The organism is Chryseobacterium sp. BGARF1 (assembly GCF_001677955.1).
Lineage (GTDB): Bacteria > Bacteroidota > Bacteroidia > Flavobacteriales > Weeksellaceae > Chryseobacterium.
In genome coordinates this window covers 1-57,671 of record NZ_LELA01000090.1, presented here as the reverse complement: position 1 = coordinate 57,671, position 57,671 = coordinate 1, and the positions used below count along the sequence as shown (strand labels likewise).

Sequence of the window (57,671 nt, the reverse complement as noted above, 5' to 3'; positions counted from 1 at the left end):
ACAATAGTTCCGTCAAAATCAACAGCAATTTTTTTATTATTTAACATTTTCTGCGTTTTTAGCTGGGCAAAGATACTAAATAAATAAAAAGTGCCGAAAAACTCCGGCACTTCAATTTATAATTTATTGTTAAAATCTTATTATTTTTTAACCCAGTTGAATTCAAACTGTAAATCAGGAGTAGAAATTCTGTCTGTAATTTTTTGTAATCTTGAAGGAAGCTTTATTAGATATTCCTGAGCTTTCTCTGCTTTTTCAGTAAGACCTGTAACGTGCTCAATCTTCCACTCATCAAGAAGGTCTTTCATGATATTGATGTAATCCTGACCTGTATAAACCATACATCTTTGTGCAGCATCAGAAAAATGCCCCCAAAGCTCCCCTGCTTTTTGACCAGACTGTCTCATCATGTGAGCTGGCATTACGATTTTTTTACGCATCATATCTTCAAATGCTAAAATCATTTCAGAAGGATCTAATTCTAAAATTTTAGCTACGAAATGTTTGTATGCTTTAGCATGTCTTGCTTCATCTGCAGCAATTACACCACACATTTTTGCCAGTTTACCGTTCCCTGTTTGCTTTGCCAAAGTACCTACTCTTCTATGTGAAACGTTGGTTGCTGTTTCTTGGAAGCTTGTATAAATAAAGTTTCTATAAGGATCCATGCTGGTTCCGATATCAAAACCATCACTAATCAGATATTGGGTAGTAATTTCCATCTGTCTCATGTTAACTCTACCACACAAATACAAATATTTTCCAAGTAAATCACCGTGTCTGTTTTCTTCGGCAGTCCAAGATCTGATCCAGCTTGCCCAGGTCGGCCCGCTTTTTTCCTGATCAATTCCCTCAACACTCATTAGCCAAGATTCGTAAGAAGGTAAAGCTTCTTCAGTAATACAATCCCCAATCAATGTTACAAAAAGATCATAAGGCATTTCTTGAGCGAAAGTTTGAATTTCTTCTAAGTCATGTTTAAAATCTGAGCTAGAAGGATCTGGTAAATAATCTGAAGGTTGCCAGATTTTCTCAATTGGAGTCAAAAACTTATCGAGAAAAGAACCGACTTCCTTTTCCAAAATACCCATTACTTCTTTTCTTACGAGAGCATTATACATCAAATAATATATTTATAATTTACAAAGATAAGATTTATTTGTTATTTGTGACATAATATAATATGTAAGTCATACTATTTCTGACATAAATCATAAAAAATACCGCTATCACAATGATAACGGTATTTTTTTGATAATATTATTCACTTTTAGCTTACTAAAATATCACCTATCATAATTGCAGGAATTTCTACACCCATTACTGATAAAATCGTTGGTGCCATATCTCCTAACTTCCCTGGTTTTAAATCCCAATTTTTATCTTTATCCATAACAATTAATGGAACCAAATTAGTTGAATGCTGTGTGTTTGGAGAACCATCTGCATTCATCATTACATCAGAATTACCGTGGTCTGCCAAAATGAAAACGGCATAACCATGTTCGTAAGCCATTGTTGCTACTTTTTCGATGCATTGATCTACCGTTTCGGCAGCTTTTACGGCAGCTTCAAAAACTCCGGTGTGACCTACCATATCAGTATTTGCGAAATTTAAACAGATAAAATCTGCTGTTTCGTTTTCCAGCTCAGGTAAAATAGAATTTGTAATTTCATAAGCAGACATTTCAGGTTTCAAATCGTAAGTCGGTACATCTTTCGGGCTCGGACAAAGCAATCTCTTTTCGCCATGAAATACTTCTTCACGACCTCCTGAAAAGAAAAACGTAACGTGAGGATATTTTTCAGTTTCAGCAATTCTGATCTGGGTTTTTCCGTTTCTTTCTAAAACTTCACCCATTGTGTCTTTTAAAACTTCTTCGTCAAAAACAACATGCACATTTTGGTAGGTCTTATCGTAATTGGTCAATGTAACGTAATGAAGATCCAGCTTTCGCATGAAATAATCAGGCATATCGTGTTGGCACAAAACTTCTGTAATCTCTCTACCTCTGTCTGTACGGAAGTTAAAGCAAATCACAACATCATTATCAACGATTTTTCCTACAGGAACAACGTTTCCAATCTGAGTTTCTTTCACTAAAATAATTGGCTTGATAAACTCATCGGTAATATTTTCGTCATAAGAAGCCTTTATAGCAGCCAATGCGTTTGTAGTCTGTAAACCAACTCCTTCAACCATGGCGTCGTAAGCTAATTTTACACGCTCCCATCTTCTGTCACGATCCATCGCATAATATCTTCCTGTAACAGACGCAAGATTTCCTGTAGTCTGTGCCATGTGATATTGAAGCTCTTCAATAAAGCCCAATCCTGAATGCGGATCGCAATCTCTACCATCAGTAAATGCGTGAACGTAAACGTTTTCATTTAAACCAAATTCTTTTGCTGCAGACAAAAGTCCTTTTAAATGATTGATATGTGAATGTACTCCACCGTTGGAAACCAATCCTATGAAGTGTACATTTTTATTTTCTCTTTTAGCATAAGCAAAAGCCTCCTGAATTACTTTTTCCTGTCCTAAAGTTCCGTTTTCGACAGCCATATTTAGTTTTACCAAATTCTGGTATACTACTCTACCTGCTCCCAAATTCATGTGTCCTACTTCAGAATTTCCCATTTGTCCAGCCGGAAGACCAACTGCCAAACCGCTCGCTTCTAAAGTTGTATGTGGAAATCTATGATAACAACTATCTATGAATGGTGTATTTGCTTGAGCTAATGCAGAAACTTCAGGATTTGTTCCCAAACCCCATCCGTCAAGTATTGCCAATATTGCTTTTTTAGACATTTTAATTTGATTTTTAAACAAACAAATTTATTGATTTTAAAGTGAATTGAAGAATTTTCAAGGTTTAAATTTTGCTTAAAAGTTTAAAGAAAACTATTCCAAATAGTCAATCTAACTTAGAATTCTTATTGATTATTCGTTATTGATTATAATACTTAATTTTAACGCAAAGGTCGCTAAGATTTTTTTTTAACAACTACCTGTTTTTAAGTTCGCAAAGGCGTTCTACTTATCGAAGAATACTAAGAATTTTCAGTTATAGTAGATTAGAGAAAATCAGATTTTTTTAAAATGATATTTACGATTAAAATTAAATTATCCCGAATTATAAATATTATTTTTAATTTTGTTTTATGGATTTAAGAGACCAACTAAAAAACCTTTTTCCTGAGCATGAAGAACAGGATTTTCAAATGCCCGAAGAAGAATTTAAGCAGAAAGAACCTCTGGTTTGTAAATTTGAAAAGAAAGGCAGAAACGGAAAGCCTGTAACGATTGTAGAAGGTTGGGAAGGCAGTGAAGATGATTTGAAAAAGATTTCAAAAAAAATAAAAACCACTTTAGGAATCGGTGGTTCTGAAAAAGACGGAACAATTATTATTCAGGGAGATAACCGTGATAAGATTATGGCTATTCTAAAAGATATGGGTTACAAAACGAAAAGAGTCGGCGGATAAGCTGTATTTCAACTTATTTTGAGGATTAAAAAAACTTAAAATGCTTTTTAATAACAAAAGAATCAAAAGAAATGATTGAAAAAGAGAAATTCAAAAGTTCCCAAAATGTAAATTTTCATCTAATAGTTTGTTTTACTAGCTTTTGAATAGCCTATTTCATCATAAAATCTTTTGCCGCTTTTGTGGTTTAATAAAAAATTGCCATCGACAAAGAACATGACGACAGCAAAAGAGAAAGTGTAATTATTAAAACGCAAATCTAAGATTTCAATATTACCGGAACTTTAATCTTAAATTAAATAAAGATTATCTTTTAAGTGATTCGCTTTTTATAAAACAAAATCCTTATCTTCACCTCCCTTTTTTAATAAAATAATTATGCTAAATAAACTTGCAGCTTCAGAATTGGTTCTGAACGAAGACGGAAGTGTGTATCACCTTAACCTGTTACCAGAAGATATTGCCAACAAAATAATCTTGGTAGGTGACCCGGACAGAGTTCCAAAGGTTTCTAAGTACTTTGACAAAGTTGAAGTAAAAAAAAATAAAAGAGAATTTTACACTCACACAGGAACTTTGCGTGGTGAGAGAATCTCTGTAATGTCAACCGGAATCGGTACCGAAAACATTGATATTGTAATGAACGAGCTTGATGCTTTGGTCAATATTGATCTAAAAGAAAAAGAATTTAAATCTGAGCATCAGTCATTAGAATTATTCAGAATGGGAACTTGCGGAAGTGTAAATCCTGATGTGCAGGTTGACAATATGTTGGTTACTCAAAATGTGGTTGGGCTTGACGGTTTGATGCATTTTTATCAGGATTATCAGTTTGAAAATGAATTTTCTAAAAATTTCTTTGAAAAATTTCCGTACGAAAAAATTAAGCCCATGCTTTATTTCTCTGAATGGTCTGAAGAATTGGGCGAATTGTATAAAGATGCCAAATACCACGGAAATACAGCTACTTTCCCTGGATTTTACGCTCCACAAGGAAGACAGCTTCGTTTAAAAGCTTTGGATGATAAATTTCTTGAGACTTTGAATGATCTAGGAATTACCAATTTTGAAATGGAAACATCTGCAATTTATGCTTTCTCAAAATTGCTAGGCCACAAAGCAATTACCGTAAATAACGTGATTGCCAACAGAAGACGTGGTGAGTTTTCATCAGACCATCATGCTTCTGAAAAGAATTTGATTGAGTGGGTTCTCGACAGAATCATAAAATAATATTTAAAGGATTTCATTATTTGAAATCCTTTTTTATTTGTTGTAGTTAATCTCATGTTCGTGCTTATAAAAAACGAATATTAAACATTATGAAAATTTTAACAGCATCATTTGTTTTTAGGAATAGTTCTTGTTTAATCTTATAGTATAACACTTAAATATTAACATAATGGAAAATCAGGATTACAACAAAGCAGAAAAAGCGGTAGATAACACAGAAAATTCTCTAAAAAATGCAGCAACAGAAGCTAAGTGGAAAATTAGTGACTTAGCAGACAAAGCCAGAGACTATATCAATGAGAAAAGGAATAATGATGAAGAAGCAAAACATGAAGATTGGCTAGACAGGGTAAAAGCTAATGCTGCAGATACATGGGAAGATATCAAAGATGGAGCGAATGAAGCTTGGGAAAAAACCAAAGATGCTGCAGAAGATGTAAAAGCAGAATGGAACAAAAAAACTAACTAAGTTTATTAGTCTTTTATATATTATCAAAGAAAAACGGGGTCTTTTTAGGAAGGCTTCGTTTTTTATTATGTTGTAAACACAAATTATCATTACATTTGTGGATCAATAAACATTAAAAAATTATGTCATACGGTTTACTTAAAGGCAAGAAGGGAATTATTTTTGGAGCCCTTAATGAACAATCTATCGCATGGAAAGTTGCTGAAAGATGCCACGAAGAAGGCGCAGAATTTATCCTGTCAAACGCTCCAATCGCTCTTAGAATGGGAGAATTGAACGGTTTAGCAGAAAAAACAGGTTCTGAGGTGATCGGTGCAGATGCAACTTCTATCGAAGATCTTGAAAAACTTTTTGATGCTGCTGTTGCGAAATTCGGTAAAATCGACTTCATCCTTCACTCTATCGGTATGTCTATCAACGTGAGAAAAGGAAAGCATTATACCGAAATGAATTACGACTGGTTGGAAAAAGGTTGGGATATTTCAGCAGTTTCTTTCCATAAAGTAATGAGAGTAGCTTACGAAAAAGACTGTATGAACGAATGGGGAAGTATTTTGGCATTAACTTATATTGCTGCTCAAAGAACATTCCCAGATTATAACGATATGTCTGATAACAAAGCATATTTGGAAAGTATCGCAAGAACTTTCGGAAACTATTGGGGTGAAAGAAAAGTGCGTGTAAATACAGTTTCTCAGTCTCCTACTCCAACTACTGCTGGTAGCGGCGTAAAAGGTTTCGGAGGTTTCTTAGGATATGCTGAAGATATGTCTCCACTTGGAAATGCTACAGCTCTAGAATGTGCAGACTACTGCGTAACTCTTTTCTCGGATTTAACGAAGAAAGTAACCATGCAGAATCTTTTCCACGATGGAGGATTCAGCAGCTCTGGAGTTACTCAGAAAGTGATCAGCAAATATGATGTTGAATAAGTGAAATTTTCACTCTAAATAATTAAATCCGAAGCATTTTTGTTTCGGTTTTTTTTGTGAATTTTTTACTAAAAATAAATTCAGCGAAACCCAAGGTATTAGTACACTTGAAATCTAATGAAAACCCGGCGAAGGCGTAACGCCTATTTATGTAAGAGTAACAAACGGGAGTGGATGTTTGTTATAATATTTACTTTCAGGAAAAATTGAATGTCTTTTATGAGCGATTCGGGGAGAGGTTTTAAACCTGATTATTTTTTCTTCCATTCTATTTAAATTATCAGCAAATTTAATGTTTAGAAATTGTTTTAATATGCGAAACCTTAATCTAAAAATTATTGAATCTCATGTTTTTCACCATGTCCTTTGTCTGCTACTTCAATTTTACCGCCAGTGCTACACATACAAAAAGAATCCTCAGTAAGAATTTTGTAATTGTTGATAGTATCTTTCTCTGTTGTTTTTTGCCATATTTTCGGTGCAGGAATACAAGGTAAATACCCGCCTGTTGTTGGCTTTAGCTTGCATTGCCCGAAAGGTTTTATATTAACCATAGCCTGTTTATCCTGTTCTGTAGCAATCATTTTTCCGTCCGCCGTAGAAAAATTCTGACTGGTAACCGTAAGATTACTGGGCATAATTCCTTGATTGCATGATAGTTGGGCGGTATCTGTGATTTTTTGTGGCATTATTTACTTTCTTTTTTATATAAAGTCTCAACAGTAGTTCCTTCGCCTCCTTTACCAAGTTGTATTTCAACAAGTAATACTTCTCCATTAATACCATTAAGCATTATTCTTATAATACCACCTCTCGGATTATCCTTATACTTTCCAATATAACTAATATTCCAAGTTGGAAAATTGTAATCAGGATATTCCAAATCGTTGCCAATACCAACTTTATCTTTCAAAATATCTAATTTTAAATCCTGTTCAATATACTTCTTTACCTGTTCCCAAGTAAACTTGAAAGGCTTATCATAATCTTCTGCTTTGGTTAGTTTGCCACTTTCATCATATTTATAAAAAACACCTTTTATAAAACCTCCATTAACGAAACGATTGTATTTCATCCATAAACGTCTATTAGGATGATATTCTTTACTTAAAGTAAAAAGAGAATTTTTAGGGGTGATATCTCTGGTAAATAATATTAATTCATCATCAGTTTCAAGTACTTTTGCACCGTCCGCTCTAATATATTCATATCCGCCATCAATTTTATTTTTTTTATATTTTTGAATATCCTGTTCTGTAAATTCTTCTGTTGTATATGTTTGCATGGTTTTAGGATTTATTGGGATTTCTATTTTTATATTTGATGATTTGCCTTCGTTATTATCATTCTTCTTTTCTTTGTCTTGAGAATGACAAGAATTTATTACTAATAATAAGCTAATTAATGCTATTTTTTTCATTTTTTATAAAATTTTAAAGTGTCTGAATATTCGACTATCCACATTTCCTAATCGCATAATAATTATTATCAGTAATTTTTTGTGCGTGAAAAAACACTTACTTTTTTTCAAAAATTATTTGTTGCTCTCCATCACGACCCAGTATTTTTTTTACTTTTAATAATTCTCCATCTGTTCCGTCTAAAGTAACATAATAAACTCCAAAAACATCCTTGTAATTGCCTTTGAAACTAATGTCCCATGTTGGTTTTCCTCCTGATAATCCATTATAGTTATTTATGTTTACTTCATCTTTAAAAAAATCTAATTTTAAATCCTGTTCAACATACTTCTTTACCTGTTCCCAAGTAAACTTGAAAGGCTTATCATAATCTTCTGCTTTTATTAATTTGCCTTTTTCATCATATTCATAACGAATGCCTTTTATAAAGCCTCTATCGCCAAAGGTTTCCCATTTACTTTTTAATGGTCCACTTTTGTAATACTCTTTTTGAGTGGTAAAAAGTGAACCTTTAGGGGTTAATACTTTCATAAAAGAATTATCAAAATCTGTCTCCATTATTTTACCATTATTGGTTTCGTATTCATAAGTTCTGCTAATTTTATTGGAGTGTTTAAAATAATTTTCGATGTCAAATTTTTCTGTTGTATATGTTTGCATGGTTTTAGGGTTTATTGGGATTTCTATTTTTATATTTGATGATTTGCCTTCTTTATTATCATTCTTCTTTTCTTTGTCCTGAGAATGACAAGAATTTATTACTAATAATAAGCTAATTAATGCTATTTTTTTCATTTTTTATAAAATTTTAAAGTATCATTGTCTTCGACTCTATATATTGTAAAAAGAAAATCTTCTTTGTAAAATAGTTTGCCAAATCGAAAATTGTTGATTTTTACTAAGTCTTCCTCAAAAGTGTATTTTTGATTTTCAATTCTATTTTCTCTAATTTCATTTGGATTATCAGTATCTATTTGATAATAATGAACTTTAACACTATCTTTTTTAAAATTTAATCTACAAGAATCATAAATCATAAATCCACCTGTATTTGTTTTAGCACAAGAGGAACCAACTCTTGCCACGTATATTGTATTTTCTATTTTATTATTACAAGATATTGAACATACAGCGAATAATGTAAATACTGCTATTTTCATTACTATATTTTTTTTACATTTGGATATATAAATGCATATTGCCAATGCCACAATTGAATAACAGGAATTGCAGGACTGGCTTCTATATCGGAATAATCCATAATGTTGTCAGTTGTTGCACGTTGAAACATGTGGTCTCCTCCATGAAAAGGATGTTTTAATCCCATTGCATGAAGACCTTCGTGAGCAATAGTGCTATCAGTAAAACCAGGATTATATACAACAACAGATTTAGCTGCTGAAGGAATTCCAAATGCACGCCCATAAAGTCCACCCGTAGTTTGGGCAATGAAATAAAATTTGTATACATCATCATACTTGTTTCCATATTTGGCTCTAACCTGAAAATTCAAAAATATTTGAATGGCATCAGTTGCTCCATTTGGGATAGCACCTCCTGTTACATTAGCTGCATTATTAAATAATGTTCTTAAATTAGTTGTTCTTCCTGAAGCATCAGTATTTGAAGTTAAATCTAAATCAATTGTGGTTTGAAAATTTGGGTTAACTAATGCTTGTCTTAAATATTTTTTTAAAACCGACTGTCTATTTGGAGAAGGTGTACTCATGGAAACTGTTCCATTTATATTTGTATTTACTCTAACAATCACACAATCTACTTTGTAACGTTGTTTATTAGGAGTAACCAGCATTTTACCCGCTAAAGCTTTTTCTTCTTCTCCTTTTGCATTTTTAAATACTGAAACAACTTGAATGTTTTTATACTTTTCAAAAGATTTAATGCATGTTATTGTAATTGTAGTTTTATGAACACCTTTAGATGTTTGTGAAAAACTCTGCTTATCAATGGTAAATAATGATTTATCATATTCAATCTCTAATCTTAGAGGAGCCACTTCAACATCAATGGTGACATCCAAAGTTGCAGAAGTATGAGTAAACCCTTTTGGAACTTCATTTTTAGGATACAAAGTAAGCCATGGCACAAAGTAAGTAAATGTTATTCTTCTTCCTCTACCGTCTTTTCTAGTAAATGTTCTCTGCTGATAGGCTGTTTTCAACTTATTGTAATCTGATGAGATAAATTTGTAGGCATTTGCTCTGGTGTCTCCTGGTAAAGAAGTGTCTCCTAGTCTCATCCAATCAAAACCATATTTTCCATTCCAACTAGTTTTAGGTCTAAAAGTAACAAAACATCTGCCATCCATGTAAATTGGAATCTTTTTATATGGTTGCGCTTTATTGGTTTGATTATTCCCCTGCTTACCATGCATATCAACAACCCCTTTGCTATTAACAATGGTGTTTTGGTCAGAGTGCATAAACAGTTTTTGAGTTCCCGCTAAATTAGCTTCTTTTGCTTGAATGAATAATTCATTTTCAGTATTAATAATTGTTTTTGTTGCTTGTGTATGAAATAATTCAGATACAGTTTGTAACATGATAGGTGTATTCATCAATGTTTTCTGAAGATAATTCATTAGTGCCGTATTTCCAACGGTTGATGTCATATTATTAGCCACGTTAATATCAAAATTATTATTGGCATTAATTTCAACATCAGTGGCACTCATTGTTATTTTATTGGGAGCAGTAACATTGATATTACCTTGTCCGTCCATAAAGTAAACATTTCCACTTGGGTCTTCAATCGTTACACTTCTTTCAGCGTCATTCATTAAAACCTTGATACCACTTTTGGTTTGAATTGAGCGTAAATAATCATCCACACCTCCTCCTAAACCAATACCCTTTCTATTCTTCAACAAAATTTTGAGCGGCTTTAACAATAGATATTTTTCCACCAACAGAACATTGACAAATAGAACAATCTAACAATTCTCTTTTGCCATCAATTTCAAAAACCGAAGTATCTTGCCATTGTATTGGAGTAGGAATACAAGATAAAAAACCTCCTGACGTTGGTTTTAATTTACATTGTCCAAAGGGTTTTATATTAGTGTTAGGTTGCTTATCTTCTTCTGTAGCCTGCAATTTCCCTTCAATACTCATAAAGGATTGACTTGTTACTGTGATAGGTGTTGGAGATGTACCTTTATCACATTGTAATTGGGTTGTATTTGTGATGTGTTGTGGCATGTTGTATTATTTATAATCTTCCATGAATTGTTGTTCTTTATTCCACAGCTTTTTATTCTTCAATAAACTAACAACATATTTTTTCAAACTATCTGATACCATTCCTATGAAGAAACAAGGGACAATTTCCTGTTCATTTTCATCAATCTTAGTTTTACATCCTATTTTTTTTACAATTAAATTTTTAGTCTCAGAAGAAATTGTAGCTGTTTGAACAATTTTATTTTTGTTGTAAAAATCTAATTGTATATCATACTGATATGGTAAGGCATGCCCAGAGATTGGTGTTTGTAATAAAGATGTTAATTTTTTTATTTCACCCTTGTTTAAATTAGCAGACCCCGTTTTTACAATACTTTCGTTAGGTTCAACCCCACTTGGATAATATAACATCGTTACACTGTCTTTTTTTAATATTTGTGGCTCTGTAGTCTTATCTTTAAAATAAACAGTTGATATGACAACTTTATCTACTTCCTTTGTGGTGAAATTTTGGTTTTTAAATTGTTGACATGAAAAAAACGAATTGATGAAAGCAAATATGATTATAAAAAAGAATTTAGTTTTTTTCATTTTTATGTAACTTATGGTCTTTAGAAAATAATTTTATTTCAAATCATTTTACCTACAATTTTAATTCGTTATTTTGATGATAATAATTTTTTTATTTTTTCAAATTTATTTTCGTTTGCAATATCTAATGCTGTTTTACCTTCATTATTTTTTATTAAAACATCAGCACCTGCTAAAATCAGAATATTTACTGAATTGTAATCATTGTTATTAGCTGCATAAATTAATGCAGTATTTCCATAGTTATTACGAGCATTAATATTCACTCCTTTATTTAGTAATAATGTAAGAATTTTACAACGTCCATACATAGAAGCCATCATCAATGTTGTAGTGTTATCTTCATTAATTGCTAATACATCTGCACCATTTTCAATTAATATCTTGGCAATATCATTTTTAATTTTTTTATTACATTCCTCTTTTTTAGTGCCTTTCTTTGTTAATTTAATTTTTACTGGGTCTACTAATTTAGGCTCAAGTTGCTGTGAACAAATTGATAAAGCATCAAACAGTGGTGTCCCAAGAGATTTCCCATTGTAGAATTGAATAATATTTGGGTTGCTCTTTTTTTGAAGTAAAAGTTTAACAAATTCTTTGTTTCCATAGGCACAAGCAGTTCCTAACGGAACTCCACCATATTTCGTGCTACAATTTACATCTATGTTTTTTGAAAGAATTCGTTTAAATTCAGTTTGATTTCCTTGAATGATAGTCTCGTTCAGTTTCTCACATTCAGAAATTTGTGCATTAGTTGTGAAATAGAAAATAAAAAATAAAACAGTGATAATGTTTCTCATTTGGTTTACATTTAAGGTTTATAAGAATTATAATTTCCTTTATCTGGGTGCAATCGTATTCCTTGATGATTTTTTGGTTGTTTTTTCATAATTTACCATTTTCCATTAACCAAAAATTCAATGTGTGAGCCACTTGTTGCTCCAAACGTTTCTCTTTGAAAAAAATCAGCAGTTGCTTGTGCTATAGAAGGTTTTGGAGTGTTCTTCTCATTAAGTGCACTCCAATAATATGTGGGTGGGGTATCTGAATATACCCAATTTGAAACTCCAGAATTACAACCCCAAAATTTTATTGTTGCAGTTGGACTAAATAATGTTTTATTGCTTTTTACTTTCAAAGCTTTTTTTGTTAAATAATCATCTGTGAATAATGCTCCTACCTCAGCTTCTATTACTTCCTCATAGGTAATTTTTGTTCCTCGTCTTACACTCTGATTATAAGCTATAGTTCTTGAAGTTGCACTTTCTTGATTGTGATAACCAAGATACAATCCTCCTCCTGCTGCATGTGAAAAAACATGCAACTCTTCTATTTGAAACTTATTGAATTTACTCAAATAATCAAAAAATAAATTTTTGTTCTGCATCGAAACAATAATGATATTTTCTTTAGGATATGTTTTCAATTTTTCTTTTTTCAAACTTTCTGCAAATTGCCCAAAATCTCCTAACTCTGCACCATTTCCATAAAATATTAGTACTCCTAAGTTTTTTATATTCAAAGTAACATCCCAATCTAAGACATTTCTACCATCAATTTCGGCTACTATTAAATTTAATTCATCTATTTCATCCATTATGCATTATTTTTTTGTGTTTTATTTTTAGGTATTTCTATAGCTTCCTTTAAAATAGCATAACCTTCTTTATTAACTGTTCCTGATAAAATGAGTTCTTTTTGACCCTCTTTAATTTCTTTACCATTCTTATCAACTACTTTTAAACTAATGCTGTCACCTTCTTCATAATTTCTTGTGTAAACCAAAAGACTTGCTTTGTTTCCTCTATGAGATTGCTGTATGTTGTTTTCCATCACATCATCCATCCACTGTACATTTACAATCTGTTTTTCTTTGTTGTACTCAAACTCTCCATTCTGAGGTAGCTTATTCATCTGTGGAGCTTTGTATTCAATCTTATCTTTAGCAGTTAATAATGAGTTAGCCCCATACACATGCATTCTGTCTTTTGCTCCAAACTCTGTCTGTCCATCTGTATAACCAATAAACTTTTCTTTGCCATAAAGGTCTAAATGAGCTTTTGCTGATATTTCAGTATTGGTTCCAGCATTGATAATAGTTTTCTTCCCACTGTCTTGGCTAATCTCTTGTTTGGCGATAATCTTAATGTTCTGCCCAACATTAGTATCCATATTCTTTCCTGCTTTGGTTTCAATATTCTCTTCAATATCAAATTTCAGGTTCTTGGATTTTATGGTAATTGTTTCAAGGGCAGTAATATTGATGTTACTTCCCTCTGTATCAAATCTCAATTCATTACCACTTTTATCTGTCAATAAAATACTTTCATCTTCTGTAAAGACCAATCTATGCCCACTTCTTGTCTGTAAAGATTTCACACGGTTATCCATACCACCTCCCAATCCTACACCACCGTGAAACATTCCACCCATTGCAAAAGGAAAATCAGGATTTTGATATTCAAAACCTACCATCACTTGGTCTCCAATTTCTGGAACAGCTACAAATCCTCTGTTTTGAGTAATTGCTCCCGTTCCTCCTGCATCTGGACTCATCATTCGGATAAAATGAGTGGTATCATTTAACTGCCAATCAAACTGCACCTGTATTCTTCCTTGGTTGAGTGGGTCTATATTTGATATCACAGTCGCAACTTGTGGCTCAGCTTTTGGGGTCATAAAGTCAGGTTTAGGCATGAAGCCTGTTCCTTCTGCTATAGCTTCAAAGCTTCCTGTATAATATCCTCTGGCATTTACTTCATGACTTACCTCGGTCATCATTAATTTTGTAAAGTAAGATGTTTCATTAGAATCAGGTTTTCTCATTTCAATATCGGCTACACAGCCAATATATAGGAAAGGAACAGTTGTATTTCCAGAAACAGTAAAAACCTCAACAGCTTTACTTCCTCTTGCACTTTTTTGGGAATCATCCACATCAAGAAACATATTTGCATTTACAGGGGTTGGAGTAAGTGAACGTGTTTTGAAGATTGTATCATTCAATTCATAGGCTTTTGAGGATAAATCACCCAAATGCTTTATAGAGTTGTCTGAACCCAGCATTTTAGCGTGATTACTACTGCTATATCCAAAATATTCAGGCTTTGTATGTACTGCTTTTAACTCTACTTGTACATCAGTAACATTGCTTCCATAAACCAGCTTTACAGGCTTTTCACTTGGAGGAAGTTTTCCGAAGTGCAATATCTCTCCATCATAATAAAATTGTTCTCCATAGGCTTCTGCTATACGTGAAAGGTAATTATAATGGGTTTCACAATATTGCGCACTGTAATTGATGTAACCATTATTTTGGGTTTCTATTCTGAAATCAAAATCATTTGTTCCCAATGTTTCTTTAATGATGTTATCTGCAATAATAGATGTATTAACAGACTGATTACCTCCAAAACTTTGGGTGTGTGGTGCAGAATCCATTAGGATTGTAGGACTTTGCCCCTTCAATACAATGTTTCCCAAGCTCATTTTTTCCTGACTGAATGCTACTTTGGTAACAATACCTACAAAAGTTCTTTCAGGACTTTCATTTTCAAGGTCTTTATATTTGAAAACAATAGTAATTCGTTTTCCTAAAAACTGTTGTGCTTGTTCAAGATTGTGGTTTTGGATTTCTCCCAATGAATCATGTGCAAGAATAAGCTCGAAATTATGATGTGTTTTTGCACTTTGCTGTAAACGAAAGTGTTTAAAATGGCTGATAGATTTTCCATTCACCACAATATCAAGCTTAACCACACGGTTAATACCTGAAATATGGGTCTCCAAAATCTTCTCAGAATTAGAGTTTTTATTTTTCATGTTATGTTTTGTGTTTTAATTTGGTATAATAAGATTACTACTATTTCATCAATTAAAGAACTTTTTTTTGTTAAATTTTTAAAAGTGTAGTAAAACTACGATTCATCAAAAGTAAAAATCTTATGATGTAATTAATCTATATTAACATTCTTGTTGTTTTGGGAATAGCACTTTTATCTTTGCTGTAGAGTTTTTTAGAAAGGGTTTGAAATTTGAAAGTCGATAAAATGTTGGAGTTTTTCCAAACAAAAAAATCGCAATCTACCATTAATAGGCTGATTACGATTTTTAACGGCGAAACCAAAGGCTCCGCCGAATTTTAATTAAAAATATTAATATGAAGTGTTATAAAATTACGGTCTGAATAGAATGTGCAGGTGCAGATAATTTTGCAGACATCCCTTCGATCCAAAGATTAGTATCGATGTCATTATCAGAATCATTCATGATCACGGTAACCAACTGTCCGTTTTCATTCATGAAAGTTGTGGACGTCAAAGCCGCTCTGTTCGATGAAGTCCCGATTCTTTGAGCATTGGGCTTGATGAATTTTGAAACATGACCCACATAATAATACTCATATGTATAATGAACTTCGCCTGTTTTTGTATCTGCTATAATTGGAGCAAAACAAAAATTCCCTACATGATTGGGCCCGCCAGTTTCGTCTAAAAGTACGTTCCAGTCTGTCCATAGAGCAGTTCCTTTATTGAAATCATTGATCATATTTTTCCCATATAATTCACCTAAACTTACATCATAAATCTTAGACATATCAAATTGCTCTTTACAACCTTCGGTAAATGCCAAAAACTTATCGGGAAATGCTCTTTGAGTTTCTGATAAGTTATCAAACAGCTGCGTTTTATTGTTCCATGTTTCGTACCAGTGGTAGCCGATTCCGTGAGCGTATTTTGAAGTTTCAGGATCGCTTAAAGTTGTCGTTGCTCTTTGGTAGATCAAATCACGATTGTGATCCCAAATCATTACTTTTTTATCTTTAAAGCCATTTTTCCAAAGTGTAGGCCCTAAATTCTTTTTAAGGAACTCCCCTTCTTCTTCAGCCGTATAGATACAGGATTCCCAGGTTTGAGTTGCCATTGGTTCGTTCTGAATGGTCAGTCCCCAGACATTGATCCCTCTTTTTTCGTATTCTTTGATAAATTTAATATAATAATCTGCCCAAGTCTGGTAAAAAGGATATTCTAATCTTCCTCCTTTCAGCATACTTTTGTTAGATTTCATCCAAGAAGGCGGGCTCCATGGTGAAAAATAAAAGGTAAAATCTTTTCCAATTGCTTTCTGAGCTTCCTTGATCATTGGGATCTTATACTTTTCATCATGTGCCACATTGAATGATCTTAAAGCTGTATCATTTTCTGTAACGTAAGTATATGAATCGCTTGAAAAATCGCACGAGTTCATGTTGGTACGAACAACCGTATATCCCAAGCCGTTTTTGCCATAATAAGCTTCAATAATTTCTTTCTGCTTATCCTTTGGAAGTTTATAAAAAGTTTCAGCAGATGCATCAGTAATTGCGCCTCCTATTCCAATTAATTTCTGATATTTAAAATCTGGATCAACAAAAATACAGGCATCCGTTTCTTTTGGCTGAGCCATTTTTTCGAATTTCACCATTCCTTTATCAACCATTTTTTCATTGGTTTTAGAATTGGTAAAGATCACTTTTGCAGATTTGCCAGCATTTTTTTTCCAGTAATTTTGTGCGTTCATATTCAAAGCCATTCCGACCACAAAACAACTTACAATTAGCTTTTTCATTTATTTCTTCTTCTTTTTTATATTTCAATTAAAACATTCCATTAAAAATCATTTCGAATTCTCGCAAAATTTCCAAATGAGGGAATTTTATTTATTTTTAAATACTCTTACATAATCAATGTAATATTTTTGAGGAAAAATGGTATCGTCAATTCCTTTTATTCCGCCCCAGGATCCACCGATCGCAAGATTTAAAATAATAAAATACGGCTGATCAAAAGCCCATGCATCATAGATTTTTTCTTCGTTTATACAGGTGAAAAACTTTTTATTATCTACATAAACCTCTATTTTTTCAGGGGTCCAGTTCATTTTGTAAACATGGAATTTCTCACTTGCATCTTTTACAATAACAGTATCAGTTTTCTGCGTGTTAATCTTTTGTTTATAATCTTTTGTATGAGCTGAAGCATGAATATGCCCCTGATTGTACCCCACATGTTCCATAATGTCGATTTCTCCATCATTGGGCCATTTTCTCATTTTTTCACTCAGCATCCAGATGGCAGGCCAAGTTCCTCGACCTTTCGGAAGTTTGGCTCTCACTTCCACAGTTCCGTACTGTAAAGAAAACTTTCCTTTTGTTAAAAGCCTTGCTGAGGTATATTTTTTTTCTTCCCAATCTTCTTTTCTGGCTTCAATAATAAGTTTTCCCTTTTCTACCCTAGCATTTTCCAGACGTTTTTTTGTGTAGAACTGTGCTTCCTCATTTCCAAAACCACTTCCACCATGATCATAATTCCATTTTGTGGAATCCGGTAGTCCTTTTCTATTAAATTCATCATTCCAAATTAATTTTCTGCTTGAATCAAATTTGTTTGAAGCACAACTTAATGCTGAAGAAACTAAAGCTCCTCCTATTAAAATGGTAATAATATGTTGATATTTCATCGAGATTCTTAGTTACTATTTTTATTAATTGATCATATATTTTTAAAAGGCAAAGATCGTATTTAAAAATTAAGTTAATCTTAAGGAGCAAAGATAGAATCAATTTCATTGATTTTATGAAACTGGCTTCAAAAAGATACTTTCTCGCAATATCTTGCTTCTTAAAATTACAGTCTCAATATTAATTTTTCATTTAATTATCATTTATTTTAAAATTTATCATACTGAAAACATGTCCACAGAGATTATTAAATTCTTTTAGCATGACAAATATTGCGTATAAATGTTTCGTCTTTTACCACCAAAAGCGGGATAAAACCCGCTTTTGGTAATGAAAACTATTATTTATTTTGTCCAATTGATTCTTTTTGTCTGAACATTTTGAGAATCAGTCCCTACCATGATATCGAAATCTCCTGCTTCCCAGTCATAATTCAATTCATCATCGTAGAATTTTAAATTTTCTGGAGTTAAAGTGAAATTGACCGTCTTGGTTTCTCCTTTTTTAATAAAAACTTTTTGGAAACCCTTCAACTCTTTTACAGGTCTTACCACTTTTCCGAAGAGATCTCTGATGTACAACTGCACCACTTCTTCCCCATCGTAATTTCCGATGTTGGAAATATGTACACTGATATTTAAACTTTGATTTCCTTTAAGGTTGGTTGAACTTAAATTTATCTCAGAATATTTAAACTGAGTATAGCTTAAACCATAACCGAATGGAAATTTCGGGTCATTATCAAGGTCGATATATGCTGAAACGTAATTTCTGTCGGTGTTGTTTTTTGCTGGTCTTCCTGTATTGTAATGATTGTAATAAACAGGAATTTGTCCTTCAGTTCTAGGAAAAGACATTGGAAGTTTTCCACCCGGATTTACGGTTCCAAAAAGAACATCTGCGATAGAATTTCCTGCCTCAGTTCCCAGCCACCAAGTGTAAACAATGGTTGGAATATTATCTGCAGCCCAATCAAAAACCAAAGGTCTTCCTGCATTGATCATTAAGACGATCGGTTTCCCGGTTTTAGCAATTTCTTTTAAAAGTTCTTCCTGAACTCCCGAAAAATGAATGTTGCTTCTGCTTTTGGCTTCTCCACTCATCGCATGACCTTCACCTAAGGTCATGATTACAACATCTGCTTTTTTCGCAGTTTCTACCGCTTCTGCAAACATGGATTTGTTCTGATCATCAACATTGGCACCTTTTGCATACAACAAAGTAGAATTTTTATCTAATTGATTTTTAATTCCATCAAACTGCGTTACAATTCTTTGATCATCATCTTTAAATGCGATTGACCAAAAACCATGATTGGCAACTGTTTCTTTTCCAAAAGGACCAATCAATGCCACAGTTTTTGTTGTTTTTGAAAGCGGAAGAATATTCTTTTCATTCTTAAGCAAAACAATAGATTTTGAACCAAATTCTCTACCAAATTTTCTATTTTCCCGATTGTTTAATTGTTCTTTCTGCCTCTTTTCACTGCTAAATCTGTAAGGATCATCAAATAATCCCATTTCAAATTTTTTAACCAAAATTCTTCTCGTTGCGTCATCGATCAACTTAGCATCAACTTTCCCTTCCTGGATCAATTTTGGAAGTTCAGCCATGTAAGCACGGCTTTCCATATCCATATCAGTTCCTGCGTTCATGGCTTTTTCGGCAGCTTCTTTATTGTCTTTGGCATATCCGTGAGGAACCATTTCTCCGATACTTCCCCAATCTGAAACTACAAAACCTTTATAATTCCATTGGTCTTTTAAAAGATCTCTTAAAATATATTTGTTTGCCGTTGCCGGAATTCCATTGATGTCATTAAAAGAGTTCATGAAAGTAGCAACTCCGGCTTCTGCTGCTGCTTTGAAAGGAGGTAAGTAAGTTTCGTGTAATTGCCTTAAGCTCATATCCACAGAATTATAATCTCTTCCGCCGACTGCAGCGCCGTATGCTGCAAAATGTTTCGCACAAGCCATTATCGCATCAACATTTCCGAGACCTTTTCCCTGAAAACCTTTGATTCTTGCCAAACCAATTTGCATTCCCAGATACGTATCTTCACCGGAACCTTCCATGACTCTTCCCCATCTCGGATCTCTTGCAATGTCGACCATTGGTGCAAAAGTCCAGTGAATTCCGTATGCGGAAGCTTCAGTTGCAGCGATTCGTTCTGATTTTTCAATTAATTTTAAATCCCAACTTGCAGCCTGACCCAAATTCACGGGAAATGTTGTTCTGTACCCATGAATTACATCCTGACCAAAGAGTAAAGGAATTTTTAATCTAGATTTTAAAGCTAATTCCTGAAATTTTTTCGTTTCTTCTGCTCCTGCAACATTGAGCATAGAACCAACTTTTCCTTTTTTTATTTCTTCTAAAACTGTTGCAGAATTTGAGTTTTGCGGGCCCGTTGCGTATTCAAAACCGCTGTATTGAACCAACTGCCCTACTTTCTCTTCCAATGTCATTTTAGACAACAGTTCAGAAACTTTCTGATCAATTGTTTTTTGTCCAAAAACATTGAAACCGAATACTGTAAATGCTAATATGAAATATATCTTCTTCATTTATAATTAGTTTTGGTATGTTTCTAAAAGCAAAGTTCGCAAAGATTTTCTTGCAAATAATGCTGTTGATTTTTTAAGTTCGCTAAGATGTTTTACTTAGCAAAGAAAAACGAAGTTTTACCAATCAATAATAACTTTAATTTAAAAAATATAGGTTGCAACAGAACTCCCGGTAATTGTAACCGGAGCAATTTTCTGATTATATTTTATATTGAAACTTTCATCGGATTTATTGTTGTTCTGAACAATCAAAACTATTTTTCCTGCTGGAGTTTTAAAAGCAACCGTAGCCAAGTTTTCCGTTTGTGTAGAAGCTATTCTCTGAGAATTTGCAGGAACAAATTTTGAAGCATGAGCAATAATATAATACGCAACATTTCTTGTGAAATTTTCACTGTCTGAAACCGTAATTGCTCCTTTACATTCTGTACAACCTCCCGGTGTATGCGGTTTGTATTGAGTATCATTCGCTAAATTCCATTCTAAAGCAATTTTACTCCAGTTTCTCATCGATCCGATGACAACATTTCTGGTGTGCCAGTTTAGATCTTCATTAAAAGTACCTTTTGCACCTGTCCATTGTTCTGTAAAATAAAGATTTTTATCTGGATGCGCATCGTGAACAGTACTCAAAGCTGAAATATCACCTTCATACAAATGAAAAGCCGAACCGTCGATATATTGATTGGCTTCTGAATCATTTAAAATATTGATGGCATATTCAGGTTTATTGCAATTGTGATCGTAAACAACGATTTTGGTTTTAATATTATTTGATTTAAAAATCGGACCTAAACTTTGCTTAATAAAATCTCTCTGCTGATCTGAAACCATCAGTAAACTTGGATTATTTCCGGGATGTAAAGGCTCGTTTTGCGGAGTCACGGCATCAATAGTAATTCCTTCTTTCTTCATTCCCTGAATATATTTTACGAAATATTTTGCGTAAACATCATAATATTCAGTTTTTAAACTTCCACCAATCGATTTACCATTATCTTTCATCCAAACAGGAGGTGACCAAGGAGCTGCGATGATTTTGATTTTAGGATTAATGGCTAAAATTTCTTTTAGCATTGAAATCAAATCTTTATCTCTTGCCAAACTGAATTTAGAAAGAGAAGGATCGGTTTGACCCTCCGCTAAATCGTCATAAGAAAAAACCTCGCCATCCAAATCGGATGCACCAATGCTCAATCTTAAATAACTTATTGAAATTGAGTTCTTGTCATTTCCGAAAAGTTCGTTTAAAAGTGCTTTTCTTTTTGAAGGCGAGAGACGATTGATTACTTCAACACTTCCGCCGGTCAATGTATATCCAAAACCATCAATATATTGAAACTTTTGAGCGTCGTCAATTTCAATATTCTGAAAGTTATTAGAAGTATTTACAAAAGTTAATGCATTTTGCTGCTGTAATTTTACGCTTTCATCACCTTTTGTCATCCAGATTTGAACTTTATTTTCTGTATTTGCTACAGATTTACACGACGATAAAGGCAAAAGTACCACACCGCTAAATAGCAGTGCAGTACTTTTTAAAAAGAAACTATATGAATTTTTATTTAACATATTTAATATCCAGGATTTTGAGTTAAATTTTGATTTTTATCAATTTGTGCCTGAGGAATTGGCCATAGGAGTCTGTTTTGATTAATATTGGCTGCGTAAGGAAGAGTTGTTCCATTGCCATTTTTTTGTTGCGATAGAATCGAAATTGCCTTTCCTGTACGCTTCAAATCAAACCAACGATGGCCTTCGAATGCTAATTCTAATTTTCTTTCCGATAATACTTTATTTATACCATCATCTTCAGATGTAATAGTAATTGGGGGAAGAGCTACTCTGCTCCTTACTTGATTTATTAAAGTTTGAGCTTCTGAAAAATTCCCAAAATGAATATCAGCTTCAGCTTTTAATAATAAAATATCTGCAAAACGGAGGATATAGAAATTTTGATTTCCATCAATCAATCGCATTTTATTCATAAATGGAAAATTATTACTTGCCCAATAAGTATCTGACCAAGTTACAGATGAAAATTTAACAGTAGTATTTAATCTTTGTGTATCACCTAAGTCATTAAATGTTTTCACTAAATCATTTGAAGGAGTATTGAACTTTTTCCAATCAGTGCCCACAAACATAGAAGTACACCAAGCCCAAATATTGCTTGCATTGCCATTAACTTCAAAAATTGACTCTACGTTTGCTTCATGATTACTATCAAACAAATGAGAATAAACAGGAAGTAAAGAATATCCTTGAGAAATAACTAAATCAGAATACTCCTTTACTTTTGCCCAATCTGGATTTGGCTTTGTAGCATAAACTTTCGCCAATAATGCGTAAGCAGTTCCTTTATTAGCTTTATACTTTTCTGATGAAGCAGGTGCATTTGCAATAGCTCCCTCCAAATCAGAAATTATTTGAGCATACACATCATTTACAGACTGTCTTTTTGGATATAATTGAGTATAAGCTTCATTGAAATTTTCTGAATTGATGGTTATGAATGATTTTGTTACCACAGGAACATCACCCCAAAGCTGTACCATATGAAACAAATACATTCCTCGGAAAATGGATGCCTCAGCTTTCATCTGATTCTTTCTAGCAGTAGATAATCCTTCAGCTCCATCTACATAATTAAGGATTTTATTACAATGATCCATAAAATTACTTAGATAACCCCAATCTCTATTTACATTGGTATTAGTTGCTAATATTCTATATTCATCTTGTTGAAAGTTTTGCACATTATCACCTCCTGCATATGAAATATCTGTTTGAGAATCACCATTTAGAAAATAGTCTAATTGCCAATATTCATTGCCAAAATCAGAATAAATAGTTGTCATTGCTTCTTCTGCATTTCCTGCAGTTGCAATAGGATTATTTATATCGACTGTCTGATCAGAAATGGGTTCAGTATCTAAATATCTATCACAAGAAACTGCTGTGAAAAATAGAGCAGAAACAGAAATTGAGTATATTATTTTGTTGATTTTCATTGTTTTAAATTTAGAAAGTTGTTTTAAGACCAATAATAAATGTTCTAACTTGAGGATAAGTACCATAGTCGATACCAAGAATTCCCGCAGATCCTGAATATGCATTGACTTCAGGATCGAAACCACTATATTTAGTCCAAGTATGAAGATTTTGCCCTGTGACATAAACATTAACATTAGAAATACCTTTAAATAAGTTTTTAAAATTATAACCTAATGTTACTGCTTTAAGCTTAATATAAGATCCGTCTTCTACAAAACGATCAGAAATATGTAATGACTCGGGATCTTTAGCTTTAGGTATATTAGTAATTTGCCCCGGTGTTTTCCATCTATCTAATACGATCGTAGATTGATTTTTAAAATCATTCATTAATTCTAAATCTAATCTTGACGCATTGAATATATCACCACCTTGTGATCCCGTAATTAATACATCTAAATATAATCCTTTATAATTAAAATGATTTGTAAAGCCAAAAGTATACTTCGGGTTTGGATTTCCTATTGTAGTACGATCGCCAGCGTCGAAAGCTCCATTTCCATTAAGATCTTTATAAGTTAAATTTCCTAATGTAGAATCTACGCCTTGTACTTGATAACCATAAAAACTTCCTATCGCTACTCCAGGAGCAAATCTTGTAATATATTCTCCCACAGTCTCATTATATGCAGCATAGGATACAGGAATGTAATTGATTGATTGAATCTCATTTTTTGTAAAAGAAATATTAAAGCTTGTATTCCAACTAAAATTTGCAGTTTTAATATTAGCAGTATTCAAAGAAAGTTCAAGACCTCTATTTTCCACAGAACCAACGTTTGTATTGTAACTATATGTTGCGATTGGAAAGACAATGCCCATTATTAAATTCTTTGTATCTCTTTTATAAATATCCGCCGTAAATTTGATACGATTATTGAGGAAATTAGCATCTAATCCAATATTACTATCTGTTGTAGTTTCCCACGTTAAATCAGTATTACTAAACTGATAAGGGCTCCATGAACCTTTTGGAGTTCCATCTTCATTATATCCTAATTCCGAAAGTCTTTGAAGGTAATATGCGGAATAAGCGCTAATTCCTGATGCATTACCCGCTTTTCCCCATCCTCCTCTCAATTTCAAATAGCTTATATATGAATTGTCTTTAAGAAAATTTTCATTAGAAATCACCCAACCAGCGGAAAGTCCAGGAAAGTATCCCCATCTGTTATCTTTAGATAGTGCAGATGACGATTGTGCTTTCATTATTCCCATTACTGTGTACTTATTGTTAAAAGTATAGATCGCTCGTAAAAAACCTGAAATTTCTCTTAAATCTGTAGAAGTATAGTTATAGTGAGGCTGTTTCGCTAATTCATAAACGAATTCATTAGTGTCTTCAGGAAACATTTTCCCCCATTGGCTATTATTAATATATTTTCCGTCTCTTACATTTCCTCCTAATAATAATTGTAAATCATTAGCTCCAGACTTGAAATTATAATTTAATGTGCCTTCATATAAAATATTTTGCCATGTACTTCTATTCAGGCTACCCGTACCTTGTTCTTGTCTTCCATAATTAGTTTGGTAACCATTTACAAAATTCATTCTTTTAGTATCCACTACATCTAAAGATACGCTGGGTTTGAAAACTAAATTTTTTGCTAAGGTAACATCAAAACCAAAATTACTCATAAATCGATTATTATAGGTTTCATCTATTCTCGACTGATAAGCTACAGGATTTTCCCATGAAGACTGAAGTGGATTTGGAGCAAATTGCCCAGGTTTATATCCATCTTTTATACTGCCATCAGTATTAGTAGGAATGTTATTAACTTCAGAACCATAAATTGGTAAAAAAGAAGGGGTATTAAGAGCTGCCAAAACAATTCCTCCTCTTGCTGTGCTCAGATTATCTGAAGTACTTGATAAATCTGTTTTTATATAATTTAGACTTGTATTGAATTTTAACCATTTTGCAATATTTGCATCCAAATTTACTTTAAAAGAATATCGATCAAACCTAGATGGTGTAATGATTCCATCTGTTCCTTGATATCCTAACGAAGTATAAGCCTTTACATTTTCATTGCCAAAAGAATAATTTACGTTATAGTTTTGATCAAACCCATTCTGATACACTTTATCTTCCCAATTCGTGTTGATACCAGCATACATTGGATTATTGATTGTGGCAAGATCTGCAGGGTTAATCTCACTCATTAAAGATTTATATTGATCCAGATTCAATATATTAATATTATTCACCTTCTTTGAGAAGCCCCAATATGCATTAAAACCTAACTGAGGCTTATTACTTTTACCTCTTTTTGTAGTTATGAGAACAACTCCACTTGAACCATTTATACCATATATTGCTGTAGATGTTGCATCTTTTAATATACTCATTTCTACAATATCATCTGTATTGATACCGCTAATGTCTGTTGTCTGAATTCCATCTACAACATATAAAGGAGATGTACTCGATGTAATAGATGTATTCCCTCTAATTTTCACGTCTAATGCTGCGCCAGGTTTACCTGAAGGTTGAACTACATTTACTCCTGCCGCGTTACCTTGTAAAGCTTGAGCAACATTTGTTATTGGTCTATCGGCAAAAGCATCAGCTTTCACTGTAGATACCGCACTCGTAAGGTTTGATTTTTTTACTGAACCATAACCAATAACTACTACTTCCTCTATCTTCTGCTCTTTTGAAACAGTATCGCGCGGCGTAGTCTGTGCATTGAAATTTGCCGTAAAATAAAGTGCGGCAATAATCCCTAAGCTTCTTGATATTTTTACATCCATATACAGTTAAGTTTTTTAATTCTCAAATTGAGACAATAAAAATATATTTTTTTTTCCATTAATTAACATTTATTTAATAATTATTTTAATATTTCCAGTATTTTTGGGCAATCAAAGGCTGTTAATTTTTAATAAATACTTGATTATTTGTTAAATTGAGACTAATATAAATTCCCAAAATGACCGCTAAGCAACCAAATATTTCACTTCCGCTGAAACTTACTTTCCTTGTTTTTTCAATGGTTTTAAATTGTATGGGGATTGTTATTCTTCAGCTTTCTGAGCAGAAAATCACCTATGATAAGCTTGGTTTTTTAGAGTCATTCAAAGATTTACCGATTGCAATATTCTCACTTTTTGCCGTTAATTTTATCAGCAGATTTGGAACAAAAAAATCATTGATATTTGCTTTGATGATTGTAGGAACCTGTTCGCTGTTTTTACCGTTTGTTGAAGTATTTTGGTTTTTCAAATTATGGTTTGCAATCATCGGAACCTGTTTTGCGATAGGAAAAATATGTGTTTACGGTATTATCCGGAATAATATGACCGAAGAAAAGTCATTAGCTAAAACTATGAATAGCGTTGAAGCTTCTTTTATGATCGGTATTTTTACAGTTAATACCGGTTTTGGATGGTTGATTTCCAGTCAATTTGGTGAATATTGGAAGTTTGGTTTTATGTCTATTTCTCTGATTTCTTTTTTTACCGTTTATCTTTTTTCGAAAATTAAAATTGCTGAACCGGAAAACAAAAGCACGAGAATCTTCCCTGATTTATCAGGATTTGGTAAAACAACATTTATCCTTTTTTTTGCAGTAAGCTTTTTTATTATTTTTATCGAACAGAGTTTTAATTCCTGGCTTCCTGCATTTTACAAAGATCATTTAAAAGTTAATTCTTTCTTTGCACTTCAGGCATCCTCATTTTTGGCGCTTTTTTCTTACACGGGTAGAACGATTACATCAAAGATTATTCAGCGATTTCCGCTATCAAAATATTTTATGATTTGTGTAATGATGATTATATTTTTGTTGGTTATCATTTCAGGAATTCAGTTTTATTTTAGTGAAAATGCGAAGATTTTATTATTCCTTTTTCCAGTCATCGGTTTGTTTCTCGCACCACTCTATCCGGTGATTAACTCAAAAATGATTGCAAAAATTGACAAGGATAAAATCAATGCTTTTACTTCTTTAATAGTAAGTGTATCTTCAATAAGCAGCTCAATCAATTCGATTTCAATTTCAATATTATTTAAAAATCAGATGCTTACCTATTATTCTCTGTATATTCTGGGAGCTGTAATTATGGTTTCTGTTTTAGCATATTCTTATTTTAAACTTAGCTCTAATAAAATTTAAAAAATAATTTTATTTTTACCGCATGAAAACTGATCACAATAAAAACATAGAAACTTTAAAAGAACTTATTGATAGCAAAGACCTTATACCCAATGTGTCGGTTGACTGCACTATTTTTGGGTTTCATGATAATATCCTGAAAGTCTTACTATTAAAATACCACGATCTTAATTTGTATTCTCTTCCCGGTGGTTTTGTTTTTATAGATGAAGATTTAAGAGAAGCGGCAGATCGTGTTTTGTATGAAAGAACACATCTTAAAGGTTTATTTTTAGAGCAGTTTCATACTTTTGGAAGACTGAACAGAACGGAAAATAATGTTCACAAAACATTAATCAATAATAAAGGTTTAGATGTTCCTAAAGATCACTGGATTTTACAAAGATTTATCACAGTTGGATACTGTAGTCTGATTGATTTTACGATGGCAAATACTTTTCCCGATGCTTTTAACGAATCTTGCGCATGGTTTGAAGTAAATAAACTTCCACAAATGGCATTTGATCACGACAGAGTAATTGCTGAAGGATTAGAATATCTGCGAAAAAATATCGATACTCAAGTTGCAGCAAGTAATTTATTGCCTGAAAAATTTACGATGAAAGATTTACAGTCGTTGTATGAAACCATTTTGGGTGAAAAATTCAGACGAAATAACTTCCAACGTAAAATATTAAGTACTAATTCTTTGGAAAGAATGGAGAAATTATTCGATGGGTCAGCAAATAAAGCACCTTATCTCTATAAATTCATCAAAAAATAGTTTTTTTTCTCTTTAAAGAAGTTTTCTTTTCAGCATTCCGAAAAAATCTTATTTTTAGAGAAATTAAATTACATGTCATATTATCCTCTTACAAGCATCCCTGATTATTATGGAATTGATGCTTTACTTACCGAAGAACACAAGCTTATTCGTCAATCTGTAAGAGATTGGGTTGAAAGCTTTGTAATGCCAAATATTGATCAGGCAGCTCAAAATCACACCGATTTACCAAATTTAATGAGAGAATTGGGGAAAATTGGTGCTTTAGGACCTTACATCCCTGAAGAATACGGTGGTTCTGGTCTTGATCAGATTTCTTACGGTTTGATTATGCAGGAATTGGAAAGAGGAGATTCTGCGGTACGTTCTGCAGCATCTGTGCAAAGTTCTTTGGTGATGTTTCCAATCAATGAATTTGGTTCTGAAGAGCAAAAAAGAAAATACTTACCAAAATTAGCGTCTGGTGAAATGATTGGATCTTTCGGTCTTACAGAGCCCAATCACGGTTCAGACCCTAGTTCTATGGAAACCTACTTTAAAGATATGGGAGATCATTACCTTTTGAATGGCGCTAAAATGTGGATCACCAATTCTCCTTTGTGCGATATCGCAGTAATTTGGGCTAAAAATGAAGAAGGAAAGGTACAGGGATTGATCGTTGAAAGAGGAATGGAAGGTTTTACCACTCCTGAAACACATAATAAGTGGAGCCTAAGAGCATCTAAAACCGGTGAGTTGGTGTTTAACGACGTGAAAGTACCTAAAGAGAACTTACTTCCAAATGTTACAGGATTAAAAGGACCTTTGTCTTGTTTAAATTCTGCGAGATACGGAATTTCTTGGGGTGTGATTGGTGCAGCAATCGATTGTTACTGTACGGCTGTTCAATATTCTAAAGAAAGAAAACAGTTCGGAAAACCAATCGGTGGATTCCAGTTGCAACAGAAAAAATTAGCAGAATTTCTAACAGAAATTACTAAGGCTCAATTACTTTGTCTACAGTTGGGGAATTTAAAAAACGACCACAAAGCAAGTCCGGCTCAGATTTCTATGGCGAAAAGGAATAACGTAAAAATGGCAATCGATATTGCAAGAGAATCACGACAAATTCTTGGCGGCATGGGAATTATGGGAGAATTTCCTATGATGCGTCACGCTGCAAACCTAGAATCGGTAATTACTTACGAAGGAACACACGATGTTCACTTGTTGATCACAGGCCTTGATATTACAGGAATTAACGCTTTTTAGGCTAAAAATAATATTTTTAAAACCTCACAGATTTTTAAAGACCTGTGAGGTTTTTATACTTCTAAAATTAATTTTTCCAATCTATTAGCTTTGGTCAAATTAATAATTATAATTTTTCACATTTTCAAGAAAACTAATTTCCGGATTCAGAATTTCATGTATTAAATTTTGAATAGAGATCATTGCTTCATCAAGACTTCCCAAAGCAAATTCCAGCGATACGACCCCTTTTTTAGCATCAGCAAAGCTCCAAATCCCGGTTTCTATTGGAAATCCCCAAAACTCTGGTAAACTTTGAATTACATATTGATATAAACAAAGCTGCATCGCCTGTTTTCTGTCACTGTTTTGGAAATAGTCTGACTTGTTTAATTCATCAATTTTTACCGTAAGATTTTTCGTTTTTGCAGTTTTATAATCGATAATCCTAATCGTTCCGTTTAGCTTATCGATTCGGTCAATAAAACCAAAGAAAGAAACCTTATCCGTTTTATCTTCATTCAGGTAAAAATCTACGCTTTCAAACCTTCTTTCAATGTCAATTATCTCTAAAGAATTGCCTGCTTTTATCAACTCCAAATCGTAATTAAGAATATTTTCAATTACTTTTTTAGCAATGGCTTTGTGAATATAATTCATCCCTTTGTCATAAAATTCAGGCTGATGTTTTAGTTTCTCAATAGCAATAGTGATAAATTCATCTATCCGTTTAATTGAATTTTGTAAATCATTTAATTTTAAAACTTTACCTTTCAATACTTCATAAACTTCTTGAAGCGTATAATGAACTAAATTACCGTAATTTCTAATTGATAATTCTTCTTCAATTTCGTCTGCTTCAGAGGTATTCAAAATTTTTGAAAGATAAAAATCAATCGGATTATAGAGGTAACTCGTTAAATGGGAAGCCGAAACTTTATCTTTCCACTTTAAAAGCTGCTGTTGAACAATATCCGTTTTAAAAACTTCGATGGGCTGATTTAAAATTGGCTCTGAAGAATTCTCGACAATAACATGCTCGATGTGATGGGAGCTTTCCATTTCGATCTGAGTAATAAACCGGCTCTTTTCTCCGGTATTCACTCCCGAACTTAAAGCATTAAAAAGCAAATGTACATTCTGCGCATCCTGAATTAAACGATAGAAATGATAGGCATAAATACTGTCGTTTTCAAGGAAAGTATGCAGGTCAAAATATCTTCTGATATCAAAAGGAATATAGGTGTTTTGCGAGTTTCCAAGTGGTAATTTTCCTTCATTAACCGATAATAGAATTACGTTCTCAAAATTTAATAGACGGGTTTCCAAAAGTCCCATTACCTGAAGACCTTTTAGCGGTTCACCCTGAAAATCGATACTTTCTGAATTGATATGTTGGTTGATGAGAACTTCAAGCGTGTCCATCTTGATTCTAAAACCATAAGGAGTGATTTGATTTTTGATAATCCTGAATGCGTTTTCAAAATGAGAAACGTTTTCATATTGAATATCATCCAACTGTAACCACTTTATTCTCTTGCAAAAATCAATTAAATCATCTAAAAACTGATAACAGGATTTTGCTTTTTGAAGCAAATTAAAATAGGAAAGATTTTCCAGAAGTTCTTTTAAAAGCTTTTGTGAAATATAAACAATGTTTCTTTCTTCTATTTTAGATTTAAAATCACTGATAATTTTTTCATCTTCTGCAGATTTCGGAAGTTCTTCAAGAATAGGATAAACATCACGGTAGTAATAAGAGGTTTTGCTTTTTTCAAGCTGTTTTTGAAGATAAAAAAGTTGCTTCACCGCATTAGAAAAAGAAAGATTCTTCAGCGGAAATCCCATCGTAATATTTAGGTTTTCAACTTCATGCATTACATCCAGACTTGCAGGAAGAAGGTTTTCATCAAGCAAAACAACAGCGGTATTCGTGTATGTTTTATTATTAATATTTTTAAATAATTCAGGTAGAATCTTGGTTTGCGTTACATTACCTGAAACTTCGTAGACTTTTATGTTTTTAGGCTGGTTAAAATCGTCCTCAATCCAATTGAAAGCTCTGTCATCATCAAATTCTTTCCACATTTTATGACTTCTGAGAAACTTTCCAGCTTCCTGTCTTTCGTCATCAAAATAATATTTGTCTCCCTGAAAAAAACATTGCGCTTTATTCCATTGCAGAAGACCTCTCACGAGTTTTTCTTCAACCGGAGTAAATGCATTAAAACCACAGAAAACAAAATTTTCGGTATTGTTTTTTGCAAACTCTCCTATTTTTGCTTTGGCAGACTCGTGGATCATTCCCGGAGTTGCCCAATTTTTTTCTCGTAATTTTTCTTTTAATACAGGAAGAAAGACATTCATATTCCTCCAGAAATTCAGGAATTTCTTTCTTGGAACTTCATCTTCGTCACCTAAATCCTGTGCCCATTCTTTAATACGTTCTTCATCAAACATATATTGCAAAACGGCTTCATCGGAATCGGAAAATTTTAAAATATCATCCCAATCTTTCTGCAAAGTAGGAAACCATTTTAAAAACTCAGAAAAATCGTCGTTTGGAATAAGATTTAAACCTTTATAAACATCAAATGCAAAAAGCCATAGAGAGATTCCCTGGATTGTCTGATGGTCTACAATATTGATAATCAGCTCCTCAATTGTATAAAAATTGGGAAGAAATCCTGAGTAATTATTTTCTTCTAAAATCTGACGTATAAAAACGATGGGTCTTTTACCGGGAAGAACAATATTGAATTGCGATAAATCAGTGTTTTGAATTAATAATTCATCGATTATTTTGTTTAAAAATTTCAAATTTTCTGGTAGTTTTTTAGATTTTCGAGTTCTTCGCTAATTAAAACATTGTATTCTGCCTGTTTTTCTTTATTCATCCCATGTTCGGTTACACGGTCATAGTCAGCTTGATAATTTTTGTATTCTGAAGAAATCCTAGCGTAAATTGTTTTGAAAAACTTATTGTAATCGGCAGTAGTTTTTATTTTTTCTGAAACTTCCTTTCTTAATTTTCTGGCGTAAATTTCAGCAATATCAAAGTGTTTCTGCTCATGAAGCAATACATAATCATTGATTCTTTTACCATCTTTCCATGATTTATTTTCATTAAAAACCGTTTGAATAGTGATTTTTACCGGAACTTTAGGGTCACTCGATGTGGTTGCAGAATATTCCCAACCGCAATGAGTATAAGCTACAACCGTTGAACCACCCAGATTATTGATTTTGCTTTTAAAATTATCCCAAACCAATTTTTGATTTTCACTCCAATAGATATTTTGAGCCGAAACAATATTGAAAATCAATAAAAAAACGATTAAAAAAAACTTCATTATTCCACTACAATTGTTTTAGTAATCCAGTTGTTATTACCATTCCAAAATCTGAATGTGTATTTTCCTTTTTTTCTTGGACTAAAATTGATTTGATTGGCTGATTTATGATTTGCCTGCGAACACATCCCATTGGTGAGGTATTGATAAGCGGTAACATCTCTATCAAATTCTCCAGTATGAGCATAATCGTATCCATAAAATCCTCTACATGTTGAAGCATATGTCGAATAGGTTCTGATGCTTTGAACCGAGAAAACACTCATCGTGTCACTAACGATTTTCACACTGTCAATTTTTACTTTATCTACAGATTGTATCGTTTGATAATCATCATCATCTTTACATGAAGTAAAAAAAGCACCTAAAACTGCCGCAGCGAAACTTATTTTTAATAGAGAGTTCATGATATTGGATTTTGATCGTTTGGAAAGATAAATTTAGTGAAAATAAATACGAATTAACATATTTTAAGAATTAAAATTACCTTTTGAAAGATAAACAACCTTTTTAGTGTCAAAAAACTCTTCGTCGAAGTAGTTTTTAAGACTGAAAAGCTCACATTTCAAACCGGCAAGTTCTTCGGCAAGATCTCCACCTTTTAGATATAAAACTCCGTTATGTTTTGCATTAATCTGTTCTTTTTCAAATTTACCTTTTAACCATCTTAAAAATTCAGGCATTTGAGTAACGGCGCGACTTACCACGAAATGGAATTTTTCTTTTACTTTTTCTGCTCTTCCATGAATGGCAGTAAGATTTGACAATCCGACACCTTCTGCAACAGCATTTACCACTGTAATTTTCTTACCAATAGAATCAATTAAAGTAAACTGAGTTTCAGGAAACAAAATTGCTAAAGGAATTCCTGGAAAACCACCACCTGTTCCCACGTCTAAAACTTTTGTTCCGGGAGCAAATTCCATGATTTTTGCGATGCCTAAAGAATGCAGAATATGCTTCTCATAAAGAGATTCCATATCTTTTCGGGAGATGACGTTTATTTTCTCGTTCCATTCTCCATACAGGCCTTCAAGCATTGTAAACTGCTCAATTTGTTTTTCTGTAAGATCCGGAAAGTATTTTTGAATGATTGCTATCGACATAAAAGTAATTCTAAGGGGCAAAAATAAGTTTTATTAACAGTTTATTCAAATTAAGTTTTTATATATATTTGTTAAAAAGACAAAAAGAATACATGAATAAACTTTCAGACAGAGTAAACAGGTTGGGTTACTCGCAGACATTCGTCATGTCAAACAAAGCTAGAGAAATGAAAGCCAGTGGAATAGATGTGATTTCTTTAACATTAGGCGAACCGGATTTTGATGTTCCCGATAATATCAAAGAAGCTGCTTTTACGGCAATCAATGAAAATTACAGCCACTACTCTCCTGTTCCGGGATTTTTAGAACTTCGTCAGGCAATTTCTGAAAAACTAAAAAGAGACAATCAACTCGATTATAAACCTACACAAATCTGTGTTTCAAACGGTGCTAAACAAGCAATTATTAATGTTTTAGCAGCCATTATCAATGATGGAGATGAAGTAATTCTTCCTACTCCTTTCTGGGTAAGCTATGATGAAATGGTAAAAATGATGGGTGGGAATTCCGTGATGCTTCCTACTTCTTATATTACTGATTTTAAAATCACGGCAGAACAGCTTGATGAAGCGATTAACGAAAAAACAAAAGCTGTTCTTTTCAGCTCACCTTGTAACCCTTCAGGTGGATATTATACGTATGATGAATTGAAATCTTTGGCAAAAGTTATTGCTAAATATCCTCATGTAACGGTAATTTCTGACGAAATCTACGAATATATCAATTACGAAACTAAAACTACATCTATCGCTCAGTTTCCTGAAGTTTATGAGCAAACCGCAGTAATCAACGGAATGTCTAAAGCTTTTGCAATGACAGGCTGGAGAATCGGTTATTCTGCTTGTCCGGAATGGTTGGCAAAAGCTTGTGAAAAAATTCAGGGACAAATGACGAGCGGAGCGAATACTGTTGCTCAGAGAGCTTCAATTGTTGCTTTAAAAACTGATCCTTCAGAATATAAATATATGATTGATGCTTTCAAAACAAGAAGAGATCTTGTGTACAGTTTGATGAAGGAAATTCCTGGATTTAAAGTGCTTTTACCGAAAGCTGCTTTCTATTTCTTCCCGGATATTTCTCATTATATCGGAAAAACATTAGACGGAACTGAAATAAAAGATGCCGATGATTTTGCCATGTTTATTTTAGAAAATGCTCATGTAGGTTGTGTTGGTGGAGTTTCATTCGGAAGTCCGGAATGTATCAGATTTTCTTATGCAGCTTCTGAAGAAGAATTAAGAGAAGCGATGAGAAGAATAAAAGTATTATTAGAAAAATTTAATTAAAAACAACCATGAATTTATTTAAAAAATTAACGATTGTAACCAGTATTGCAGCAGCAAGTTTCTGTGGATATGCTCAAGCTCAGGATTTCCAGTGGAAAGAAGCAAAATCAAATGGTTATACCTATAAATATGTAACCAACGATCCTACTTCTGCAAGATATTATAAGCTTAAAAACGGATTAACCGTAATTTTAAGTGCTACTAATAAAGAACCAAGAATTCAGACTTATATTGCTACAAAAGCAGGGAGCAAAACCGATCCGTCAACTCACACCGGTCTTGCACATTATCTGGAACATATGCTTTTTAAAGGAACAGATAAGTTTGGATCGAAAGATTGGGCAAAAGAAAAACCTCTTTTAGACAAAGTTGATGCTCTTTATGAGAAATACAACCAGACAAAAGATGAAGCCAAAAGAAAAGAAATTTATAAAGAAATAGATAAGGTTTCCGGAGAAGCTGCAAACTACGCCATTGCCAATGAATACGACAAAATGATGGCAGGAATGGGAGCAGATGGAACTAATGCATTTACATCTTTCGAACAAACTGTGTATGTGGAAGATATTCCGGCCAATGCAGTTGATAAATTTTTGGCTGTACAGTCTGAACGTTTCAGAGCGCCTGTTTTAAGGCTTTTCCATACAGAGCTTGAAGCAGTTTATGAAGAGAAAAACAGAAGTTTAGATGATGATACCGACAAAGTATATGATAAAATATTTGAAACTTTATTTCCGAATAATAATTACGGAAAGCAAACCACTATCGGAACAATCGAGCACTTGAAAAACCCTTCTTTAAAGGCTATTAGAGACTATTATAACAATTATTACGTTCCCAATAATATGGGAGTGATCATGTCCGGAGATTTCAATCCGGATGAGATGATCGCTAAAATTGATAAGGCTTTTTCTTACATGAAGTCTAAAACCGTTCCTGAATACGTTGTAGGACAGGAAAAACCAATTGCATCACCTGTTATAAAAGAAGTTGTAGGCCCTAATCCTGAAAGTGTAATGATGGGATTCAGATTTCCGGGAGCTACGACCAAAGATGCAAGACTTTTGACTTTAATTGGAAATATGCTGACCAACGGACAAGCCGGGTTGATCGATTTGGACCTTGTAAAAAAACAAAAGCTTTTGGGAGCTTATGCTTTTCCGTATGTTTTAAAAGATTATTCGGTGTTGCTTTTACAAGGAAGACCAACAGAAGGTCAGTCTTTGGATGAAGTGAAAAATCTTCTTCTTCAGGAAATTGAAAAACTTAGAAAAGGTGAATTTTCGGATGATTTAATTCAATCTATCGTAAATAACGAGAAGAAAAACATCATTCAGAAAGATGAAAAATATTCTTCAAGAGCAAGTATTTTAATGGATGAATTCACCTCTGATATCGACCACAAAGCTTCTTTGGAATATCTAGAGGAAATCTCTAAGCTTACCAAAAAAGATATTATGGATTTTGCATCTAAATATCTTCAGAATAACAATTATGTCGCAGTTTATAAGAAAAAAGGCGAAGATAAAAGTATTGTAAAAGTAGATAAGCCAACAATAACGCCGGTTTCTGTAAACAGAGAAGATAACTCTTCGTTTCTTAAAAAGATCGATGAGATGCCGGAAAATACTATTTCTCCGGTTTGGTTAAATTTTGATAAAGATATTGCTAAAAGCAAAGTGAAAAGTGTAGATGTACTTTCTGTAAAAAATACAGATAATGAACTTTTTAGATTGTATTATTACTTCGATTCAGGAAAATGGAACAATAAAATACTTCCTTTAGCAGCAGAATATTTACAGTATTTAGGAACAAAAAATAAGTCTTCTGAAGCGATCAGTAAAGAATTTTACAAACTGGCTTCAAGCTTTAATGTAAGTGCAGGTAATGAAGAAACTTATGTTTCTTTAGAAGGTTTAAATGATAACTTTGATAAAACAGCAGATTTATTTGAAGATTTAATTAAAAACTGTCAGGCTGATGAAGCTGCTTTAACCGCTTACAAAGCTAGAGTAAAAAAAGCTAGAGCCAACGCAAAACAGAACAAAGGAATAATCATGAGCGGACTAAGAAGTTATGCTCAGTATGGCTCTCAAAATCCTTTTAATAATGTTTTAACCGATGCTGAATTAGATGCTTTAAAAGCGGAAGATCTGGTGAATATTCTTCATGATTTGTTTAATTATAAACATAAAATTCTTCACTACGGACCAAAATCTGCACACGAAGTTGCATCTTCTTTAACGCTGATTCATAAAGTTCCGGCAACGTTGAAAGAAATGCCAAAATCTAAAACTTTTGCGCAGATTCCTACAGATAAAAATAAAGTTTTGTTTGCCAATTATGATATGGTACAAGCTGAAGTTTTCTGGGTAAGAAATGCGGATAATTACAATCCAGAACTTAGTCCTACAATAAGTTTGTTTAATAATTATTTTGGTGGTGGAATGGGATCTATTGTTTTCCAGACGATTAGAGAATCTAAAGCTTTAGCATATTCTACTTATGCATATTTTGGTCAACCAAACAAAAAAGAAAATAAAAATATGATTACGGCTTACGTGGGAACTCAGGCCGATAAGCTGAATGAATCTACAACTGCTATGAACGAGCTTTTAACGTCTCTTCCAAAATCTGAGCAGTTATTTGAAACTGCAAAAAGTGGATTAAGAAAGACAATTGCTGCAGAAAGAATTACCCAGGATGGAATTATTTTCTCTTATTTAGCAGCTCAAAAATTAGGTCTCAATTATGACAGGAGAAAAAGTGTCTACGAACAGTCTCCGAAACTGAATTTTGCAGACATCAATACTTTCCATGATAAGGAAATGAAAGGGAAAAATTACACTTACTGCCTTGTTGCTGCACAAGATAAAGTAAAGGATGAAGATTTGCTGAAATTAGGTGAGCTTAAAAAGTTAAGTCTTACAGAAATATTCGGTTACTAAAACCAGAAAGAGCTTTGAAAGAAGCTCTTTTTTTTATTTAATCTAAAAATTATTTGTAATCAATTTTATGGTTGAGTTCTATTGGATTGTTATTTTCTAGAATCATTTGTTTCATTCTTTCTGATTCGCTTTTCATATCAACAGCAACCACACCTCCAACTCCATCATCTTTTTTAAACAGAATTCCCATTGATTTTACATGGGCTAAAGGATCCGTATAAAAATTTTTAGACATTTTTTTTAATTGATCCCAAGTTATTTCAGAGCCTTTATTTCTGTAATAAATTTTTTGTTTTAAGTCTTTAATTTCGGTTAAATTAAATATGAAATTATTCTGGTCATCCGAAATTTTAACAATCAAACCTGGTAAACCATGAAAAATATAAGGTCCATCTTGAATAGGAATTTCATTTGCAAACCATGCTGTCCAGTTTCTTCCGCCATAATTTAGTGTTGCTTTCTGAACTTCAAAAGCTTCGATTTTATCTTTTTCAGGTAAAATAATCCAATCAAATTTTTCGTTAATGTTTATCAAAAAAACTTCTCTAAACATTGTTTTTATACTTTTAAAGATTCTATTTTCAGATATTTTCTTTATAATATAAAACTGATTTTCAAATCTAAGTGATGTTCCGAAACCGTATCCAGTAAAAGCTATCAATGAATCTGATTTTTTTTCTTGTTCTGTTCTGAAAATAGATAAGCCTCCGTCTTTAATGTCTAAAACAGTCTTTTCTAAAATTATACTATCTTTTAATGAATTCGGTTTGTATTTAAAATCATATTTAAATGTTTTATTTTGACCGGAAATATTGTTTGAAAATATAATTATAAAAAAGAAAAACCATGTGTGTGTTTTCATAATCATGAAGATACGATTATAATGAGAAATAAGCTTTTATGTTTCATTGTTTTTTAAATTTATATAAATCAATAATTTAGCTAAAATTACAAGTAACATATATTAAGAACTATAATTAGGAAGTCAATTATACTAAGTTACTAAAACCAGAAAGAGCTTCTTTCGAAGCTCTTTTTTTGATTCATTCTAAAAAAACTATTATAGATTTTATTTATCGAAAACTATTTTTTCAATAGACGAAACTATGTATATTTGCATTGTAAAATTAATCAAATTAAAAATTAGAAAATTATGTCTTTAGTAGGTAAAAAATTTCCAAACGTAACGATTGACGCAATGTCTGAAATGGGTGATGATCTTAGAATCAACATCTTCGAAGAAACTACAAAAAACCAACAAAAAGTGATTTTATTCTGGTATCCAAAAGATTTTACTTTTGTTTGCCCGACTGAGCTTCACGCATTTCAAGAAGCTTTAGGTGAGTTTGAAAAAAGAAACACTAAAGTAATCGGTGCTTCTTGCGATACAAACGAAGTACACTTTGCTTGGTTGAATGTTTCAAAAGACAACGGTGGTATTGAAGGAGTTACTTATCCGCTTTTAGCTGATACTCACAGACAATTGGCAAATTTATTAGATATTGTAGATCAAGATCTAGAGTTTGACGAAGAAGGAAATGAGTACTTCACAGGTTCAAACGTAACGTACAGAGCAACTTATTTGATCGACGAAACAGGAAAAGTATTCCACGAGTCGGTAAATGATATGCCTCTAGGAAGAAACGTAAAAGAATATTTAAGATTGATCGATGCTTATACTCACGTTCAGAAGCACGGTGAAGTTTGCCCTGCAAACTGGGAAGAAGGTAAAGATGCAATGAAAGCTGACAGAACTTCTACTGCTGAATATTTAGCAAAGAACTAAGATAATGTGGTGATTTGAAAATGAGATAATTTGAAAATTGATCACATGATTATTTAAAAATTATCTCATTTTCTATTTCTTGATATTTTCAAAATAAAATTATTCACCGGATTATTTATTAGCATTTTCAAATTAATAAATTTCCAAATTTTCAAATTAAAATTATGTATACAGAATTAACAGAAGATACGTTACAAAATATCGTTAACGACAACGAAAAAGTAGTCGTACAATACGGCGCAACATGGTGCGGAAACTGCAGAATTATGAAGCCTAAATTTAAAAAACTGGCAGCTGAAAATGACGCAATTCCTTTTCTATATGTAGATGCAGAAAAATTACCGGAAAGCAGAAAATTAGCAAAAGTTGACAACTTACCTACTTTCGCAATTTTCAAAGACGGTGAATTGGTCAACCAAGTGCAGTCTAACCAAGCGGAAAGTTTAATTAACCTTTTTAATGAATTAGCATAATGAAGTTACCAGTAATCAGACAGTTTTATCAAAACCAAACTCCGGAAAATTTAGAAAAAACTTTAGAGGTTTTAGAATCTTTCACAGAGTTTAGAGGAACTACAGAAGAAGATATGAATGTTGCAGGTGAATTGATTACCAATATCTGTGGAGCTTTGGAAGTTCACGCTAATGTACAAAACGGAATGAGTGAAAAAGATGCTTTAAACTCTTTTGCTCAAAAGGTTTTAGGATCAATTGACAAGTAATATTTAAACACTGATTCCACGAATATTTTTTCACTAATCTGCACAAATATTTAATTTAAAAATTGTGTTATTTGTGAGTAAATTACTGCTATTTGTGTTTAAAAAACCAAAAATAAAATCCCGATGAAAAGACATCAGGATTTTTTGGGTTTATAAAAGTGAATTATAAAATTTTGATTAAACTCATAACTTATAATTCGTAATTTCTCACTAAAACTAGCTTCTTCTGCTCATTAAAATTCTTAAGATATACCAGAATAATAGCATAATAGAAGCGAAAAGCTGTAAAGAAGCGCCCACATACTGATCTGTTGTGTAAGAATCTTTCAGTTTACTTGTTTGATATAAAATAGTCACAGAAGCTAAGATTACCATCCCTACCGAGAACCAAAGTCCAAGATCGAAACCGAAAATCATTCCGGCAACAATTAATCCTAAAGCAATAAATCCTCCGATGGTAATAATGTTTCTAAGGAATGAAAAATCTCTTTTAGAAGTAAAAGCTACTGCGGAAACTCCAGCAAACATAGCAATAGTAAGCGTTGCTGCCTGAAAAATCAATTGCCCCGTATTAGGATAAGCCATCGCCATATACATCATTGGTAAAAAGATAATTGCCTGAAGCAAAGTATAAAGAGCAAGACCTAAATATTGAGTAGATCTGCTTTGAGCTAAAGACCATTTGTTTGCTAAAAAAGAAGCCAACCAAAATATTCCCAAAACTAAAAGCCAGCTGTATTTCTGCCCAACCATCATATACACTATTTCGCCCGGAACAACGGCTAATAAAGTAGTTTCAACAGCAATAAATGCAAGAATTGCAAAAGCAACATGCAAATAGGTTTTTTTGTAAAAACTAGCCTTTTCTACATCCGAAGAATGCGCGACTAAAACATCTGTCATCATAAGTTCTCTATTTATAATTTAATTATTTCTAATTACTTCTAATTACTGTAATCCGGTTTTACACCAAGAATTTTACCATCATTTTCAAAAATTACCGTAATCAAATCTCTCGGCGGGTCATTTTTGTCATCTACATATTTATATTGAATTGCAGGATAAGTCTGGTTATCGGGTAACTTTTGGTAGCCCGACAAATAAACTTCTGTCTTTCTTTCAAAGCTTATTCCACCAGAAAGTCTCTGAATCATATTTTCATCCACCAAACTCTTTACCTTTTCAGAAATTAGAGTTGCAACCGCTTGTCTATCTGCGGTTTTTAATGCAGAAACAAATTTAGAGAACGACTGGTTGTACAATTCAATTTTATCATTAGGAATTGAAGCTGCAGCATCCATTGGTGGATTCTGAATCTCTACTTTACTTATATTCTGCGCAAAAGCAGATGAAACCGATAAAAAAACATAAAGCAACAATTAATTTTTTCATAGGTAAATGGTATTTGGTTTTACTGATTATATGACACCACCACAGAATAAAAAAAAATTTAATCAAAGGTAATTTCATTTTTAAACAAGATTTTAATTTGGCCGACCTAATTTAAGTTAAATAAATTAAATGACCTCCAAAAATTTCATGGTATCTACATTATCTGCATAGGTATTCAATCCAGGGTTTTGTGCCTCTCCGAATTGAATAGAGTTGATTCCTAGCTCATTTTTAGCCACAACACACTGAATATTTTCTTCATTTTCAGAAATAAAATCTTTTACTTCATCTAAAGAAGAATATCTGCTAAAATTAATCACAGAAAGCGGACTGAATAATTGGGCATCTTCTTTCAGCATTACAAAATTATTATCCCAGAATTTATCCTGATTCAAAAGATAAACCGCTCTGTTATAATCATAATTATTGGCATATTTGTTATGATTGATAATTTCTTTAAAATCTATGAAACTCTCAAACAATCTGTCGATTACAAAATCCTGCGGAATAAAAATTCTGGTCACATTTCTGCACCCCAAACCAAAATACTGGAAAATATCATGTGCTAAAAGCTTCAACTCTTCTTCCGTTTCATCACCTTTTAAAACAGCGATTGAGGTTCTGTTTTTACGGATGATGCTTAGATGATTCTTAAAATAATATTCCAGGTATCTTGCGGTATTATTGCTTCCTGTGGCAATCACAGCATCAAAATTTTCTAATCTTTCTACAAATTTAAAATTGATGGCTTCCTCAGAAAATTCGCTCCATTTTTTCAGTAAAAATGGAAGCATTGTTTTGTCTTTTGATGATAACTTGATCAAAGGAATATGATTGCTTAAAATCACAGAAATCACATCATGTAGCCCTACCAAAGGAATGTTTCCGGCAAGAATTAATCCTACTTTTTTTGTGGTTTTGGACGGTGAATAGTGTTGCAGCCATTCATTTATATTTTCCTGAGTCAGCAATTCAGACCATTGCTTCAAAGCATATTTCTGATTATCAGCCGCAAACCACGGATTTTCAATTTCTGATTTTTTCAACACTTGTTGAAATTCAACATCATTCTCATTATAATATTCAGAATTCTTTGCTAAAAACTCTTTTATATAAGCACTTAATTTATTTAGTCCTAAAACTCTACTTTCGATATTCATAATTACTGTAAAATTGGGGAATATTTTGTAATTTTGTGCAAATTTAAAAAAAATTAGCGATGGCTATTAAAATAACTGATGAATGCATTAATTGTGGGGCTTGCGAACCAGAATGTCCAAACAATGCAATATATGAAGGAGCGGTAGATTGGAAAGCATCCGAGGGTACTGAACTTTCAGGAACTGTAACCTTACCATCAGGTCTTACAGTTGACGCAAATGCACCACAGGAACCTGTGAGTGACGATGTTTATTTTATTGTAACAGACAAGTGTACAGAGTGTAAAGGGTTCCACGAGGAGCCACAGTGCGCCGCGGTTTGCCCGGTAGACTGCTGTGTTCCGGATGAAGATCATGTGGAATCTGACGAAGCTTTGCTAAACAAAAAAGCTTTCTTACACGGTGAATAAAAACTTCCGTCTCATAGATTATGAGACGGTTTTATTTTATATTTAAATTAAATCTCTTCTAAATAGTAATAATGAAACCGCAAATTTTCTCTACCTTGAGTAAAATTTGCAAAAACAACAAGTAAAATTATGAGCAAAAAGCACAATTTCAGCGCAGGACCATGTATCTTACCTCAGGAAGTATTTGAAAAATCAGCAGAAGCTATTTTAGATTTCAACGGGATTGGTTTATCAATTCTTGAGATCTCACACAGAAGTAAAGATTTTGTTGCAGTAATGGATGAAGCTCGTGCGATTGTAAAGAGACTGATGAATCTTGGTGATGATTATGAAGTTTTGTATTTGGGAGGCGGTGCAAGTCTTCAGTTTGCAATGGTGCCTTACAATTTGATGAAAGTAGGCGGAAAAGCTGCTTATCTGGATACAGGAACTTGGGCTGCAGGAGCTATAAAAGAGGCTAAAAAAGTAGGAAGTGTAGATATTGTAGGTTCTTCTAAAGAAGAAAACTACTCTTTCATTCCTAAAGATTACAAAATAGGTGCAGAATACGATTATTTCCACTGTACTTCAAACAATACCATCTACGGAACTCAAATGAAAACTTTCCCTGAAGTGGAAACCTTAATGGTTTGTGATATGAGTTCTGATATTTTCTCAAGACAATTAGATTTCTCTAAATTTGATTTAATCTACGCCGGAGCTCAGAAAAATATGGGACCTGCAGGAGTAACTTTAGTGGTTGTAAAAAAAGAAATTCTTGAAAGATCAGGAAGAGAAAACATGCCTTCTTATTTCGATTATTCTCAGCATATTGCAAAAGAATCAATGTACAATACTCCACCTGTTTTCCCTGTTTACGCGTCTTTATTGACTTTACAGTATTTAGAAAAAAACGGAGGAATTGCAGCAGCAGAAGAAAGAAATGAAGCTAAAGCTAAATTATTATATGACGAAATAGATTCAAATCCTTTATTTGAAACTTTCTGTGTAAAAGAAGACCGTTCTCTGATGAATGTTTCTTTTAAATTAATTGATGAAACCAAGAAAGATGAATTCGATGCAGCATGGAAAGCAGCGGGAATCAGTGGTTTAAACGGGCACAGAAGTTTGGGCGGTTATAGAGCAAGTATGTATAACGCATTGCCAATAGAAAGCGTACAGGTTTTGGTAGATGTAATGAAATCTATAAAATAATTCAGCACTAAAGAAATCAAGATTTAAAAGATGTTTTTCATTCTCTTAAATTTTCTTAATTTGCGCAACTATTTATTTTTTAAATCAATTTTAAAAATATTAGATTAATAAAAAACAATGAGAGTTTTAGCTAACGACGGAATCTCCAAAGCTGGAGAGATCGCTTTAAAAGAAGCAGGAATTGAGTTACTCGACAATAGAGTTGCTCAGGATCACGTTATCAATTTCATTAATGAAAATAACGTAGATGTTCTTTTGGTGCGAAGTGCTACCAAAGTTAGACAAGATTTGATCGATGCTTGTCCGAATCTTAAAATCGTCGGAAGAGGCGGGATCGGTATGGATAATATCGACGTTGAATATGCTATTGAAAAAGGCTTGTATGTAATCAACACTCCTACTGCTTCATCAAAATCGGTGGCAGAATTGGTTTTTGCACATTTCTTTTCTTTAGCAAGATTTTTACATGAATCTAACCGATTGATGCCATTGGAAGGAGATACTCATTTTAATGCGATGAAAAAGTCTTTCAGCAAAGCCTACGAACTTTCAGGAAAAACTTTAGGAGTGATTGGCTTCGGAAGCATCGGTCAGGAAGTCGTGAAAATGGGAATTTCTTTAGGAATGAAAGTAAAAGTTCTGACCAGAAAACCAAGAACAGAAGTTTTAAGTTTAGATTTTTTCGACGGTCAAAAATTAAACTTTGAAATTACTTCTACGAATGATACTGAAGAATTCTTAAAAGATACAGATTTTATCAGCATCAATACGCCACAAACTGACGAGTACATCATTGATACTCCACAGTTTGAAAAAATGAAAGACGGCGTTTATATCGTCAATACTGCAAGAGGAGGTGTTATCAATGAAGTTACTTTGCTTGATTTTATAGAATCTGGGAAAGTGGCAGGAGCCGCTCTTGATGTTTTTGAAAACGAACCGTCACCTGAACTGATTTTATTGATGAATCCGAACCTGTCTCTTACACCGCATTTAGGAGGAAATACTATAGATGCACAAGAAAAAATCGGTGTGGAACTTGCCCATCAGATTATTGAAATTAAAAAGAAACTATAAATTATATATGCCAGTTTTTAAACCTTTCCGTGGAATACGACCTCATAAAGATTATGAGTCAACGTTTCCTACTCATCCTTTAGATAATTTCACACAAGCTGAAATTGCTGAAAAAGCACAAAAAGAAAAAACTTACATCAATATGATTAAGCCCTATGTTGTAAGTAAATCTAAAGATGTCGACCGGAATTTAAGGAAAATCCGTACTACTTTTGAAGAACTTCTGGAAGATAAAACCTTAGTTCAAGATAGCTCTGCCTATTATCTTTATGAGCAGATTTATCCAAACAAGCAAAAATTCAGAGGGCTTCTTGGCTTATCGAGCATTGAAGATTTTTGGAATGGTAAAATAAAAAGGCACGAAAGTACCATCCCTCAAAGAAAAGAAAAGCTGGCGCATTATCTTGATAAAGTGAATCTTCAGGCAGAACCCGTTTTGCTGACGTATCCGTCAAATTCAAAAATTGAATTGCTGATGAATCATGAAGAGAAAAATGTTCCGATTTTCAATCATGTTGACACGATTGGGATCAGACATAAGATCTGGAGAATTGATAACCGTTTGAAATTACAACAATTTAAAGAAGTAATCGATCAGATCGAGTCTTTTTATATTGCCGATGGTCACCACAGAATTGGTTCTACAGCGCTTCACGCAAAGCGTCTTAAAGAAAAAAATAAGCGCCACAACGGAACTGAAGCGTATAATTTTGTCTATAGTTTTATTGTTTCCAATCAATCTATTAAAATTCACGATTACAACAGAATTTTAAATAATATAGGAGATTTATCTGCAGACGAATTTTTGAAAAAACTGGAAACCTATTTCCTTATTCACGAGAAAAATGAAACTCCGTACTACCCTTCTCAGAAATTCCACATTTCGATGTATTTGGATGGAAAATTTTATTCTCTTCACGTAAAACACGACCTTCGTTCTCAGGAAATGTCTTTGGAGAATCTAGATCATCATCTTTTAGATAAATATATCATTAAAGATATTTTGAATATTGAAGATTCCGACAGTTCAGATCAAATTACGTATGTGAAAGGAACTTCCAATATTGAAGGAATTAATTTACTAAAAGAAAAAATTGACAATGGCGAAGGAAAAGTAGGTTTCGGGATTTATCCTGTAAGCTTTAATGACATGATCAAAATATCAGATTTAAAGCTTCGTATGCCTCCAAAATGTACATTTATTGAGCCTAAACTGGTGAGTGCGTTATTAATGTACGATATGAAGCCATAATTATCTATTTTTTATTTATTTTTATGCTCCGAAAAGAAAACGGTCAGTAAAAATGAAAAAAATCTTACTCATCATATTTCCACTCTTTTTGAGTGGATTTTTATTTTCCCAGAAAAAAACTCCGGCAAAAAAGCCAAAACCAATCCCTAAATTCAACTATCATGAAGAATTTAAGAAAATCTCAGACGAAATCTTTCTTCATGGAACTGCGTATGATAATCTTGGTGAATTAACAAAAGGAATTGGTTCAAGATTCAGTGCAACGCCAGGTTACGCAAAAGCTACAGAATGGGCTGAAAAAAATTTAAAAGAAGCCGGTGCAGAAAATATATGGAAACAGGAAGTGAGAGTTCCAATTTGGATCAGAGGCAAAGAGTCTTTACAAATAAAAACGTCCAGCGGTGAATGGAAAACCATAAAAATGCTTTCTTTCGGAAATTCTGAAGGTACAAAAGGAAAAGACCTTATTGCAGATATTCTTTTGATAAAAGATGTTCAGGAATTGGTGAATCTGAGAACTGCCGATGTAAAAGACAAAATTATTTTTGTGAACTATACGATTGATCCTACAATGATCAGTACCGTAGATTCTTATATGATTGCCGCGAAATCTAAACTTATTTCGGCATCTGTTATTGGTCAGAAAGGAGCAAAAGCTTTAATCATAAGATCATTAACTACCGCAACAGATGATATTCCGCATGCGAAACAGGTGTATTACGAGCCAGATGATAAAATAAGAATTCCAGCAATGACCATTGGAGTTCGTTCTGCAGATGAACTTGAAGCTCTTCTAAAGAAAACGATTGTTAAAGCTAAAATTAATATGTCTGCCGAATCAAAAGGTGAAACTATTAATCATAATATTATTGGAGAAATTCCTGGCAAAAAAGATTCTAAAGTAATTGTTCTCGGAGCCCAGCTCGATTCATGGGATTTTGCAGAAGGCGCACATGACGACGGAACCGGAGTGGTACAATGTATGGAAGTTTTACGAACGTTTAAAGCTTTAGGTTACGATAATAATCACACCATTAGAGTTGTACTTTACGCCAACAGTGAAAATGGAGGAATGGGTCGTGAAACGTATGCAATGAGTGTAAAAAAGAAAGAAGAAAAACATATTTTGGCTTTAGGAAGTGATTCTGGAGGATATTCTCCGAGAGGTTTCTCTCTAGATATGTCACCTCAGAGAAGAAGGCTTATTTTCGAATGGAAAAACTACTTTTTACCTTACGGAATCTATGATTTCGACCAGACTTATGCGATTCAGGATATTGCACCTTTAAAAAAACTAGATATTCCTTTGGCAGAAATGGTGGTCGATACGCAACGTTATTTCGATTATCATCATTCTGAAAAAGATACTTTCGATAAGGTCAATAAAAGAGAATTATTACTTGGAGCAGTTGCGATGACGCAGTTTGTTTTTATGATCGATAAAAATTGGTAAGAATTAAGAAAATCAAAAAAATTATGAGCGTTAACAAAAGGCTTTTAGAAGAAAAATCAAGTCAAGAATTAGAAGAATATATCAAGCCTGAAAGTAAATTCGTACCGGAAGCCAATCAATATGCCTATGAAATTTTAAAATCCAGAGGCAGAATATTTACTGATGAAGAGAATGAAAGATTTTCAACAAAAGAAACTAATAAAAATAATACAAATACAGCCGTACATTCTAACTATAAAAAAGCTGCTGAATTCCTTTATATTTCTGCATTTTTAGGAATTGGTAATCTAATCTGGAAGTATGATACTTTACATAGTGGGCTTGAGATTTTCATTGCAATTATTGTCTTAGCTTTTGGTTTTACATTGGCATATTTTACCAGCAAAGGCATAGAATGGTTTAAGTATCTATTACTTGTTCTTTTCGGATTAGGCATTTTGGGAATTCCATTTATAATTTCTAATATAAAAAACGATCCTGTTGTAGGAATCATTAATATTGTACAAACTGGACTTCAAATTTGGGCTTTAGTTTTATTATTTAAAATTCCCAAAGCTGTCGACAATTCTCAACCTTTTTAATCAAATAAATTACTAATATTAAAATGGAAATCAATCAATTAAACTTAGGATCCGATAAAATAAATAATCCGAAACTTAACGAGCTTTATTCTCAGTTTCAGGAAATTTTAGAAAAACTTAATGATAAAAAATTACCTTCTGAAGCGGTACAGTATGTTAATAATATTGTCGAACAAATCAATTCAACAACGTTACTAGATAAAGCTTTGCTGAAATTTTTAAAAGACAAGCAAAATCTCATCATAAAACACTTGGAAAAAGAGCATAAAATCGTTCCCAAAAGCTACTATAAAAAATTATGGCTAGCGGTAGGAATGACGGCTTTCGGATTACCAATCGGAGTTCTTTTTGGTTTACTGATGAAAAATATGGGATTAATGGCAATAGGATTACCAATTGGTTTAGGTGTCGGAGCTGCAGTAGGTTCTTCAATGGATAAGAAAGCATTGGAAGAAGGAAGACAAATCGATGTAGAGTTGAAATTTTAATTTTAAAATCTAAACAAAAAGTAATTATGAAAAATATTTTATCAGCTGCGGTTGTCTTTTTAAGCTTAAACTTATTTGGGCAGACCAAAGAAGATTCTATACAATTCAGCAGAATTTCAACAGAAATTTTAAATAAAGGAAAATCTTACACAGAACTTAGAGATTTAACTAAAAACATTGGTCATCGACTGAGTGGTTCTGAAGCTTATGAAAAATCGGTAAAATGGGCAGAACAAAAACTTAAAGAAGCCGGAGCCGATAAAGTCTGGTTACAGGAAGTAATGATTCCGGTTTGGGAAAGAGGAAAAGAATCTTTAAAAATAAAAGCTCAAAACGGGAAATGGAAAACTCTAAAAATGCTTTCTCTTGGTAACTCCGAAGGAACACGCGGAAAAGATGTTTCGGGAGAAATCATCATGGTAAAATCTTTAGCAGAATACGATAAACTGAGTCCGGAACAGGTGAAAGACAAGATTGTTTTCTTTAATTATCCTTTCAGTCAGTCTTATGTTCAGACTTTTAAAGCCTACAGCGATGCGGCAGTTTATCGGTCTACAGCAGCTGCTTTAACGGCTAAAAAAGGTGGAAAATTTGCCATTGTAAGATCGCTTTCTTCTGCATTTGATGATGTACCGCATACCGGAGCGATGAGATACGGAGATTCAGAGAAAATTCCTGCCGTTGCCATTGGAAATACCACTGCAGACGAATTGGGATTGCTTTTAAAATCACAAAAAATTACCGCTAAACTCAATTCAAACTGCGGAATGAAAGCTGAAAAGCTCTCTCACTCTGTGATTGGCGAAATTACAGGAAATAAAGATAAAAGCGTAATTGTTGTCGGTGGACATTTAGATTCGTGGGATGTTGGTGAAGGAGCTCATGACGACGGAGCTGGGATTGTACAGAGCATTGAAGTTTTGAGAACCTTTAAAAATTTAGGCCTGAAAAATAATCACACGATAAGAGTTGTTTGTTTTGCGAATGAAGAAAACGGTGTGAAAGGCGGTCAACAATACGGTAAAACGGTAAAAGAGAATAACGAAAAACATCTTTTTGCCTTAGAATCTGATGCGGGAGGTTTCTCTCCGAGAGGAATTGCTTTGGAAATGGATGATGACAAGATCGATCAGATCAAGAGCTGGTCTCCCCTTTTTCTTCCTTACGGAGCTTATGATTTTGACGGAAGATATTCGGGAACAGATATTTATCCTTTAAAAGACATGGGAATTCCTACGGCTGAGTTAGTTCCCGATTCTCAGCGATATTTTGATATTCATCATACCGAAGAAGATACTTTTGAAAAAGTTAATCGCCGCGAGTTGTTATTAGGAGCAACAATTATGACGCAAATGATCTACATGATCGATAAAAACTGGTAAAATAAAAACCCGAAAGCAGTTTGTTTTCGGGTTTTGTTTTTTTGATTATTTCAAATCTTCAATAGAGGCTCCAAAGTTAATATGCAAAACATTTCCGTTAGGTAAAACCAAAGCCGGAACCGATTTTACACCTGCTTTTTCTGCTTCTTTTACTTTTGATTTTTCTTCGCCTAAATGAATTACTTCTACCTGATCTTCAGGAATTAGATGTAAAAGATCCTGTTCTGCACTTACGCAAACGGGACAACCTGCATGATAAAAAATTGCTTTTGACATTTTGTTTGTTTTTAAATGAAATGAATTATAATTGATACACTTTGTTGGTAATCGTCGACAGAATTTCTTTCAATTCTGAAGTTTCCAATGTTGTTAATGGTTTTAAAGGACTTCTTAATTGTCCGCCATTTTCTCCTAAAATATTTAATCCTGATCTTACTGCTCTTGGTAAACCTTTAGCCACAATGAATTTCAACAGATCAACCTGTTTGTAAAATAAGTTTTGAGCAGTTTCTAAATCATTATTTTGAACAGCATTATAAAGTTCAATATTCAATTCAGGAATTAAATTCGGTGCAGCAGTACACCAACCTTTCGCTCCGGCTGCAAAAGCTGCCAATGCCAAAGGATTTGAACCGTTGTAAAAAGCCACCCCTTCGCCCAATTCTTTTCTCAGATAATGCATTCGCTGAATATCTCCGGTACTTTCTTTGATCATCGTCACATTCGGAATTTCCAGCAAACGTTTAAGCAAAGCAGGAGACATATCTACTCCACTTGTTGCAGGGTTATTGTATGCCATAATCGGAATCGAAATTTTTGAAGCAACAGCATCGTAGTGAGCAACAATTTCATCATCGGTCAGTTTCCAATAACTCATCGGAATAATCATCACGGCATCTGCTCCGGCATTTTCGGCAAATTTTGCATGATGAATTGTTTTTTCAGTCGTAAGATTCGAAACTCCAACCAAAACAGGAACTCTTCCCACAACCTGCTGAATGGTTGCTTCTGTAATTGCTTCTTTTTCTTCATCAGTCAGATAAGGTAAAACTCCAGTGCTTCCCAAAGGTGCAATTCCGTGTGAACCCGAAATGACCAATCGTTCCACCAATGTTTTAAATAAAGAAATATCCACTTTTTCTTCCTGATCAAAAGGAGTTATCGGATAAGCAATTACGCCTTTAAATGGTGCTTTATTCATAATTTTTTGGTTTTAAATAATCAATTGAAATCTCTTCCCTCTTCTTCTCTCAAAGCAACTCCGAGGTTTTGAAGCTGTGGCGCATTTTCACAGGCAATATATCTTGCAGGTTCAGTGTCGCTTAAATTTTGATGTTGATGCCACGCCCAAGATGGAATATAAACTGCGTCTCCAGCTTCCCACTCTACTTTTTTATCTTCAACCAGGGTCCAGCCTTTTCCTTCCAAAACATATAAAATTGTTTCATAAGTGTGGCGGTGACGGTTTGTTTTTTGTGCTGGTAAAAGCCCGCCAATTGTCATACTCACATTTTTACTAGGAAGATCAACAAAGAAAACAGGATGCTTTCTTTCTTCAGAAAACTGGTTATGAACCCCTTCATTTTCTACATTTTTGTGAATCACGTGACTTGGCTTCACAAAAGTGGGTCTTGCAAATGTTTGATGAAAATCTTTTGAACTAAATTGTTTTTGTTCAGACTCCTGATCTGTTTTTAATTCTGACATGTTTTTAAATTTTTAATATCCTATTGCATTATTGCATGACAAAAGTATTGTACATTTGGACCATCTTACTGATACAGAATTTATAAAAATAAATAGTCCAGATGTTACGAGATTGGAAATTTCAAATAGAACTGAACAGCCATTCAAAAAAAACAATTTATCTGCAAATAGCCGATGCAATCACGAATGACATTCATTCCGGAAGATTGAAAGCAGGAGATGCTTTACCAGGAAGCCGAAATCTTGCACAGCTTTTAAAAGTCAACAGAAACACGGTTGTAGAAGCATTAAATGTTTTACTGAATGAAGGCTGGCTGATCACTAAAGAAAGAAAAGGAACTTTTGTTGCCGATATTTTACCTTCTCAGCATCAAAACAGTCGAGATCAAAAATCGAATGAAGCATCTGTTTTGAAAGGTAAAAATCATTTTAGAATTCAGTTTGATGACGGTTATCCGGATAGTAAAATTGCACCGATTGAAGAACTGGCAAGAGCGTACCGACAGATCTTCAACCGAAAAGCAAAATGGCAAATGATGGGTTATGGTGATGAATTGGGCGACATAGAATTCAGAAAAACAATTGCGCAAATGCTTAATCATCAAAGAGCAATGCAGACCGATGAAGAGCAAATCTGCATTACAAGAGGCAGTCAAATGGCGATGTATTTAACGGCGCAATGTCTTTTACAAGAAGGAGATCTTGTGATGATAGAAGATCCGGGATACAAACCAGCCTGGAAAACTTTCGAAAATGCCGGAGCAAAACTATTACCTGTAAAGGTCGACAAAGACGGTTTAATCATCGAAGATATTATTCATTATTTAAAGAAAAATAAACGAATTAAGGCCATTTATATCACTCCGCATCGGCAATATCCTACAACGGTTACTTTGAGCCTAAAAAGACGTTTAGAATTGATGAAACTTTCCAACGAATATGGTTTTACAATTATTGAAGATGATTATGATAATGAATTTCATTTTGGGTATCGTCCTATTTTGCCTTTATCAAGTTTAACTGAACTTAAAAATTATGTTTACATCGGAACGATGAGTAAAGTGGTTGCTCCTGCTTTAAGAATCGGATATTTGGTTTGTAAGAATCATTCATTTATCGAAAAAATAGGAGATTTAAGAAAAATAATTGATGTGCAAGGTGACAATATTATGGAACAGGCTGTTTTACAACTCATAAAAGACGGAACGGTAAAAAGACACATCAAAAAAGCGACGAATTATTATAAAAATAAACGGGATTCTGTTGCAGGATTATTAAACCAACATCTTAAAAATAAAGCAGATTATTGCATTCCTGAAGGTGGTTTGGCTTTCTGGATAAGCCCTAAAAAAGAGGTTGATTGGTTTGAAATTTCCGAAAATTTAAAATCTAAAGGCATAAAAATTATTCCGCCTGATAATTATAGTTTCGATAAATCTGCCAATGGAATTAGGTTGGGTTACGGCTCTCTATCAGAAAAAGAATTGGAAGAAAGCATTATTGCTTTAAGCCAGTTTTTGTAGCAAAAAATGACAAAACAAAAGCCCTCAAATTGAGGACTCATTTTTAAAACATAGGTTTTAATTATTTCAAATATTCTTTTTTAGCGATCGTAAAATCTAAAACTTTACCTTCTCTTTTCACTTTAATGGTGATAGAATCACGATTTTTTTCTATACGATCTTGCAGATATTTACAAACAGATTCTTGGTCAAGATTTTCTAAACTTATATTGTTTATACTCAAAATTTCATCGTCAAGTTTTAGAGGAGTATCACTTCCATTAAAAAGCAACACAACTTTTGCTTTATAATCTATAAATCGATAAGCAAAACCAAAAGATTCTAATTTTGAAGGATAATTTTTAATTTTATTTAAATAGATTCTATTATTCTTCCAATCCATTATAAATCTGAACTTTTTCAGAAATTCGTTTCCAAGAAGACTTGATGATCCGGTAGAAACAATTTCTTCTTCAAATTTTTGGTCATCAAAAAATACTTCATTTGGTTTAAAATAATATGAACTTTCAGGTTTTCCTGCGCCGAAAGCCCCGACAGAACCTGTTCCGTAAGTTTCAACAAACTTCACTTTAGTATTTTTGGGATCATATTCTTTGTTAGAAATTCTCACAGTACCTGTAAATCCGGTATCAAAAGTAAGGTCTATCTTTTCATCTAAAATATTAGCTTTTATTACAGGTGTTTTCTGAGGTTTTGGAGTAAATGACAATACGGTTTCGTAGCCTTCTTTAGAAAAGTTTGCCAAATCTTTGGCTGCTTCTATTGAATTTTCTGAATAATTAATTCTCCAGAAAAGTTTTGCCATTTGATTGGCTCCGATAATCCCGTCAATTTTAAAACATTCAAACTCAATTCCTTTTAGATCCATCACAATGGCTCCAATATTTTTAAAGGCAATTTGATCCACTTTTATTTCCGGAACTACTGTAAAGATTTGTTCCTGCTTATTTTTTTTGGAATCCGTGACTTTAATGCGGTGTTTTTTCTTAAGATTCAGTTCATTGTAAATTGACGTAGAAATTACAGTTGGAGCGCCACTATCAAAAAGAAACTGATAAATCTTCCCATTGATATTTACCTTAATGAAAGGCAATTCGTTGGTATAGGTCAGATTAATTTTTTCAACAGGATTTTTTAATTCAGCTTCACCATATTCAAAAAACCTTTTTCCTTGTGCAGAAACTATGATGGTAAGAAATAGTAAAACAAAGAATATATATTTTCTCATTATTTATTTTAATCAAAAATAGTGTTTTATCATGAATGAGGCTGAATGAATATTAAAAGGTTAATGCGTTTTACTTTAACTAAACTTTAGCTTCTATTAATTTAAACTCAAATACGGTTTCCCGTAAAGAAATAATCTAACATTTGTGTATTATTGCAATACAAAACTAATAACCATGGAAATTTTACTCATTGTATTCTTTGCTGGATTGACTGTATATTTTTACACTAAATCTAATAAGCTGAAAAATGAAATTAAAAATAAGGATCTTAAAATTAATGATTTAACAAGAATTATTAATCAGTTTCAATCTGAAATATTAAAGTATCAGACTGAAAATAATTCTTTAAAAACAAATCTTCAGTCTGCAAAAAAAGACTTGTCGTATATTCAGATTACCAATCGGGAACTAAGAGATAAAATTGCAGAACTGAGCCAGTATCAAAACATTATTGATGTAAAAGTTGAGTGTGAATATCTGCTTAAAAAAGCCCAAAAAGACTACGAAAAACTGAGAGAAAAAGGCAATCAGGAATTATTTGAAGCTCAGGAAAATGCAAAAGAATCACGTAGAGCCATCAAAGAATCAACCGAAAAGAAGCAGAGAGAAATCGAACTTTTATATGAAAACGCTGTAAGAGAATCTAAAAGAATCATCGATAATGCCGAAAATAAAGCAGAATCCATTGGCGGAGATGCATACAGAAGTCTGAGAGAAGCTAATGAAATTGCAGATAGAATTCAGGCCATGAAAAACGTCATTAAAGGCTATGGAAATGAATATCTTGTACCAAGCTATACCCTTCTAGACCAGCTTGCTGAAGATTTTAGTCATAAAGACGCCGGAGAAAACCTGAAAAAACTCCGTCAAAATAATAAAATAATGATTATCAACCGACAAGCCGGAATCTGTGAATATATGGATAATGAAAGACAAAAAACTGCAGTAGATTTTGTCATTGATGCCTACAACGGAAAGGTAGATTCTATTTTATCAACCGTTAAAAAAGATAATTATGGTATTTTAAAGCAGAAAATAGAAGACGCTTTTCAGTTGGTAAATTTTAATGGAAAAGCTTTTCGGAATGCACGGATTTCAGAAATTTATCACCATGCAAGACTTGAAGAACTGAAATGGGCGGTTGTAGCACAAGAATTAAGAGCAGCTGAACTTGAAGAGCAGAGAGAAATTCGCGAACAGATCCGTGAAGAAGAGAAAGCCAGAAAAGAATTTGAAAAAGCAATAAAAGACGCCGAAAAAGAAGAGCAAACTTTAAAAAGGTTAATCGAAAAGGCCGAAGCTCAAGTTTCTAGAGCTAATGAAGAACAGAAAGCTCTTTTTCAACAGAAATTGGAAGAATTACAGGGAAAACTAGAGCAAGCAGAAGAAAAAAATCAAAGAGCGATTTCTATGGCACAGCAGACCAAAACCGGAAACGTATATGTCATATCAAATATCGGTTCGTTTGGAGAGCATATTTATAAAATTGGGATGACGAGGCGTTTAGAGCCATTAGACCGGGTTCGTGAACTGGGTGACGCAAGCGTTCCGTTTGAGTTTGATGTGCATGCGATGATCTATTCTGATGATGCTCCTGCTTTGGAAAGACAGCTTCACAAGAAATTCCTTAAAAATCAACTCAATAAAATCAATCCTCGGAAAGAGTTTTTCAGGCTTAATTTAAGTGATCTGAAAAATCATTTGGAAACTATCGGAATCAGTTGCAAATGGACATTATTAGCTGAAGCTAAGCAATACAGGGAAACTTTAAAACTTGAAGAAGAGATGAAAACCAATAAAAATCTAGAAGCTGAATGGGAACTTTACCAAAAAATTGCTGACCCTGTTAGTTATGACGAAATAAATGAAGAAATTGAAGTTTTATAACTCATTCATTTTTTGAATCTTAGCTATAAACTTGCAATAAATGTGAAATTTTTCTTTGTTGGAATAAAAAAACTTTCTATATTTGCACCACTGAAAACAACGATACAATCGGAGTTTAAGGAGAGATGGCAGAGTGGTCGATTGCGATAGTCTTG

The 57,671-nt window shown here is 33.1% G+C and carries 53 protein-coding genes (1 of these 53 running past the window's edge); 22 read left to right on the top strand and 31 right to left on the bottom strand.

Features of this window, described 5'->3' with window-relative positions; translation table 11 throughout:
* The 3 genes from AB671_RS17100 to gpmI all read right to left on the bottom strand — a co-directional run.
* Nucleotides 1-47, bottom strand: the start of a protein-coding gene (locus AB671_RS17100; RefSeq protein WP_066679014.1) for a BT0820 family HAD-type phosphatase. Its footprint begins 385 nt before the window's first position; 47 of the gene's 432 nt are visible here — the first part of the coding sequence; its start codon is at nucleotides 45-47; its stop codon lies beyond the left edge, outside the window.
* 93 nt (nucleotides 48-140) lie between these two features.
* Nucleotides 141-1,121 carry an acyl-ACP desaturase gene (locus tag AB671_RS17095; protein ID WP_066679016.1) on the bottom strand — a complete coding sequence of 327 codons (981 nt, stop codon included), beginning with the start codon at nucleotides 1,119-1,121 and terminating at the stop codon, nucleotides 141-143.
* Nucleotides 1,122-1,270: 149 nt separating this feature from the next.
* On the bottom strand, nucleotides 1,271-2,812 hold the full coding sequence (gene gpmI / locus AB671_RS17090; RefSeq protein WP_066679017.1) for a 2,3-bisphosphoglycerate-independent phosphoglycerate mutase: 1,542 nt from the start codon (nucleotides 2,810-2,812) through the stop codon (nucleotides 1,271-1,273).
* Between the two features lie 353 nt (nucleotides 2,813-3,165).
* Between gpmI and AB671_RS17085 the strand changes: the two genes are divergently transcribed.
* The 4 genes from AB671_RS17085 (at nucleotide 3,166) to AB671_RS17070 (ending at nucleotide 6,123) form a co-directional block, all read left to right on the top strand.
* Nucleotides 3,166-3,489, top strand: a complete 324-nt coding sequence (locus AB671_RS17085; protein WP_066679018.1) for a translation initiation factor — start codon at nucleotides 3,166-3,168, stop codon at nucleotides 3,487-3,489.
* Between the two features lie 378 nt (nucleotides 3,490-3,867).
* Nucleotides 3,868-4,722 (top strand): nucleoside phosphorylase, encoded by an 855-nt coding sequence (locus tag AB671_RS17080; RefSeq protein WP_066679020.1) that lies wholly within the window; start codon nucleotides 3,868-3,870, stop codon nucleotides 4,720-4,722.
* 169 nt (nucleotides 4,723-4,891) lie between these two features.
* Nucleotides 4,892-5,191, top strand: coding sequence for a hypothetical protein (locus AB671_RS17075; RefSeq protein ID WP_066679022.1), 300 nt, complete (start codon nucleotides 4,892-4,894; stop codon nucleotides 5,189-5,191).
* Nucleotides 5,192-5,313: 122 nt separating this feature from the next.
* Entirely contained in the window at nucleotides 5,314-6,123 is an 810-nt protein-coding gene (locus AB671_RS17070) for an enoyl-ACP reductase (RefSeq protein WP_066679025.1), read from the top strand.
* A gap of 335 nt (nucleotides 6,124-6,458) precedes the next feature.
* Here the strand turns inward: AB671_RS17070 and AB671_RS17065 are convergent, their stop codons facing one another.
* The 16 genes from AB671_RS17065 to AB671_RS16990 all read right to left on the bottom strand — a co-directional run bounded on the left by AB671_RS17065 (nucleotide 6,459) and on the right by AB671_RS16990 (nucleotide 26,224).
* Complete coding sequence (locus AB671_RS17065) at nucleotides 6,459-6,812, bottom strand: DUF4280 domain-containing protein (protein WP_066679027.1); 354 nt, start codon at nucleotides 6,810-6,812, stop codon at nucleotides 6,459-6,461.
* Nucleotides 6,812-7,543: a hypothetical protein gene (locus AB671_RS17060; protein ID WP_066679029.1), complete on the bottom strand. Its 732-nt coding sequence runs from the start codon at nucleotides 7,541-7,543 to the stop codon at nucleotides 6,812-6,814. The genes AB671_RS17065 and AB671_RS17060 overlap by 1 nt, the downstream gene beginning before the upstream one ends.
* A 97-nt stretch (nucleotides 7,544-7,640) precedes the next feature.
* Nucleotides 7,641-8,339 carry a hypothetical protein gene (locus AB671_RS17055; protein WP_066679031.1) on the bottom strand — a complete coding sequence of 233 codons (699 nt, stop codon included), beginning with the start codon at nucleotides 8,337-8,339 and terminating at the stop codon, nucleotides 7,641-7,643.
* Nucleotides 8,336-8,704, bottom strand: coding sequence for a hypothetical protein (locus tag AB671_RS17050; RefSeq protein WP_066679033.1), 369 nt, complete (start codon nucleotides 8,702-8,704; stop codon nucleotides 8,336-8,338). The genes AB671_RS17055 and AB671_RS17050 overlap by 4 nt, the downstream gene beginning before the upstream one ends.
* 2 nt (nucleotides 8,705-8,706) lie before the next feature.
* Entirely contained in the window at nucleotides 8,707-10,431 is a 1,725-nt protein-coding gene (locus AB671_RS17045) for a hypothetical protein (protein ID WP_157444236.1), read from the bottom strand.
* Complete coding sequence (locus tag AB671_RS17040) at nucleotides 10,421-10,765, bottom strand: DUF4280 domain-containing protein (RefSeq protein ID WP_066679039.1); 345 nt, start codon at nucleotides 10,763-10,765, stop codon at nucleotides 10,421-10,423. Before AB671_RS17040 ends, AB671_RS17045 begins: the two co-directional genes overlap by 11 nt.
* Nucleotides 10,766-10,771: 6 nt before the next feature.
* Nucleotides 10,772-11,338, bottom strand: coding sequence for a hypothetical protein (locus AB671_RS17035; protein WP_066679041.1), 567 nt, complete (start codon nucleotides 11,336-11,338; stop codon nucleotides 10,772-10,774).
* A gap of 68 nt (nucleotides 11,339-11,406) precedes the next feature.
* Nucleotides 11,407-12,138 carry an ankyrin repeat domain-containing protein gene (locus AB671_RS17030; protein ID WP_066679043.1) on the bottom strand — a complete coding sequence of 244 codons (732 nt, stop codon included), beginning with the start codon at nucleotides 12,136-12,138 and terminating at the stop codon, nucleotides 11,407-11,409.
* 92 nt (nucleotides 12,139-12,230) lie between these two features.
* Entirely contained in the window at nucleotides 12,231-12,935 is a 705-nt protein-coding gene (locus AB671_RS17025; protein ID WP_066679045.1) for a hypothetical protein, read from the bottom strand.
* Complete coding sequence (locus tag AB671_RS17020; RefSeq protein ID WP_157444235.1) at nucleotides 12,935-15,160, bottom strand: type VI secretion system Vgr family protein; 2,226 nt, start codon at nucleotides 15,158-15,160, stop codon at nucleotides 12,935-12,937. Before AB671_RS17020 ends, AB671_RS17025 begins: the two co-directional genes overlap by 1 nt.
* A gap of 345 nt (nucleotides 15,161-15,505) precedes the next feature.
* Complete coding sequence (locus tag AB671_RS17015) at nucleotides 15,506-16,945, bottom strand: glycoside hydrolase family 30 protein (protein ID WP_066679046.1); 1,440 nt, start codon at nucleotides 16,943-16,945, stop codon at nucleotides 15,506-15,508.
* Nucleotides 16,946-17,032: 87 nt separating this feature from the next.
* Nucleotides 17,033-17,836, bottom strand: a complete 804-nt coding sequence (locus AB671_RS17010; RefSeq protein ID WP_066679049.1) for a family 16 glycosylhydrolase — start codon at nucleotides 17,834-17,836, stop codon at nucleotides 17,033-17,035.
* Between the two features lie 345 nt (nucleotides 17,837-18,181).
* Entirely contained in the window at nucleotides 18,182-20,404 is a 2,223-nt protein-coding gene (gene bglX / locus AB671_RS17005; protein WP_066679051.1) for a beta-glucosidase BglX, read from the bottom strand.
* Between the two features lie 141 nt (nucleotides 20,405-20,545).
* On the bottom strand, nucleotides 20,546-21,976 hold the full coding sequence (locus AB671_RS17000; protein ID WP_066679053.1) for a glycoside hydrolase family 30 protein: 1,431 nt from the start codon (nucleotides 21,974-21,976) through the stop codon (nucleotides 20,546-20,548).
* A gap of 2 nt (nucleotides 21,977-21,978) precedes the next feature.
* A complete protein-coding gene (locus AB671_RS16995) occupies nucleotides 21,979-23,418 on the bottom strand; it encodes a RagB/SusD family nutrient uptake outer membrane protein (RefSeq protein ID WP_066679104.1) in 1,440 nt (479 codons plus the stop codon).
* 10 nt (nucleotides 23,419-23,428) lie between these two features.
* Entirely contained in the window at nucleotides 23,429-26,224 is a 2,796-nt protein-coding gene (locus AB671_RS16990) for a SusC/RagA family TonB-linked outer membrane protein (RefSeq protein WP_066679055.1), read from the bottom strand.
* Nucleotides 26,225-26,403: 179 nt separating this feature from the next.
* On the opposite strand from AB671_RS16990, the gene AB671_RS16985 reads away from it, so the two are divergent.
* The 3 genes from AB671_RS16985 to AB671_RS16975 all read left to right on the top strand — a co-directional run bounded on the left by AB671_RS16985 (nucleotide 26,404) and on the right by AB671_RS16975 (nucleotide 29,602).
* On the top strand, nucleotides 26,404-27,588 hold the full coding sequence (locus tag AB671_RS16985; RefSeq protein ID WP_066679057.1) for an MFS transporter: 1,185 nt from the start codon (nucleotides 26,404-26,406) through the stop codon (nucleotides 27,586-27,588).
* Between the two features lie 22 nt (nucleotides 27,589-27,610).
* Complete coding sequence (locus AB671_RS16980) at nucleotides 27,611-28,351, top strand: NUDIX hydrolase (RefSeq protein ID WP_066679059.1); 741 nt, start codon at nucleotides 27,611-27,613, stop codon at nucleotides 28,349-28,351.
* A 72-nt stretch (nucleotides 28,352-28,423) separates the two neighbouring features.
* On the top strand, nucleotides 28,424-29,602 hold the full coding sequence (locus AB671_RS16975) for an acyl-CoA dehydrogenase family protein (protein WP_066679064.1): 1,179 nt from the start codon (nucleotides 28,424-28,426) through the stop codon (nucleotides 29,600-29,602).
* A gap of 99 nt (nucleotides 29,603-29,701) precedes the next feature.
* Here AB671_RS16975 and AB671_RS16970 read toward each other — a convergent pair whose 3' ends face one another.
* The 4 genes from AB671_RS16970 to rsmG form a co-directional block, all read right to left on the bottom strand.
* The gene (locus AB671_RS16970; protein WP_066679066.1) at nucleotides 29,702-32,401 is read right to left on the bottom strand and encodes a PD-(D/E)XK nuclease family protein; all 2,700 of its coding nucleotides are present in this window, start codon (nucleotides 32,399-32,401) and stop codon (nucleotides 29,702-29,704) included.
* Nucleotides 32,398-32,934: a DUF922 domain-containing protein gene (locus AB671_RS16965; protein ID WP_066679068.1), complete on the bottom strand. Its 537-nt coding sequence runs from the start codon at nucleotides 32,932-32,934 to the stop codon at nucleotides 32,398-32,400. The genes AB671_RS16970 and AB671_RS16965 overlap by 4 nt, the downstream gene beginning before the upstream one ends.
* Complete coding sequence (locus AB671_RS16960; protein ID WP_066679070.1) at nucleotides 32,934-33,341, bottom strand: hypothetical protein; 408 nt, start codon at nucleotides 33,339-33,341, stop codon at nucleotides 32,934-32,936. The genes AB671_RS16965 and AB671_RS16960 overlap by 1 nt, the downstream gene beginning before the upstream one ends.
* A 63-nt stretch (nucleotides 33,342-33,404) precedes the next feature.
* Nucleotides 33,405-34,040 (bottom strand): 16S rRNA (guanine(527)-N(7))-methyltransferase RsmG, encoded by a 636-nt coding sequence (gene rsmG, locus AB671_RS16955; RefSeq protein WP_066679071.1) that lies wholly within the window; start codon nucleotides 34,038-34,040, stop codon nucleotides 33,405-33,407.
* 92 nt (nucleotides 34,041-34,132) lie between these two features.
* On the opposite strand from rsmG, the gene AB671_RS16950 reads away from it, so the two are divergent.
* Together AB671_RS16950 and AB671_RS16945 are read left to right on the top strand one after the other, a co-directional pair.
* The gene (locus tag AB671_RS16950; protein WP_066679072.1) at nucleotides 34,133-35,326 is read left to right on the top strand and encodes a pyridoxal phosphate-dependent aminotransferase; all 1,194 of its coding nucleotides are present in this window, start codon (nucleotides 34,133-34,135) and stop codon (nucleotides 35,324-35,326) included.
* Nucleotides 35,327-35,334: 8 nt separating this feature from the next.
* On the top strand, nucleotides 35,335-38,274 hold the full coding sequence (locus AB671_RS16945; protein WP_066679073.1) for a M16 family metallopeptidase: 2,940 nt from the start codon (nucleotides 35,335-35,337) through the stop codon (nucleotides 38,272-38,274).
* A gap of 49 nt (nucleotides 38,275-38,323) precedes the next feature.
* Here AB671_RS16945 and AB671_RS16940 read toward each other — a convergent pair whose 3' ends face one another.
* Entirely contained in the window at nucleotides 38,324-39,136 is an 813-nt protein-coding gene (locus AB671_RS16940; RefSeq protein WP_185114096.1) for a GLPGLI family protein, read from the bottom strand.
* Nucleotides 39,137-39,427: 291 nt separating this feature from the next.
* Here AB671_RS16940 and AB671_RS16935 point away from each other — a divergent pair, with 291 nt between their 5' ends.
* The 3 genes from AB671_RS16935 to AB671_RS16925 all read left to right on the top strand — a co-directional run bounded on the left by AB671_RS16935 (nucleotide 39,428) and on the right by AB671_RS16925 (nucleotide 40,781).
* A complete protein-coding gene (locus AB671_RS16935) occupies nucleotides 39,428-40,060 on the top strand; it encodes a peroxiredoxin (protein WP_047443907.1) in 633 nt (210 codons plus the stop codon).
* 164 nt (nucleotides 40,061-40,224) lie between these two features.
* The gene (locus AB671_RS16930) at nucleotides 40,225-40,533 is read left to right on the top strand and encodes a thioredoxin family protein (protein ID WP_066679077.1); all 309 of its coding nucleotides are present in this window, start codon (nucleotides 40,225-40,227) and stop codon (nucleotides 40,531-40,533) included.
* Nucleotides 40,533-40,781, top strand: a complete 249-nt coding sequence (locus AB671_RS16925; RefSeq protein ID WP_047481054.1) for a DUF6952 family protein — start codon at nucleotides 40,533-40,535, stop codon at nucleotides 40,779-40,781. Before AB671_RS16930 ends, AB671_RS16925 begins: the two co-directional genes overlap by 1 nt.
* A gap of 216 nt (nucleotides 40,782-40,997) precedes the next feature.
* Here AB671_RS16925 and AB671_RS16920 read toward each other — a convergent pair whose 3' ends face one another.
* The 3 genes from AB671_RS16920 to AB671_RS16910 all read right to left on the bottom strand — a co-directional run bounded on the left by AB671_RS16920 (nucleotide 40,998) and on the right by AB671_RS16910 (nucleotide 43,333).
* Entirely contained in the window at nucleotides 40,998-41,687 is a 690-nt protein-coding gene (locus AB671_RS16920; RefSeq protein ID WP_066679079.1) for a Bax inhibitor-1 family protein, read from the bottom strand.
* Nucleotides 41,688-41,725: 38 nt separating this feature from the next.
* Nucleotides 41,726-42,157, bottom strand: coding sequence for a hypothetical protein (locus AB671_RS16915; RefSeq protein ID WP_082987341.1), 432 nt, complete (start codon nucleotides 42,155-42,157; stop codon nucleotides 41,726-41,728).
* Nucleotides 42,158-42,298: 141 nt separating this feature from the next.
* On the bottom strand, nucleotides 42,299-43,333 hold the full coding sequence (locus AB671_RS16910; protein ID WP_066679083.1) for an acyl-CoA reductase: 1,035 nt from the start codon (nucleotides 43,331-43,333) through the stop codon (nucleotides 42,299-42,301).
* A 59-nt stretch (nucleotides 43,334-43,392) separates the two neighbouring features.
* On the opposite strand from AB671_RS16910, the gene AB671_RS16905 reads away from it, so the two are divergent.
* The 8 genes from AB671_RS16905 (at nucleotide 43,393) to AB671_RS16870 (ending at nucleotide 51,170) form a co-directional block, all read left to right on the top strand.
* Nucleotides 43,393-43,743, top strand: coding sequence for a 4Fe-4S binding protein (locus AB671_RS16905; protein WP_066679085.1), 351 nt, complete (start codon nucleotides 43,393-43,395; stop codon nucleotides 43,741-43,743).
* 129 nt (nucleotides 43,744-43,872) lie between these two features.
* A complete protein-coding gene (serC, locus tag AB671_RS16900) occupies nucleotides 43,873-44,937 on the top strand; it encodes a 3-phosphoserine/phosphohydroxythreonine transaminase (RefSeq protein ID WP_066679087.1) in 1,065 nt (354 codons plus the stop codon).
* 117 nt (nucleotides 44,938-45,054) lie between these two features.
* Nucleotides 45,055-46,014 (top strand): D-2-hydroxyacid dehydrogenase, encoded by a 960-nt coding sequence (locus tag AB671_RS16895; RefSeq protein ID WP_066679089.1) that lies wholly within the window; start codon nucleotides 45,055-45,057, stop codon nucleotides 46,012-46,014.
* Nucleotides 46,015-46,021: 7 nt separating this feature from the next.
* A complete protein-coding gene (locus AB671_RS16890) occupies nucleotides 46,022-47,266 on the top strand; it encodes a DUF1015 domain-containing protein (RefSeq protein ID WP_066679105.1) in 1,245 nt (414 codons plus the stop codon).
* Between the two features lie 52 nt (nucleotides 47,267-47,318).
* Entirely contained in the window at nucleotides 47,319-48,719 is a 1,401-nt protein-coding gene (locus AB671_RS16885) for a M28 family peptidase (protein WP_066679091.1), read from the top strand.
* A gap of 23 nt (nucleotides 48,720-48,742) precedes the next feature.
* On the top strand, nucleotides 48,743-49,300 hold the full coding sequence (locus AB671_RS16880) for a hypothetical protein (RefSeq protein ID WP_157444234.1): 558 nt from the start codon (nucleotides 48,743-48,745) through the stop codon (nucleotides 49,298-49,300).
* A gap of 23 nt (nucleotides 49,301-49,323) precedes the next feature.
* Entirely contained in the window at nucleotides 49,324-49,788 is a 465-nt protein-coding gene (locus AB671_RS16875; RefSeq protein WP_066679093.1) for a hypothetical protein, read from the top strand.
* A 26-nt stretch (nucleotides 49,789-49,814) separates the two neighbouring features.
* The gene (locus tag AB671_RS16870) at nucleotides 49,815-51,170 is read left to right on the top strand and encodes a M20/M25/M40 family metallo-hydrolase (protein ID WP_066679094.1); all 1,356 of its coding nucleotides are present in this window, start codon (nucleotides 49,815-49,817) and stop codon (nucleotides 51,168-51,170) included.
* Nucleotides 51,171-51,215: 45 nt separating this feature from the next.
* Here the strand turns inward: AB671_RS16870 and AB671_RS16865 are convergent, their stop codons facing one another.
* The 3 genes from AB671_RS16865 to AB671_RS16855 are packed head-to-tail and all read right to left on the bottom strand — an operon-like array spanning nucleotide 51,216 to nucleotide 52,877.
* Entirely contained in the window at nucleotides 51,216-51,446 is a 231-nt protein-coding gene (locus tag AB671_RS16865; RefSeq protein WP_066679095.1) for a thioredoxin, read from the bottom strand.
* 25 nt (nucleotides 51,447-51,471) lie between these two features.
* Nucleotides 51,472-52,371 (bottom strand): dihydrodipicolinate synthase family protein, encoded by a 900-nt coding sequence (locus AB671_RS16860; protein WP_066679096.1) that lies wholly within the window; start codon nucleotides 52,369-52,371, stop codon nucleotides 51,472-51,474.
* Nucleotides 52,372-52,391: 20 nt separating this feature from the next.
* Nucleotides 52,392-52,877 carry a cupin domain-containing protein gene (locus tag AB671_RS16855; protein WP_066679097.1) on the bottom strand — a complete coding sequence of 162 codons (486 nt, stop codon included), beginning with the start codon at nucleotides 52,875-52,877 and terminating at the stop codon, nucleotides 52,392-52,394.
* A gap of 101 nt (nucleotides 52,878-52,978) precedes the next feature.
* On the opposite strand from AB671_RS16855, the gene AB671_RS16850 reads away from it, so the two are divergent.
* The gene (locus AB671_RS16850; RefSeq protein ID WP_066679098.1) at nucleotides 52,979-54,400 is read left to right on the top strand and encodes a PLP-dependent aminotransferase family protein; all 1,422 of its coding nucleotides are present in this window, start codon (nucleotides 52,979-52,981) and stop codon (nucleotides 54,398-54,400) included.
* A 61-nt stretch (nucleotides 54,401-54,461) separates the two neighbouring features.
* Here the strand turns inward: AB671_RS16850 and AB671_RS16845 are convergent, their stop codons facing one another.
* On the bottom strand, nucleotides 54,462-55,628 hold the full coding sequence (locus AB671_RS16845) for an aspartyl protease family protein (RefSeq protein WP_066679103.1): 1,167 nt from the start codon (nucleotides 55,626-55,628) through the stop codon (nucleotides 54,462-54,464).
* A gap of 175 nt (nucleotides 55,629-55,803) precedes the next feature.
* Between AB671_RS16845 and AB671_RS16840 the strand changes: the two genes are divergently transcribed.
* Nucleotides 55,804-57,516 (top strand): DUF4041 domain-containing protein, encoded by a 1,713-nt coding sequence (locus AB671_RS16840; RefSeq protein ID WP_082987340.1) that lies wholly within the window; start codon nucleotides 55,804-55,806, stop codon nucleotides 57,514-57,516.
* The last annotated feature ends 155 nt before the right edge of the window (nucleotides 57,517-57,671 follow it).

What these genes read in the sequence shown, in the direction of transcription:
- AB671_RS17015 (WP_066679046.1), bottom strand. Translation starts at nt 16,945, where the DNA reads ATGAAAAAGCTAATTGTAAGTTGTTTTGTGGTCGGAATGGCTTTGAAT.
- AB671_RS17040 (WP_066679039.1), bottom strand. Translation starts at nt 10,765, where the DNA reads ATGCCACAACACATCACAAATACAACCCAATTACAATGTGATAAAGGT.
- AB671_RS17000 (WP_066679053.1), bottom strand. Translation starts at nt 21,976, where the DNA reads ATGTTAAATAAAAATTCATATAGTTTCTTTTTAAAAAGTACTGCACTG.
- bglX (WP_066679051.1), bottom strand. Translation starts at nt 20,404, where the DNA reads ATGAAGAAGATATATTTCATATTAGCATTTACAGTATTCGGTTTCAAT.
- AB671_RS17010 (WP_066679049.1), bottom strand. Translation starts at nt 17,836, where the DNA reads ATGAAATATCAACATATTATTACCATTTTAATAGGAGGAGCTTTAGTT.
- AB671_RS16865 (WP_066679095.1), bottom strand. Translation starts at nt 51,446, where the DNA reads ATGTCAAAAGCAATTTTTTATCATGCAGGTTGTCCCGTTTGCGTAAGT.
- AB671_RS16840 (WP_082987340.1), top strand. Translation starts at nt 55,804, where the DNA reads ATGGAAATTTTACTCATTGTATTCTTTGCTGGATTGACTGTATATTTT.
- AB671_RS16905 (WP_066679085.1), top strand. Translation starts at nt 43,393, where the DNA reads ATGGCTATTAAAATAACTGATGAATGCATTAATTGTGGGGCTTGCGAA.
- AB671_RS17080 (WP_066679020.1), top strand. Translation starts at nt 3,868, where the DNA reads ATGCTAAATAAACTTGCAGCTTCAGAATTGGTTCTGAACGAAGACGGA.
- AB671_RS17095 (WP_066679016.1), bottom strand. Translation starts at nt 1,121, where the DNA reads ATGTATAATGCTCTCGTAAGAAAAGAAGTAATGGGTATTTTGGAAAAG.
- AB671_RS16920 (WP_066679079.1), bottom strand. Translation starts at nt 41,687, where the DNA reads ATGATGACAGATGTTTTAGTCGCGCATTCTTCGGATGTAGAAAAGGCT.
- AB671_RS16935 (WP_047443907.1), top strand. Translation starts at nt 39,428, where the DNA reads ATGTCTTTAGTAGGTAAAAAATTTCCAAACGTAACGATTGACGCAATG.
- AB671_RS17030 (WP_066679043.1), bottom strand. Translation starts at nt 12,138, where the DNA reads ATGAGAAACATTATCACTGTTTTATTTTTTATTTTCTATTTCACAACT.
- AB671_RS16850 (WP_066679098.1), top strand. Translation starts at nt 52,979, where the DNA reads ATGTTACGAGATTGGAAATTTCAAATAGAACTGAACAGCCATTCAAAA.
- AB671_RS16880 (WP_157444234.1), top strand. Translation starts at nt 48,743, where the DNA reads ATGAGCGTTAACAAAAGGCTTTTAGAAGAAAAATCAAGTCAAGAATTA.
- AB671_RS16885 (WP_066679091.1), top strand. Translation starts at nt 47,319, where the DNA reads ATGAAAAAAATCTTACTCATCATATTTCCACTCTTTTTGAGTGGATTT.
- AB671_RS17060 (WP_066679029.1), bottom strand. Translation starts at nt 7,543, where the DNA reads ATGAAAAAAATAGCATTAATTAGCTTATTATTAGTAATAAATTCTTGT.
- AB671_RS16975 (WP_066679064.1), top strand. Translation starts at nt 28,424, where the DNA reads ATGTCATATTATCCTCTTACAAGCATCCCTGATTATTATGGAATTGAT.
- AB671_RS17050 (WP_066679033.1), bottom strand. Translation starts at nt 8,704, where the DNA reads ATGAAAATAGCAGTATTTACATTATTCGCTGTATGTTCAATATCTTGT.
- AB671_RS16890 (WP_066679105.1), top strand. Translation starts at nt 46,022, where the DNA reads ATGCCAGTTTTTAAACCTTTCCGTGGAATACGACCTCATAAAGATTAT.
- AB671_RS16860 (WP_066679096.1), bottom strand. Translation starts at nt 52,371, where the DNA reads ATGAATAAAGCACCATTTAAAGGCGTAATTGCTTATCCGATAACTCCT.
- AB671_RS17065 (WP_066679027.1), bottom strand. Translation starts at nt 6,812, where the DNA reads ATGCCACAAAAAATCACAGATACCGCCCAACTATCATGCAATCAAGGA.
- AB671_RS16910 (WP_066679083.1), bottom strand. Translation starts at nt 43,333, where the DNA reads ATGAATATCGAAAGTAGAGTTTTAGGACTAAATAAATTAAGTGCTTAT.
- serC (WP_066679087.1), top strand. Translation starts at nt 43,873, where the DNA reads ATGAGCAAAAAGCACAATTTCAGCGCAGGACCATGTATCTTACCTCAG.
- rsmG (WP_066679071.1), bottom strand. Translation starts at nt 34,040, where the DNA reads ATGTCGATAGCAATCATTCAAAAATACTTTCCGGATCTTACAGAAAAA.
- AB671_RS16950 (WP_066679072.1), top strand. Translation starts at nt 34,133, where the DNA reads ATGAATAAACTTTCAGACAGAGTAAACAGGTTGGGTTACTCGCAGACA.
- AB671_RS16930 (WP_066679077.1), top strand. Translation starts at nt 40,225, where the DNA reads ATGTATACAGAATTAACAGAAGATACGTTACAAAATATCGTTAACGAC.
- AB671_RS16945 (WP_066679073.1), top strand. Translation starts at nt 35,335, where the DNA reads ATGAATTTATTTAAAAAATTAACGATTGTAACCAGTATTGCAGCAGCA.
- AB671_RS16960 (WP_066679070.1), bottom strand. Translation starts at nt 33,341, where the DNA reads ATGAACTCTCTATTAAAAATAAGTTTCGCTGCGGCAGTTTTAGGTGCT.
- AB671_RS17070 (WP_066679025.1), top strand. Translation starts at nt 5,314, where the DNA reads ATGTCATACGGTTTACTTAAAGGCAAGAAGGGAATTATTTTTGGAGCC.
- AB671_RS17035 (WP_066679041.1), bottom strand. Translation starts at nt 11,338, where the DNA reads ATGAAAAAAACTAAATTCTTTTTTATAATCATATTTGCTTTCATCAAT.
- AB671_RS16870 (WP_066679094.1), top strand. Translation starts at nt 49,815, where the DNA reads ATGAAAAATATTTTATCAGCTGCGGTTGTCTTTTTAAGCTTAAACTTA.
- AB671_RS16855 (WP_066679097.1), bottom strand. Translation starts at nt 52,877, where the DNA reads ATGTCAGAATTAAAAACAGATCAGGAGTCTGAACAAAAACAATTTAGT.
- AB671_RS16845 (WP_066679103.1), bottom strand. Translation starts at nt 55,628, where the DNA reads ATGAGAAAATATATATTCTTTGTTTTACTATTTCTTACCATCATAGTT.
- AB671_RS16990 (WP_066679055.1), bottom strand. Translation starts at nt 26,224, where the DNA reads ATGGATGTAAAAATATCAAGAAGCTTAGGGATTATTGCCGCACTTTAT.
- AB671_RS17025 (WP_066679045.1), bottom strand. Translation starts at nt 12,935, where the DNA reads ATGGATGAAATAGATGAATTAAATTTAATAGTAGCCGAAATTGATGGT.
- AB671_RS16875 (WP_066679093.1), top strand. Translation starts at nt 49,324, where the DNA reads ATGGAAATCAATCAATTAAACTTAGGATCCGATAAAATAAATAATCCG.
- AB671_RS17055 (WP_066679031.1), bottom strand. Translation starts at nt 8,339, where the DNA reads ATGAAAAAAATAGCATTAATTAGCTTATTATTAGTAATAAATTCTTGT.
- AB671_RS16995 (WP_066679104.1), bottom strand. Translation starts at nt 23,418, where the DNA reads ATGAAAATCAACAAAATAATATACTCAATTTCTGTTTCTGCTCTATTT.
- AB671_RS16895 (WP_066679089.1), top strand. Translation starts at nt 45,055, where the DNA reads ATGAGAGTTTTAGCTAACGACGGAATCTCCAAAGCTGGAGAGATCGCT.
- AB671_RS16940 (WP_185114096.1), bottom strand. Translation starts at nt 39,136, where the DNA reads ATGAAAACACACACATGGTTTTTCTTTTTTATAATTATATTTTCAAAC.
- AB671_RS16965 (WP_066679068.1), bottom strand. Translation starts at nt 32,934, where the DNA reads ATGAAGTTTTTTTTAATCGTTTTTTTATTGATTTTCAATATTGTTTCG.
- AB671_RS16925 (WP_047481054.1), top strand. Translation starts at nt 40,533, where the DNA reads ATGAAGTTACCAGTAATCAGACAGTTTTATCAAAACCAAACTCCGGAA.
- AB671_RS16980 (WP_066679059.1), top strand. Translation starts at nt 27,611, where the DNA reads ATGAAAACTGATCACAATAAAAACATAGAAACTTTAAAAGAACTTATT.
- AB671_RS17085 (WP_066679018.1), top strand. Translation starts at nt 3,166, where the DNA reads ATGGATTTAAGAGACCAACTAAAAAACCTTTTTCCTGAGCATGAAGAA.
- gpmI (WP_066679017.1), bottom strand. Translation starts at nt 2,812, where the DNA reads ATGTCTAAAAAAGCAATATTGGCAATACTTGACGGATGGGGTTTGGGA.
- AB671_RS17020 (WP_157444235.1), bottom strand. Translation starts at nt 15,160, where the DNA reads ATGAAAAATAAAAACTCTAATTCTGAGAAGATTTTGGAGACCCATATT.
- AB671_RS16985 (WP_066679057.1), top strand. Translation starts at nt 26,404, where the DNA reads ATGACCGCTAAGCAACCAAATATTTCACTTCCGCTGAAACTTACTTTC.
- AB671_RS17075 (WP_066679022.1), top strand. Translation starts at nt 4,892, where the DNA reads ATGGAAAATCAGGATTACAACAAAGCAGAAAAAGCGGTAGATAACACA.